At 66.3% G+C, this 56372-nt stretch carries 56 protein-coding genes and 1 tRNA gene (2 of these 57 cut by a window edge); 41 read left to right on the top strand and 16 right to left on the bottom strand.

The window, feature by feature from the left end; genetic code table 11:
• The 8 genes from PVW48_RS14415 to PVW48_RS14380 form a co-directional block, all read left to right on the top strand.
• A protein-coding gene (locus PVW48_RS14415; protein ID WP_274581841.1) for a NosR/NirI family protein crosses the window boundary here: on the top strand, positions 1–801 show its end. 1263 nt of this gene lie to the left of the window's left edge; 801 of the gene's 2064 nt are visible here — the last part of the coding sequence; its start codon lies off the left edge, out of view; the stop codon is at positions 799–801.
• On the top strand, positions 798–1988 hold the full coding sequence (locus tag PVW48_RS14410) for an NnrS family protein (protein WP_012179842.1): 1191 nt from the start codon (positions 798–800) through the stop codon (positions 1986–1988). Before PVW48_RS14415 ends, PVW48_RS14410 begins: the two co-directional genes overlap by 4 nt.
• A 109-nt stretch (positions 1989–2097) precedes the next feature.
• Positions 2098–2550, top strand: coding sequence for a c-type cytochrome (locus PVW48_RS14405; protein ID WP_012179843.1), 453 nt, complete (start codon positions 2098–2100; stop codon positions 2548–2550).
• A gap of 13 nt (positions 2551–2563) precedes the next feature.
• Positions 2564–3943 (top strand): cbb3-type cytochrome c oxidase subunit I, encoded by a 1380-nt coding sequence (locus PVW48_RS14400; RefSeq protein ID WP_012179844.1) that lies wholly within the window; start codon positions 2564–2566, stop codon positions 3941–3943.
• A 5-nt stretch (positions 3944–3948) separates the two neighbouring features.
• Complete coding sequence (locus PVW48_RS14395) at positions 3949–4755, top strand: CbbQ/NirQ/NorQ/GpvN family protein (RefSeq protein ID WP_274581840.1); 807 nt, start codon at positions 3949–3951, stop codon at positions 4753–4755.
• Positions 4756–4763: 8 nt separating this feature from the next.
• Complete coding sequence (locus PVW48_RS14390) at positions 4764–6698, top strand: nitric oxide reductase activation protein NorD (RefSeq protein WP_274581839.1); 1935 nt, start codon at positions 4764–4766, stop codon at positions 6696–6698.
• Complete coding sequence (locus PVW48_RS14385) at positions 6695–7249, top strand: cytochrome c oxidase subunit 3 (protein WP_274581838.1); 555 nt, start codon at positions 6695–6697, stop codon at positions 7247–7249. The genes PVW48_RS14390 and PVW48_RS14385 overlap by 4 nt, the downstream gene beginning before the upstream one ends.
• Positions 7246–7515 carry a cytochrome C oxidase subunit IV family protein gene (locus PVW48_RS14380; protein WP_274581837.1) on the top strand — a complete coding sequence of 90 codons (270 nt, stop codon included), beginning with the start codon at positions 7246–7248 and terminating at the stop codon, positions 7513–7515. The genes PVW48_RS14385 and PVW48_RS14380 overlap by 4 nt, the downstream gene beginning before the upstream one ends.
• A 12-nt stretch (positions 7516–7527) precedes the next feature.
• Here the strand turns inward: PVW48_RS14380 and dnrD are convergent, their stop codons facing one another.
• Together dnrD and hemA are read right to left on the bottom strand one after the other, a co-directional pair.
• The gene (gene dnrD / locus PVW48_RS14375) at positions 7528–8238 is read right to left on the bottom strand and encodes an Fnr/Crp family transcriptional regulator DnrD (protein ID WP_012179849.1); all 711 of its coding nucleotides are present in this window, start codon (positions 8236–8238) and stop codon (positions 7528–7530) included.
• Positions 8239–8317: 79 nt separating this feature from the next.
• The gene (gene hemA, locus PVW48_RS14370) at positions 8318–9541 is read right to left on the bottom strand and encodes a 5-aminolevulinate synthase (protein ID WP_274581836.1); all 1224 of its coding nucleotides are present in this window, start codon (positions 9539–9541) and stop codon (positions 8318–8320) included.
• A 137-nt stretch (positions 9542–9678) separates the two neighbouring features.
• Between hemA and dnrE the strand changes: the two genes are divergently transcribed.
• The 11 genes from dnrE (at position 9679) to PVW48_RS14315 (ending at position 21510) form a co-directional block, all read left to right on the top strand.
• Positions 9679–10362 (top strand): Fnr/Crp family transcriptional regulator DnrE, encoded by a 684-nt coding sequence (dnrE, locus tag PVW48_RS14365; protein WP_274581835.1) that lies wholly within the window; start codon positions 9679–9681, stop codon positions 10360–10362.
• Positions 10363–10374: 12 nt separating this feature from the next.
• Entirely contained in the window at positions 10375–11034 is a 660-nt protein-coding gene (locus PVW48_RS14360; protein WP_274581834.1) for a hypothetical protein, read from the top strand.
• The gene (locus PVW48_RS14355) at positions 11031–13217 is read left to right on the top strand and encodes a NosR/NirI family protein (RefSeq protein WP_274581833.1); all 2187 of its coding nucleotides are present in this window, start codon (positions 11031–11033) and stop codon (positions 13215–13217) included. Before PVW48_RS14360 ends, PVW48_RS14355 begins: the two co-directional genes overlap by 4 nt.
• Before the next feature lie 11 nt (positions 13218–13228).
• On the top strand, positions 13229–15172 hold the full coding sequence (gene nosZ / locus PVW48_RS14350) for a TAT-dependent nitrous-oxide reductase (RefSeq protein WP_012179854.1): 1944 nt from the start codon (positions 13229–13231) through the stop codon (positions 15170–15172).
• Positions 15173–15174: 2 nt separating this feature from the next.
• Positions 15175–16512, top strand: a complete 1338-nt coding sequence (locus PVW48_RS14345; RefSeq protein ID WP_274581832.1) for a nitrous oxide reductase family maturation protein NosD — start codon at positions 15175–15177, stop codon at positions 16510–16512.
• Positions 16478–17374, top strand: a complete 897-nt coding sequence (locus PVW48_RS14340) for an ABC transporter ATP-binding protein (RefSeq protein ID WP_274581831.1) — start codon at positions 16478–16480, stop codon at positions 17372–17374. The genes PVW48_RS14345 and PVW48_RS14340 overlap by 35 nt, the downstream gene beginning before the upstream one ends.
• Complete coding sequence (locus PVW48_RS14335; RefSeq protein WP_274581830.1) at positions 17371–18195, top strand: ABC transporter permease; 825 nt, start codon at positions 17371–17373, stop codon at positions 18193–18195. Before PVW48_RS14340 ends, PVW48_RS14335 begins: the two co-directional genes overlap by 4 nt.
• Entirely contained in the window at positions 18192–18761 is a 570-nt protein-coding gene (locus PVW48_RS14330; RefSeq protein WP_274581829.1) for a nitrous oxide reductase accessory protein NosL, read from the top strand. Before PVW48_RS14335 ends, PVW48_RS14330 begins: the two co-directional genes overlap by 4 nt.
• Positions 18762–18765: 4 nt before the next feature.
• A complete protein-coding gene (locus tag PVW48_RS14325) occupies positions 18766–19674 on the top strand; it encodes an FAD:protein FMN transferase (protein ID WP_274581828.1) in 909 nt (302 codons plus the stop codon).
• A gap of 419 nt (positions 19675–20093) precedes the next feature.
• A complete protein-coding gene (locus PVW48_RS14320) occupies positions 20094–20963 on the top strand; it encodes a bifunctional allantoicase/(S)-ureidoglycine aminohydrolase (protein WP_274581827.1) in 870 nt (289 codons plus the stop codon).
• A gap of 205 nt (positions 20964–21168) precedes the next feature.
• On the top strand, positions 21169–21510 hold the full coding sequence (locus tag PVW48_RS14315; RefSeq protein WP_012179861.1) for a RidA family protein: 342 nt from the start codon (positions 21169–21171) through the stop codon (positions 21508–21510).
• A gap of 74 nt (positions 21511–21584) precedes the next feature.
• Here PVW48_RS14315 and PVW48_RS14310 read toward each other — a convergent pair whose 3' ends face one another.
• From PVW48_RS14310 to puuE, 3 genes are read right to left on the bottom strand one after another with little or no spacing between them, the layout of a single operon-like run.
• Positions 21585–23009: a uracil-xanthine permease family protein gene (locus tag PVW48_RS14310; RefSeq protein WP_012179862.1), complete on the bottom strand. Its 1425-nt coding sequence runs from the start codon at positions 23007–23009 to the stop codon at positions 21585–21587.
• A 50-nt stretch (positions 23010–23059) separates the two neighbouring features.
• On the bottom strand, positions 23060–23554 hold the full coding sequence (locus PVW48_RS14305; protein ID WP_012179863.1) for an ureidoglycolate lyase: 495 nt from the start codon (positions 23552–23554) through the stop codon (positions 23060–23062).
• A complete protein-coding gene (puuE, locus tag PVW48_RS14300; RefSeq protein WP_274581826.1) occupies positions 23551–24963 on the bottom strand; it encodes an allantoinase PuuE in 1413 nt (470 codons plus the stop codon). The genes PVW48_RS14305 and puuE overlap by 4 nt, the downstream gene beginning before the upstream one ends.
• A gap of 150 nt (positions 24964–25113) precedes the next feature.
• On the opposite strand from puuE, the gene uraH reads away from it, so the two are divergent.
• A complete protein-coding gene (gene uraH / locus PVW48_RS14295) occupies positions 25114–25467 on the top strand; it encodes a hydroxyisourate hydrolase (protein WP_012179865.1) in 354 nt (117 codons plus the stop codon).
• Here uraH and PVW48_RS14290 read toward each other — a convergent pair.
• Complete coding sequence (locus PVW48_RS14290) at positions 25464–26396, bottom strand: LysR family transcriptional regulator (RefSeq protein WP_044028075.1); 933 nt, start codon at positions 26394–26396, stop codon at positions 25464–25466. The two genes, uraH and PVW48_RS14290, sit on opposite strands and share 4 nt — an antisense overlap.
• Before the next feature lie 99 nt (positions 26397–26495).
• On the opposite strand from PVW48_RS14290, the gene PVW48_RS14285 reads away from it, so the two are divergent.
• Together PVW48_RS14285 and PVW48_RS14280 are read left to right on the top strand one after the other, a co-directional pair.
• Positions 26496–27728: a urate hydroxylase PuuD gene (locus PVW48_RS14285; protein WP_274581825.1), complete on the top strand. Its 1233-nt coding sequence runs from the start codon at positions 26496–26498 to the stop codon at positions 27726–27728.
• A 275-nt stretch (positions 27729–28003) separates the two neighbouring features.
• Positions 28004–29485 (top strand): hypothetical protein, encoded by a 1482-nt coding sequence (locus tag PVW48_RS14280; protein ID WP_274581824.1) that lies wholly within the window; start codon positions 28004–28006, stop codon positions 29483–29485.
• On the opposite strand, the gene PVW48_RS14275 is transcribed toward PVW48_RS14280, so the two are convergent.
• Complete coding sequence (locus PVW48_RS14275; RefSeq protein ID WP_274581823.1) at positions 29482–30474, bottom strand: hypothetical protein; 993 nt, start codon at positions 30472–30474, stop codon at positions 29482–29484. The genes PVW48_RS14280 and PVW48_RS14275 overlap by 4 nt on opposite strands.
• A gap of 216 nt (positions 30475–30690) precedes the next feature.
• Between PVW48_RS14275 and PVW48_RS14270 the strand changes: the two genes are divergently transcribed.
• Positions 30691–32220, top strand: a complete 1530-nt coding sequence (locus PVW48_RS14270; RefSeq protein WP_274581822.1) for a phospholipase D family protein — start codon at positions 30691–30693, stop codon at positions 32218–32220.
• A gap of 252 nt (positions 32221–32472) precedes the next feature.
• On the opposite strand, the gene PVW48_RS14265 is transcribed toward PVW48_RS14270, so the two are convergent.
• The 3 genes from PVW48_RS14265 to PVW48_RS14255 all read right to left on the bottom strand — a co-directional run bounded on the left by PVW48_RS14265 (position 32473) and on the right by PVW48_RS14255 (position 34837).
• Entirely contained in the window at positions 32473–33093 is a 621-nt protein-coding gene (locus tag PVW48_RS14265; RefSeq protein WP_274581821.1) for a c-type cytochrome, read from the bottom strand.
• On the bottom strand, positions 33080–34351 hold the full coding sequence (soxC, locus tag PVW48_RS14260) for a sulfite dehydrogenase (RefSeq protein ID WP_274581820.1): 1272 nt from the start codon (positions 34349–34351) through the stop codon (positions 33080–33082). The genes PVW48_RS14265 and soxC overlap by 14 nt, the downstream gene beginning before the upstream one ends.
• 410 nt (positions 34352–34761) lie before the next feature.
• A tRNA-Lys gene (locus PVW48_RS14255) sits at positions 34762–34837 on the bottom strand.
• A 96-nt stretch (positions 34838–34933) separates the two neighbouring features.
• Here PVW48_RS14255 and dapF point away from each other — a divergent pair.
• From dapF to PVW48_RS14235, 4 genes are all read left to right on the top strand, one after another.
• On the top strand, positions 34934–35782 hold the full coding sequence (gene dapF / locus PVW48_RS14250) for a diaminopimelate epimerase (protein ID WP_274581819.1): 849 nt from the start codon (positions 34934–34936) through the stop codon (positions 35780–35782).
• Complete coding sequence (gene mtaB, locus PVW48_RS14245; protein ID WP_274581818.1) at positions 35779–37029, top strand: tRNA (N(6)-L-threonylcarbamoyladenosine(37)-C(2))-methylthiotransferase MtaB; 1251 nt, start codon at positions 35779–35781, stop codon at positions 37027–37029. Before dapF ends, mtaB begins: the two co-directional genes overlap by 4 nt.
• A 473-nt stretch (positions 37030–37502) precedes the next feature.
• Positions 37503–39161 (top strand): Y-family DNA polymerase, encoded by a 1659-nt coding sequence (locus tag PVW48_RS14240; RefSeq protein WP_274581817.1) that lies wholly within the window; start codon positions 37503–37505, stop codon positions 39159–39161.
• A gap of 384 nt (positions 39162–39545) precedes the next feature.
• Positions 39546–39896: a DUF2794 domain-containing protein gene (locus PVW48_RS14235; protein ID WP_012179892.1), complete on the top strand. Its 351-nt coding sequence runs from the start codon at positions 39546–39548 to the stop codon at positions 39894–39896.
• Positions 39897–39899: 3 nt separating this feature from the next.
• Here the strand turns inward: PVW48_RS14235 and PVW48_RS14230 are convergent, their stop codons facing one another.
• The 3 genes from PVW48_RS14230 to PVW48_RS14220 all read right to left on the bottom strand — a co-directional run bounded on the left by PVW48_RS14230 (position 39900) and on the right by PVW48_RS14220 (position 43099).
• Entirely contained in the window at positions 39900–40739 is an 840-nt protein-coding gene (locus PVW48_RS14230) for a C40 family peptidase (protein ID WP_274581816.1), read from the bottom strand.
• Complete coding sequence (locus tag PVW48_RS14225; protein ID WP_274581815.1) at positions 40736–42127, bottom strand: leucyl aminopeptidase family protein; 1392 nt, start codon at positions 42125–42127, stop codon at positions 40736–40738. The genes PVW48_RS14230 and PVW48_RS14225 overlap by 4 nt, the downstream gene beginning before the upstream one ends.
• Positions 42128–42676: 549 nt before the next feature.
• Complete coding sequence (locus PVW48_RS14220; RefSeq protein ID WP_274581814.1) at positions 42677–43099, bottom strand: hypothetical protein; 423 nt, start codon at positions 43097–43099, stop codon at positions 42677–42679.
• A 146-nt stretch (positions 43100–43245) separates the two neighbouring features.
• Between PVW48_RS14220 and PVW48_RS14215 the strand changes: the two genes are divergently transcribed.
• From PVW48_RS14215 to PVW48_RS14200, 4 genes are all read left to right on the top strand, one after another.
• The gene (locus PVW48_RS14215) at positions 43246–43896 is read left to right on the top strand and encodes a carbonic anhydrase (protein WP_012179896.1); all 651 of its coding nucleotides are present in this window, start codon (positions 43246–43248) and stop codon (positions 43894–43896) included.
• 85 nt (positions 43897–43981) lie between these two features.
• The gene (locus tag PVW48_RS14210; protein WP_274581813.1) at positions 43982–44962 is read left to right on the top strand and encodes a sodium-dependent bicarbonate transport family permease; all 981 of its coding nucleotides are present in this window, start codon (positions 43982–43984) and stop codon (positions 44960–44962) included.
• A 4-nt stretch (positions 44963–44966) separates the two neighbouring features.
• Positions 44967–45278, top strand: a complete 312-nt coding sequence (locus PVW48_RS14205) for a P-II family nitrogen regulator (protein ID WP_012179898.1) — start codon at positions 44967–44969, stop codon at positions 45276–45278.
• 41 nt (positions 45279–45319) lie between these two features.
• On the top strand, positions 45320–45793 hold the full coding sequence (locus PVW48_RS14200; RefSeq protein ID WP_274581812.1) for a hypothetical protein: 474 nt from the start codon (positions 45320–45322) through the stop codon (positions 45791–45793).
• 6 nt (positions 45794–45799) lie between these two features.
• On the opposite strand, the gene PVW48_RS14195 is transcribed toward PVW48_RS14200, so the two are convergent.
• The gene (locus PVW48_RS14195; RefSeq protein ID WP_274581811.1) at positions 45800–46822 is read right to left on the bottom strand and encodes an aspartate-semialdehyde dehydrogenase; all 1023 of its coding nucleotides are present in this window, start codon (positions 46820–46822) and stop codon (positions 45800–45802) included.
• 216 nt (positions 46823–47038) lie between these two features.
• The gene (locus PVW48_RS14190) at positions 47039–48088 is read right to left on the bottom strand and encodes a glycosyltransferase family 4 protein (protein WP_274581810.1); all 1050 of its coding nucleotides are present in this window, start codon (positions 48086–48088) and stop codon (positions 47039–47041) included.
• Positions 48089–48273: 185 nt separating this feature from the next.
• Between PVW48_RS14190 and PVW48_RS14185 the strand changes: the two genes are divergently transcribed.
• From PVW48_RS14185 to PVW48_RS14170, 4 genes are all read left to right on the top strand, one after another.
• Positions 48274–49701, top strand: coding sequence for a circularly permuted type 2 ATP-grasp protein (locus PVW48_RS14185; RefSeq protein ID WP_274581809.1), 1428 nt, complete (start codon positions 48274–48276; stop codon positions 49699–49701).
• A gap of 4 nt (positions 49702–49705) precedes the next feature.
• Entirely contained in the window at positions 49706–50647 is a 942-nt protein-coding gene (locus PVW48_RS14180) for an alpha-E domain-containing protein (RefSeq protein WP_274581808.1), read from the top strand.
• Positions 50648–50651: 4 nt separating this feature from the next.
• The gene (locus PVW48_RS14175; protein WP_012179904.1) at positions 50652–51488 is read left to right on the top strand and encodes a transglutaminase family protein; all 837 of its coding nucleotides are present in this window, start codon (positions 50652–50654) and stop codon (positions 51486–51488) included.
• A 174-nt stretch (positions 51489–51662) separates the two neighbouring features.
• Positions 51663–52412, top strand: a complete 750-nt coding sequence (locus PVW48_RS14170; protein WP_044028077.1) for a proteasome-type protease — start codon at positions 51663–51665, stop codon at positions 52410–52412.
• A 102-nt stretch (positions 52413–52514) separates the two neighbouring features.
• Here the strand turns inward: PVW48_RS14170 and PVW48_RS14165 are convergent, their stop codons facing one another.
• Positions 52515–53867 carry a FliI/YscN family ATPase gene (locus PVW48_RS14165; protein ID WP_274581807.1) on the bottom strand — a complete coding sequence of 451 codons (1353 nt, stop codon included), beginning with the start codon at positions 53865–53867 and terminating at the stop codon, positions 52515–52517.
• Between the two features lie 94 nt (positions 53868–53961).
• Between PVW48_RS14165 and PVW48_RS14160 the strand changes: the two genes are divergently transcribed.
• The 6 genes in view from PVW48_RS14160 to flgG are tightly spaced (at most 21 nt apart) and all read left to right on the top strand, a layout consistent with a single transcriptional unit that may run on beyond the window.
• On the top strand, positions 53962–54342 hold the full coding sequence (locus PVW48_RS14160; protein WP_012179907.1) for a FlgB family protein: 381 nt from the start codon (positions 53962–53964) through the stop codon (positions 54340–54342).
• Between the two features lie 6 nt (positions 54343–54348).
• The gene (flgC, locus tag PVW48_RS14155; protein WP_274581806.1) at positions 54349–54741 is read left to right on the top strand and encodes a flagellar basal body rod protein FlgC; all 393 of its coding nucleotides are present in this window, start codon (positions 54349–54351) and stop codon (positions 54739–54741) included.
• Positions 54742–54755: 14 nt separating this feature from the next.
• Entirely contained in the window at positions 54756–55034 is a 279-nt protein-coding gene (gene fliE / locus PVW48_RS14150) for a flagellar hook-basal body complex protein FliE (protein ID WP_012179909.1), read from the top strand.
• Positions 55034–55300, top strand: coding sequence for a flagellar biosynthetic protein FliQ (locus tag PVW48_RS14145; protein WP_012179910.1), 267 nt, complete (start codon positions 55034–55036; stop codon positions 55298–55300). Before fliE ends, PVW48_RS14145 begins: the two co-directional genes overlap by 1 nt.
• Before the next feature lie 6 nt (positions 55301–55306).
• Entirely contained in the window at positions 55307–56023 is a 717-nt protein-coding gene (locus PVW48_RS14140; protein WP_012179911.1) for a flagellar hook-basal body complex protein, read from the top strand.
• A gap of 21 nt (positions 56024–56044) precedes the next feature.
• Positions 56045–56372, top strand: partial view of a flagellar basal-body rod protein FlgG gene (gene flgG / locus PVW48_RS14135; RefSeq protein ID WP_012179912.1) — the start only. 458 nt of this gene lie beyond the right edge of the window; only the first 328 of its 786 coding nucleotides appear in the window; it begins with the start codon at positions 56045–56047; its stop codon lies beyond the right edge, outside the window.

Below are 56372 nucleotides of genomic sequence, written 5' to 3'. Positions count from 1 at the left end.
TTCGTATCCCGGCCCCGGCTCTACCGCGCCGGTCGCATCGCATTTCTTGCGACCACGTTGGTCTGGCTCGGCTGGGGCATCAATGGACAGCTCTCGGTGGTGCAGATCGTGGCCTTCCTGCATTCCCTGCTCTCGGGCTTCCGCTGGGAGACCTTCCTGATCGACCCGGTGATCTTCATGCTCTGGAGCTTCGTGGCCCTGGGCCTGCTGTTCTGGGGCCGGGGGGTCTATTGCGGCTGGCTGTGCCCCTTCGGCGCGCTGCAGGAGCTGACCAATCGCGCGGCACAGGCTTTGCGCGTGCCGCAGATCGCGGTGCCGCAGCCGATCCATGAACGGCTCTGGGTGATCAAGTACGTTCTGTTTGTCGGGATCGTTGCGCTGTCCTTCTATTCCATGGAACGCGCCCTGGTCCTCGCCGAGGCCGAACCGTTCAAGACGGCGATCTCCATGCGGATGCTGCGCGCCTGGCCTTTCGTGCTGTTCGTGCTGGCGATCCTGACGGCCGGGTTATTCATCGAGCGGTTCTACTGCCGCTACCTGTGCCCGCTGGGCGCGGGGCTCGCCATTCCCGCAAAACTGAAGATCTTCGACTGGCTGCACCGGCGGCCGCAATGTGGCCGCGAATGCCGCCTGTGCGAGCAGAAATGCACCGTGGGCGCGATCGACCCACTGGGCCGGATCAACCCGAACGAATGCATCCTGTGCCTGAAATGCCAGTGGATCTTCCACGACAAAGACACCTGCACGATCCTGAAACGCCGCGCCCGAAGCACCGCTGCGGCCCCCGGAGGTTCCCCATGAAACAGAGCTTGCACCGCCTTTTCGGCGACGGATTTCGCATCTTCTTCCTCGCGGCGGGCGTGTTCGGCCTGCTGGCGGCGATCTACTGGCAGGCGTGGCTGGGGGTTCATGCCTTCGGCGGCATGGTGACCGAGCACAGCTTCGCGCCGCCGCCGCACCTGTGGCACGCCCATGAGATGATCTTCGGCTATGCCGGTGCGGCCCTGGGCGGGTTCTTCCTGACGGCAGTGCCCAACTGGACCGGGGCCAAGGCCGCGCGGCACGGCTTCATCGTGCTGGTCGCGGGGCTGTGGCTGGCTGGGCGGGTGGCGATCTGGATGTCCGGCAGCCTGCCGCCGGTTCTGGTCGCGGCGGTGGACCTCGCGTTCCTGCCGGTGCTGGCCACCAAGATCCTGACCCAGCTTCTGAACCGCCCGAAGCCACAGAACATGATGTTCCTTGGGCTTCTGACCCTGGTCTGGCTGGCCAATGCGACGGTCCATGCAGACTGGATCGGGCTTGGCGGGCCAGGCGCCGAAGTCGGCCTGCGCGCCGGGCTGCTCGGCATCTGCGCAATGATCGCGGTGCTGGGCGGGCGCGTGACCCCGGCCTTCACCCGCAACGCGATGACCCGCGCCGGACGGGAGACCGACCTGCCCGCGTCGCGCAAGCCGGTCGAGCTGATTGGGATCGCCCTGGCCATCGGGCTGCCTGTGCTCGTGCTCGCCGAAGCCCCCGAGCGGCTCATCGCGGTGCTGGCCGTGATCTGCGGTGCTGCACAACTCGCGCGGCTGGCGGGGTGGCGCACCGGCTGGACCCTGGGACAGCCGATCCTGTGGAGCCTGCACCTGGCCTTCGGAATGCTCGGGGCGGGGTACCTGCTTCTGGGGCTGTCGCTGACCGGCATGGGCAGCGAGGTCGCCGCCTTGCACGTTCTGGGGATCGGAACGGTGGGCGGGATGACCGTCGCGGTGATGTCCCGGGCGATCCTGGGGCATTCCGGACGCGCCCTGGTTGCGCCGCGCCCCGTCGCGCTGGCTTTCGGGCTGATCGGGCTGGCCGCTGTCATCCGATGGGTCGGTTCCTCGGCCCAGATCGACCTCTACTTCGCGGCGATGCTGGTCGCAGGCGCCCTGTGGATCGCGGCTATGGCCTTGTTCGTCCTCAGCCTTTTGCCGGCCATTCTCGGATCGAGCGCCGCGGAGTAACGCAAGCGGGCGCGGCAACACGCCCCGGTCTTGACGTTGGTTAAGACTCCCGCCGCGCCCGCAAGGCACCCTGAAGAGGTCCTAAACCCTCCGACAAGGAGCACTACCCATGAAAGACGTCATGACGAAAGGCATGGCCCGCAATATCTTCTACGGCGGGTCCCTGTTTTTCCTAGCGATCTTCCTTGGCCTTACTGCACATAGCCATTTCTATATCGTGAACACCTCGACCGCGTCGATGGAGCTCACCGACAGCGTGGTTCTCGGCAAGAAGGTCTGGGAAGACAAAACCTGTGTCAACTGTCACTCCATCCTCGGCGAAGGCGCCTACTTCGCGCCCGAGGTTGGCAACGTGATGACCCGCTGGGGCGTCGTTGACGATCCCGAAGCGGCCTTCGAAACCCTCAAGGGCTGGATCCAGGCAATGCCGACCGGCATCGAGGGCCGTCGCCAGATGCCTTACTTCGAACTCACCGATGAGGAGATCCGCGGTCTGTCGGACTTCCTGATCTGGACCGACAAGATCGACGCCCAGGGCTGGCCGCCGAACGACGCCGGTTAAGGAGAGCAAAGCCATGAAATACGAATCACAGAAAATCGCCTATGCCTATTTCGCAACGGCTCTCGGGCTGTTCGCGATCCAGGTTATCGGCGGATTGCTGGCGGGGTGGGTCTATGTCTCCCCCAACACGCTATCGGAACTGGTGCCTTTCAACACCATTCGCATGTTGCACACCAACAGCCTCATCGTCTGGCTCCTGCTGGGCTTCTTCGGGGCAGCCTATTTCCTCATCCCCGAGGAGGCGGAGCGCGAGATCCATTCGCCCATGCTCGCCTATGTCCAGCTGGCGATCCTGGTCGTCGGCACCCTGGGTGTGGTCGTCACATACCTGTTCAACCCGTTCGAGGGCCACTGGCTGCTCGGCAAGGAAGGACGTGAGTTCATCGAACAACCGAAATGGGTCAAGGCAGGCATCGTCGTGGCGGCGCTGATCTTCCTCTACAACGTCTCCATGACCTCGCTGAAAGGCCGCAAGACCGCGATCACCAACATCCTGTTGCTCGGTCTGTGGGGTCTGGCGCTGCTGTTCCTGTTCTCCTTCTACAACCCGCACAACCTGTCGCTCGACAAGATGTACTGGTGGTACGTCGTGCACCTGTGGGTCGAAGGCGTGTGGGAGCTGATCATGGCCTCCATCCTGGCCTACCTGATGCTCAAGCTCACCGGCGTGGACCGCGAAGTGGTCGAGAAATGGCTCTATGTCATCGTCGCCGCCGCGCTGTTCTCGGGCATCCTGGGGACCGGGCACCACTACTACTGGATCGGCACGCCGGGTTACTGGCAGTGGATCGGATCGATCTTCTCCAGCCTCGAAGTCATCCCCTTCTTCGCCATGATGGCCTTCGCCTTCGTGATGGTCTGGAAGGGCCGCCGGGATCACCCGAACAAGGCCGCGCTGCTGTGGTCGCTCGGGACTGCGACCCTCGCGTTCTTCGGTGCCGGTGTCTGGGGCTTCCTGCACACGCTGCACGGGGTGAACTACTATACCCACGGCACGCAGATCACTGCCGCGCACGGTCACCTGGCCTTCTTCGGAGCCTATGTCGCGCTCAACCTCGCGATCATAAGCTACGCGATGCCGATCCTGAAGGGCCGCGATCCGTACAACCAGGTGCTCAATATGGCATCCTTCTGGATGATGGCCGGCGGCATGACCTTCATGACCTTCGTGCTGACCTTCGCGGGCACCGTGCAGACCCACCTGCAGCGCGTCATGGGCATCGACTACATGAGCGTGCAGGACGATATCACCATCTTCTACTGGATGCGGTTCGGATCCGGTGTGGTCGTGGTGCTCGGGGCGTTGCTGTTCATCTACGCGATCTTCGTGCCCCGCAAGGAGATCATTGAACCCAACGACCGGTCCGTTGCAGCCGAAACACCTGCGGAGTGACTACCATGGATGGATCACACATGAACGGGAATGGGGCTTCGGCCCCGTTCTACCTCGCCCAGGGCGATGAGTGCAGCCTCTTCGAAGCTGCCTATGACAACAACCTGCCGCTGCTGCTCAAGGGCCCGACGGGCTGCGGCAAGACCCGCTTCGTGGCGCATATGGCGGCACGGCTCGGGCGGCCGCTCTACACGGTGGCCTGCCATGACGACCTGACCGCCGCCGACCTGGTGGGACGCTACCTGCTCAAGGGGGGCGAGACGGTCTGGGTCGACGGGCCGCTGACCCGCGCGGTGCGCGAAGGGGCGATCTGCTATCTCGACGAGGTGGTCGAAGCCCGCAAGGACGTCACCGTGGTCCTGCACCCGTTGACCGACGACCGGCGCATCCTGCCGATCGACCGCACCGGCGAAGAACTCGAAGCCGCCCCCGGCTTCATGCTCGTGGCCTCCTATAACCCGGGCTACCAGAATATCCTGAAAACCCTGAAACCCTCGACGCGGCAGCGCTTCCTGTCGCTGGAGTTCGGCTTCCCGGCGCCCGCGCATGAGGTCGAGATTGTCGCCAGCGAAAGCGGTCTGTCCGTCGAGCGCGTCAAGCCGTTGGTGCGACTTGCAGGCAAGCTGCGCGATCTCAAGGGCCAGGACATCGAAGAAGGCGTCTCCACCCGGCTGATTGTCTATGCGGCGACACTGATCGCCAAGGGCATGCCGGTGGAGCGCGCCATTCGCACCGCGATGATCGAACCTCTCACAGACGAAGAGGACGTGAAACGCGGACTGACCGATCTTGTAACAGCCGTCTTTGGGTGAGGTATGGTATGAGCAAGATCGAGATCGAGCCATGGGAACCCGAAGAAACCGTCGGGAAGCTGTGGCACGCTCTGGCCAGTCGTCTTGATGCGCCCGAGATTTTCTCGGACGCGGCCGTTGAACTGACGGAGATATCAGGGCGTCTGGCCGTTTTTTTCCGTGGACTTGGCGGCGATCCAGCCGTCGAGTTCCGCGCCGCAGCCGACGAGGCAGTGGGCCACAGGCTCAGTTGGCGGCGTCGGCTGGGCACCGAGACCGAGCGCCATGCGCGCGCCAGTTTCGATGGCGAAGCTTTGCGCCTGCCCGAGCGGCTGGCGGTGTTTCCGATGCGGGAGGCCAATGCGGCGCTCTATCTCTGGCTGACGGCGGCCGCGGCCCATGCGCCGGACCCGGTCGTCCCCGAGGACCCGTTTCACGACGACATCGCGGGGCTGCAGGCCGCCAAGACCATGCTGACCGCGGCTTGCGCGGAATGCCCGGGCCTGGTACCGCTCTTCGGCACCCTGGCCGAAGCCGCGCTGCAGATGCGCCGCGATCACAGCCTGCCCCCGCAGGAGGCCGCCACAGAAGCGGTCATCCGGCGCCTGCTCGGCCACCCGGCCCCGCTGCAAGGGCTGGCCGCCGAGATCGACGCGGTGCTCGAGGGCGCACCGCTCGACACCCTGCCGCCCGCCGCGCGACGGTATCGCCCGCACAGGCCGGTGCCGCTCTGGCCCGATCTGCGCCCGGTCGCCTTCAGTGCCCGCAGCGAGGTCGAGACCCGCGACACGGACGGCCCCGCCGAGGAAGGCAGCGAGAAAACCCACCGCGCCCGGCGGCGCAAATCCGAACAGGCAGAGCGTCAGGACAGCCTGATCCTGCACAAGTTCGAGGCGATCCTCAGCTTTGCCGAGTTCCTCAACCTCAACCGCCGCGTGGATGACGACGACAATGACGACGCCAAGAAGGCCGCGGACGATCTCGACGAGATCGGGCTGGGGCAGATTTCCAAGGCGCCGGCCACGAAGTTGAAACTGCACCTGGACCTTGCGCCCGAGGATGCCGACCGCGAGGCGCTGTCGGATGTCCTGACCTACCCGGAATGGGAGGCGCGCAGCGGCAGCTACCTGCCGCACCACGCGCGCGTGCTGGCCAGCTGGGCCGACCCGGTCCAGACCGACGCCCTGCGCGCCCCCGATGCCCACCGCCGGATCGAGGCCGTGCGCCGCCAGTTCGAGGCCTTGCGCCCCGGCCGCGTGGTCCTGCCCGGCCAACCCGAGGGCGAGGAGCTGGACATGGAGGCCTGCGTTCGCGCGCAGGTGGATCTCGTCACCCGCGGGGCCGGAAGCGAACGCATCTGGCGTCAGACCCGCCCGCAGGCGCGCGACCTTGCGGTTTCGATCCTGCTGGACGTGTCCCGCTCCACCGAAAGTGCCGTGGCGGGCCGCCAGGTGATCGATATCGAACGGGAGGCCCTGACAGCACTGGCCTGGGGCCTGCAGGCCTGCGGCGATGAGTTCGCCATCGATGCGTTCTCGTCCTTGCGACGGGACCGTGTCTACCTGACCCGTTGCAAGGGCTTCGGCACGCCGATGAACACCGGGGTCGAAGCGCGCATCGCCAGCCTGCGCCCCGGCTTCTACACGCGGATGGGGGCGGCGATCCGCCATGCCTCCGCCGGGCTTGCGCGACAGGCACGCAAACGGCGCCTGCTGCTGGTAATCACCGATGGCAAACCCAACGACCTCGACCATTACGAGGGGCGTCACGGGGTCGAGGACACCCGCATGGCCGTGCGCGAAGCACGCCGACAGGGCCACGCGGTCTTCGCCATCACCATCGACAGCCGCTCGAAGGCCAGTTTCACCCGGATGTTTGGCGCGGGCGGCTTCTCGGTCGTGCCCGATCCCAACCGCCTGATCCAGGCGCTGCCCGCGATCTATCGTCAACTGATCGGCGCATGAGCGACACATCGCGGGACCCTTTCGACGAGCTGCCGGGTGGCCTGATGATCTGGGTGCTCGTGGTCAGCGAGCTTCTGGTGTTCGGCGCGGGACTTGCGGCCTTTCTCGGGGTCCGGATCACGGATCCCGGCGGGTTCGCCACCGCACAGGAGGCCCTGCACCCCGTCCGGGCGGGCATCAATACGGTCGTTCTGGTCACCAGCGGGCTTTTCGCGGCGCTGGCAACGCAGGCCTGTACGGCTGGACGGACGGCGGCCACGCGCGGCTGGCTTGCGGCGGCCGGGACGCTCGGGCTGGTCTTTCTCGTGATAAAGGGCAGCGAGTTCGCGGATCTCGCGGCGCTGGGGCTGTCGACCGACACCCACGCCTTCTTCACTTTCTACTTCCTGCTCACCGGGTTTCACGCCGCCCATGTGGTCGCGGGTGTTCTCGTCCTGGCCCTGGTGGCCTGGCGCCCGCGTCCGGCCCCGGTCGAGGCGGCGACAGCGTTCTGGCACATGGTGGACCTGGTCTGGGTGCTGCTCTTTCCCGTGATCTACCTGATGGCATGAGAGCGGCGCCGCATATCGTGAGCCTCCGGGCCTGGGGCGCGCTACTGGCGTTGACGGTGCTGGGCACGGTCCTGTCGCAGGACGCGGTGTCCTGGCTGCGACCGCAGTATGCGGGGCTGGCGATCCTCGCGGTTGCGATCGCCAAGGCGCGCATCATCCTGCTGGATTATCTCGGCCTGCGTGGCGCGCCCAGCTGGCGGCGGGGCGGTGTCACCTGCCTGGTGTTTGCCGGGCTGCTTCTGGCCGGGCTCTACATGGTTGGCTGACGCTCGCCGGCGCTACATCATGCGCTGGCGTGGCACCTCGCCCGTGCCGTCTTCGTCGGCGAAGTCGCGCAGGGTGTCGATGCAGGCGATCTCCGCATGGTTCTGCTTGATCGTGACGCCCTGGGACTTGAGGCGCGCAAAGGCGCGGCTGAGGCTTTCGGGCTTCATCCCGATGCGCCCCGCGATCAGGATCTTGTCATAGGGCAGCATCACGCGGCAGCTCCCTTCATCGCAGGTCACGAGCGACAACAGGAACTGCGCGACGCGCTGCGCTCCGGAGCGGGCCTTGAGCTGCTCCACCTCCGCTACAAGCGCGTGCAGATGCGCAAAGGTCGAGGACAGGATGGCGATGCAGACCTCCGGATGGGAGCGCATGACATTGAGCACCTCGGCCGATGGCACCTGCACCACACGCACATCCGTGGCAGCCTCGGCCGCGACCGGATAGGTATCGTTGCGCAGCGCCACCGCCTCGCCGAAACTATGCCCCCGGGTGAAGACTCCGACCACCGCCTCGCTGCCATTGGGGGTGATTCGATACAGCTTCACCCAGCCGTCGATCACGATATAGACCGAGTGCGCGTCCTCGCCGTGGGAAAACAGCACCTGGCCGCGGTCATAGCGTTTGACCGAAGACCTTTTGAGGATCTTCGTGGCCACCTCGTCCGGGCAGTTCGACAGCAGCAAACTCGCTTTTGCCGTATTGAGATGCGATAAAGCCATGGCCCTACTTGCGCAGCACGCAGCGCTCAAAGCTACATGCTTAATCGTCGCATGAACGAGTCATCTTTGCGCTGCGGCCCTACTGGGCCGCGCGGGGCATCCGGGCGAGCTGGCACCGGGTCCACAGCGTTTCGAGCGCAGTGCACAAACGGTCGAGATCCGCCGGGTCGTGGACCGGCGACGGGGTAATGCGCAACCGCTCGGTCCCCTTGGGCACGGTCGGATAATTGATCGGCTGGATATAGATGCCGAACTCGTCCAGCAGCGTGTCCGAGATGAACTTGCACTTCACCGGGTCGCCCACCATCAGCGGAATGATGTGGCTGGGGTTCGGCACATGGGGCAGGCCGATCGCATCGAACCGGGCACGCAACTCGGCCACGCGCTCTTGCTGGATGCGTCGCTCGATACTGCTCTGCTTGAGATGCCGAACAGAGGCGCAGGCCCCGGCCGCCACATGGGGCGGCAGAGCGGTGGTGAAGATGAAACCCGACGCGAAGGAGCGCACGAAATCGCACAGGTCCGCGCTCGCCGCGATATAGCCGCCGACCACGCCAAAGGCCTTGCCCAGCGTACCCTCGATCACCGTGATGCGGTCCATCAGCCCTTCGCGCTCGGCCACCCCACCGCCCCGCGGACCATAGAGACCCACCGCGTGCACCTCGTCGAGATAGGTCATGGCATTGTAGCGGTCGGCCAGGTCGCAGATCTCGGCGATCGGGGCGATATCCCCATCCATGGAATAGACGCTCTCGAAGGCGATGATCTTGGGCCGCTCAAGAGGTTGGGCCGCCAGCTTGGCCTCCAGGTCGGCCATGTCGTTATGGGTCCAGATGACCCGGTCGGCGCGGGAATGGCGGATGCCCTCGATCATCGAGGCATGGTTCAGCGCATCGGAGAGAATCAGACAATCGGGCAACATCGCGCCCAGGGTGCCCAGCGCGGCCCAGTTCGAAACATAGCCCGAGGTGAACAGAAGCGCCGCCTCTTTGCCGTGGAGGTCCGCCAACTCGGCTTCGAGCGCGACATGGTCATGGGTCGTGCCCGAGATATTGCGCGTCCCGCCCGCGCCTGCGCCGGACCGATCAAGCGCGCCGTGCATCGCGGCCAGGACATCGGGGTGCTGGCCCATGCCGAGATAGTCGTTCGAGCACCAGATGGTGACAGGACCACTGCCCGAACCGCTGCGGCGCGTGGCGCGGGGAAACGCCCCCCTGTGACGCTCGAGATCGGCAAAGACCCGATAATTGCCTTCTTCGCGAAGTTGGGCGAGCCGGTCGGCGATATAGCGGTCGATCTGCATGGAGGCCTCCTGGAACTGTCTGCCCCAAGGCTAAAACCGGACTCCGCGCCGTTCCTTAACCAACGTCAAGACATCGCGCCGCGTTCGGTGCGACCAAGCGTTCCCGAGGACTCCTTGCGCGCACTGGAACCGGCGACATGACCTTGAACGATAGCGCCATCGCAAAACAGGCGAAGTTTTTCACCCGGATGGACAAGACCGTCGCGGACAAGATCCTCGCCGGCGCGCGGCCCCTCGCGCTGAACCGCGGTGAGCCCGTGTTCGTTCAGGGCGAGCCGCCGCGGGCGATCTACCTGGTGACCGAAGGGTGGCTGAAACTGTCGCGCCTGTCGTCCAACGGCACGGAGGCGGTGTTCGGCGTGTTCACCCGGGGCGACACCCTCGGGGACCCCTTGCCGTCGGGTGATATGGGCCATCCGGTGAGCTGCCACGCGGTCACCCCCGGGCGTGTGCTGGAAATCCGCGCCGACGCGCTCCTGGCCCGAATGCGGCAGGACCCCGATGTGGCCGAGGCTCTCCTGTCATCGGCCTTCGATCATGTCACGAACCTCTTTGCCCAGGTGGAGACCCTGGTGGCCCGCAACGGCGCGCAGCGCGTCGCGGAATTTCTTGTCAGCCTGGCACCGGTCCGCGAAGGCGCCTGCACCCTGAGCCTGCCTTATGAAAAGGAACTCGTGGCAGGCAGGCTCGGCCTGAAGCCCGAAAGCCTCAGCCGCATCCTGCGCCAGTTGCGCGCGCAAGGCGTCGTCAACACCCGCGCCTCGGTCCGAATCGAGGACGTCGCGCGTCTGGCCGAATTTGCCGACAACCGTGTCCGCTGAGGTCGCAGGCGCATGCTGAGCCTTTTCGTCGCAACCCTCGGGCGCCGCTCTGCACAGACGCTTGCTGCACACGGCCTGCGCAGGCCTTTTCCCCAAACCCGCACCTGCGGCATGTCTTTTGGTCGCAGCCCCCACTTAACAAAAGTCAAGGAGACGCGTTCGCCGTTCCCGCAGCCTCTTCGCATGATCAAGGGACTGAATCTCTGCCTGCTCTGGCTTTGCATCACGCTGGTGGCCGCCCATGGCGCGCTTGCCACCGGCGGGGGTGACAGAACCGGTGGGCTCATCCCCATGGTTCTGTGCGCAGGCGACGAGTCCGAGACCGTCTGGATTGATGCCAATGGCAATCCGGTCGATCCGGCGCGGCATTGTATCCAGTGCAAGCACTGCCTCGGCGGGATGGACCTCGCCCATGCGTCGAATGCGACCGCGCCTGGCCTTACGCCTTACCACCTGGTTCCCGTGAACTGGTCCGTCCCGGATCAGTCCGGTCAATCCAGTCAAATCAGAATCCCCATGCCGCGCGCCCCTCCGGGGCCGAGCGACGTGACATGCCGCCCCGAAGCCCCTGGCGACGCGGCAATGCTGCAGGCGCACCAGACGATGCTGCCGCGCGGCGCAAGGCTGTCCCTCGTCCTCATCGGCGGCGAACCCGGTCAGGAGCCCCGATGACCCCCCAACGATGGATCGCCCATTTCCTCCTTCTGCTGACCCTGGCGATGCCCGCATGGGCCGACCCCGTTCTGCCCAGATACCTCGCCAAGACCCCCGCAGCCGACCTCGTGCCCGGTGCCGAGGGCTACGGCCCCATCCGCGAGGACGTGCCCGTAGCGCCAATCCTCAAGGATGGCGAGGTCGCCGCCTGGGCTTTCATCACCTCTGATTTCGTCTCCACCACCGGGTATTCGGGCAAGCCCATCGACGTACTCGTCGCGGTCGCCCCGGATGCCACGGTCAGCGCGGTCAGGCTGGTCAAGCATTCCGAACCCATCGTGCTGATCGGTATCCCCGAATCCGAGATGCGTACCCTGATCGAGGCCTATGCCGGGCTCGACCTCGTGGCCGAGGCGGAATCCGGCGGCACGGCCCATGAGCTTGATATCATCTCGGGCGCGACGGTGACGGTGATGGTGATCGACGACTCGATCGTACGCTCCGGCCTGCGGGTGGCTCGCGCGCTTGGCCTCGGCGGGCTGGCCCCGCCCCCGCCCGACACCGGCCCCGCCTTCGAGCTGGATCTCGACGCCCCTGCCGCGCCGGACTGGATGACCCTGGAAGGCGACGGCACCCTACGACGGCTGTCGTTGGACGTGGGCCAGATCAACGCCGCCTTCGCCACCATGGGCGATCCGCGTGCCGCCGAACGCGCCCTGACCCTGCCGCCCGAAACCACTTTCATCGAAATGCAGACCGCGCTCGTCTCCCACCCGGCCATCGCCGCGTCGCTGCTGGGCGAGGCCACGGCGCGCAACGTCGCCGACTGGCTGGAACCGGGCGACCACGCCATCGCGGTCTTCGGCCGCGGGCTCTACAGCTTCAAGGGCTCGGGCTATGTGCGCGGCGGCATCTTCGACCGGATCGTACTGATTCAGGACGAGATCTCGGTCCGCTTCCGCGATCGGATGCACAAGCGCATCGTCTCGGTCGAGGCAGAGGGCGCCCCTGTCTTCGTGGAAGCCGACCTGTTCAAGATCCCGGCCGACAGCGGCTTCGATCCTGCCGAGCCGTTCCGCATCCAGCTGCTGGTGCAGCGCGAGGTTGGCCCGATCGAGAAGGTCTTCACCACGTTCGACCTCGGCTACCAGTTGCCGGCGGGCTACTTGCGCGCCGTGACACCTCCAGCCGCGCCTGCGCCGTCCAACGCAGTCAACGACCTGCTGGCACAGGACGAAGCCGCGGCGCAGCAGGCGCTTTGGAAACGGATCTGGGCGGACAAGACGGTCGAGATCGCAGTGACCGGCGGGCTGCTGGGTCTGCTGACGCTGGTGTTCTTCTTCCAGGGGATGGCGACGCGCAACGCGCGGGCGTTCTTCTGGTTCCGGATGACGTTCCTGAGCGTCGTGCTGGTCTATCTCGGCTGGTATGCCAATGCACAGCTGTCGGTGGTCAACCTGATGGCGCTCTTCGGCGCGCTGACCACGGATTTCAGCTGGCAGGCCTTCCTGCTCGATCCGCTGACCTTCATCCTGTGGTTCGCGGTCGCCGCGGCCCTGCTATTCTGGGGGCGCGGGGCCTATTGCGGCTGGCTCTGCCCGTTCGGCGCCTTGCAGGAGCTGACCAACAAGATCGCGCGCGCCTGCCGCATTCCCCAGTGGGAGTTGCCATGGGGCCTGCACGAGCGTCTCTGGCCAGTCAAATACATGATCTTCCTGGGCCTGTTCGGCGTCAGCCTCGCCAGCCTGGAGCAGGCCGAGCACCTGGCCGAGGTCGAGCCCTTCAAGACCGCCATCATCCTGAATTTCCAGCGGGCCTGGCCCTTCGTGGCTTATGCACTGGCCTTGCTGGCAGCCGGTCTCTTCGTCGAGCGGTTCTTCTGCCGCTACCTGTGCCCGCTGGGCGCGGCCCTGGCGATCCCGGCCCGGCTGCGCATGTTCGACTGGCTCAAGCGGTACCGCGAATGCGGCAATCCCTGCCAGAGCTGCGCCAACGAATGCCCCGTTCAGGCGATCCACCCGACTGGCGAGATCAACCCGAACGAATGCGTGAACTGCCTGCATTGTCAGGTGCTCTATCAATCCGAAACGACCTGCCCGGTCGTCATCAAGAAACTCAAGCGCCGGCAATCGGTGGGCTCCGTGACCCCGCGCGACCTGACCGGGCATCCAAACGTCAAGACACCTCAACCAGCTGAATGAAGGGACAGACCATGACTGACAAGACACCCAAAGGCGGGATCTCCCGCAGAGGCCTTCTGGGCGCAACCGCCGGAGGCGCGGCTCTGGCCGGAACCTATGGCGGGCGGGCCATGCTTGCCGGCGGCGCCCTCGGTGCGGCGACCGCAGCCTCGACCACCAAGGCCAGCGCGGCCGCCGAGTCCACCCACGTGGCCCCGGGCCAGCTGGACGAATATTACGGCTTCTGGTCCTCGGGCCAGACCGGCGAGGTGCGCATCATCGGCGTGCCCTCCATGCGCGAGCTGATGCGGATCCCGGTTTTCAACATCTGCTCGGCCACCGGCTGGGGCATCACCAACGAGTCCAAGAAGATCCTGACCGAGGGCCTGACGGAGAAGACCAAGAAGTACCTCGCTGCCAACGGGCTGGAATTCCCGCGCAACGGCGATCTGCACCACGTCCACATGTCCTTCACCGAAGGCAAGTATGACGGGCGCTTCCTGTTCATGAACGACAAGGCCAACACCCGCGTGGCCCGGATCCGTTGCGACGTGATGAAATGCGACAAGATCATCGAGATCCCGAACGCCAAGGGTATCCACGGCCTGCGTCCGCAGAAATGGCCGCGCACCAACTACGTGTTCGCCAATGGCGAGGACGAGGTGCCGATCGTCAATGACGGCCAGATCCTGGACAAGCCCGAGGAGTACACCAACTTCTACACCGCCCTGAACGCCGATGAGATGACCGTCGCCTGGCAGGTCATGGTGACCGGCAACCTCGACAACACCGATGCGGATTATGAGGGCAAGTACGCCTTCTCGACCTCCTACAACTCGGAAATGGGCATGACTCTCGCGGACATGACCGAATCCGACATGGACCACGTGGTGGTGTTCAACATCGCCGAGATCGAGAAGGGCATCGCCGAGGGCGACTATATCGAGTTGAACGGCGTCAAGGTCATCGACGGGCGCAAGGGATCGAACAAGAAGTACACCCGCTACATCCCGATCCCCAACAACCCCCATGGCTGCAACATGGCGCCGGACAAGGTGCACCTTTGCATCGGCGGCAAGCTGTCGCCCACGGTTTCGGTGATCGACGTGCGCAAGCTCGACGCGCTGTTCGAAGAGGATGCCGATCCGCGCTCGGCAGTCGTGGCAGAGCCGGAGCTGGGCCTCGGCCCGCTTCACACCTGCTTTGACGGGAAGGGCCGGGCCTATACCACGCTCTTCCTCGACAGCCAGGTGGTGCAATGGGACATCGCCAAGGCCGTGGAGGCCTATGGCGGCGCCGACGTGAACCCGATCCTGTCCAAGACGGATGTGCATTACCAGCCGGGCCACAACTCCACCGCCGAGGGCGAAACCCTCGACGCATCGGACAAGTTCTACATCACGATGAACAAGTTCTCGAAGGACCGTTTCCTGAATGTCGGCCCGCTCAAGCCCGAGAACGAGCAGGTCTTCGTGATCGACGACACCAAGCTGACACTGGTCCATGACGGCCCGACCTTCGCCGAGCCCCATGACAGCATCATCGTCCATCCCTCCAAGGTGAACCCGGTTTCGGTCTGGGATCGGAACGACCCGATGTGGGCCGAAACCCGCCGGCAAGCCGAGGCCGATGGAATCGATCTCGATGACTGGCAGGAGGAAGTGATCCGCGACGGCAACAAGGTCCGGGTCTACATGACCAGCCAGGCACCGAACTTCTCGCTGGAAACCTTCACGGTGACCGAGGGCGACGAGGTGACGGTGACGGTCACCAATCTCGACGATATCGACGACCTGACCCACGGCTTCACCATGGGCAACCACGGCGTCGCGATGGAACTCGGGCCCCAGGCGACCGCATCGGTGACCTTCACCGCCGCCCAGCCCGGCGTCTACTGGTACTACTGCCAGTGGTTCTGCCACGCGCTCCACATGGAGATGCGCGGCCGGATGTTCGTCGAACCGCGGGACGCCTGACCATGGTCCGTCTCCTGGTGCTCGCCGTGCTCCTGACCCTGTCGATGCCCCTGGCCGCGGCAGAGCGACGGCTTGCGCCAGGGGCACCGGGCGACCTGCAAACCGCCATCGCCGGGGCCAGTCCCGGCGATGTGCTCATCCTAGCCCCCGGACGCTATCCCGGGGCACTCCGGATCGACGTGCCCGTCACCCTGACCGCCGAAGGAGGCGAGGCGATCATCGACGGCCTCGGCCAGGGCACCGCCGTGGAGATCGCGGCAGAAGACGTTACGATCCGCGGGCTGACGGTCACCGGCTCCGGCATGAGCAGCAAGGACCTCGACGCCGGGATCAAGATCCTGCGCAAGGCCCACCGCGCCGTGATCACCCATAACCGCGTGCTGGGAAACCTGCACGGCATCGACATTCACGGCGGCCATGACGCCCTCGTCGCCCATAACGAGATCGTCGGCACCCTCCAGCCGCGCCTGAACGATCGCGGCAACGGCATCTATGTCTGGAACAGTCCCGGCGCCGTGGTCGAGGGCAACTCCGTGCGCTACGGGCGCGACGGGATCTTCGCCAATACCTCGAAGAAGAACGTGTTCCGGAACAACATCTTCCGCGACCTGCGCTTTGCGGTACACTACATGCACACCCATAACAGCGAAGTGATCGGCAATGTCAGCATCGGCAATCGGCTGGGCTATGCGATCATGTATTCCAACCGCGTGGTGGTGCGCGACAATCTCAGCCTCGGTGACCGCAACCACGGCGTGATGCTGAACTTCTCCAACAACACCGACGTGGCGAACAACCTGGTGCGCGGCGGGTCCGAAAAATGCCTGTTCATCTATAACGCCCACAAGAACCTGATCTACGACAACCGGTTCGAAGGCTGCGACATCGGCATCCACTTCACCGCCGGCTCCGAGCGCAACGTGCTGACCGGCAATGCGTTCATCGGCAACCGCGAGCAGGTCCGCTATGTCGGCACCAAGACCGTGGAATGGAGCCATGAGGGTGCCGGGAACTACTGGTCCGATCACCCTGCCTATGACCTGAACGGCGATGGCGCAGCCGACAACGTCTTCCGGCCAAACGACCTGATGGATCACATCCTGTGGTCGCAACCGGCCGCGGCCCTCCTGCTGGGCGCGCCCGCGGTGCAGCTCGTGCGCTGGTCGCAATCGTCCTTTCCCGCAACCTTGCCGGGCGGTGTCGTCGACAGCCACCCGGCCATGACGCCCGTAACCATTCCCGTGCCGGACGCGCTGCTGGCGCTCGAAGCCGCCGCCGCCGGACGCTGGGACGAAGGAGACCAGGATGACTTCGATCCTGAAAATTTCAACGCTCACTAAGCGGTACGGCGACGTAACCGCCCTGCGCGATGTATCGCTGGAGGTCGCCGCCGGGGAGCGTGTCGCCCTGCTGGGCCATAATGGCGCGGGCAAGTCCACGCTGATCAAGATCGTCCTCGGGCTGATCGATGCAAGCGCCGGGCAGGCCTCGGTGCTCGGGGCCGCACCCGGCTCGGCGGCGGCGCGTCGGCAGGTGGCCTACCTGCCGGAAAACGTCGCCTTTCACCCGGCGCTGACCGGGCTGGAGCAGTTGCGCCACTACCTGTCCCTGCGCGGCGCCGATCCGCGGCAGGCGGGCGAACTGCTGGCGCGGGTCGGTCTGGGGGATGCGGGCAAGCGCCGGATCGGCACCTATTCCAAAGGCATGCGGCAGCGCGTCGGCCTCGCCCAGGCCCTAATCGGTTCGCCCAAACTGCTGGTGCTGGACGAGCCGACCTCCGGGCTGGACCCGGTGTCACGACGCAATTTCTACGACCTGATGGACGGGCTGGCCGCCGAGGGTGCCGCGATCCTGCTGTCTTCCCATGCGCTGACCGAGGTCGAGGCGCGCACCGACCGAATCGCGATCCTGTCCGAGGGTCAGTTGATGACCGATGGCAGCCTGCCGCAACTCAGGCGCCGCGCGAACCTGCCGGTCACCATGATCATCACCCCCCATAACGGCTACGGCAGCGACATCGTCGCCGCCCTGCCCAATGCGATCCGGCTCGACACCGGCGTGAAGCTCACCTGCAGCCAGGACGAGAAACTCGCCACGCTCGCCCAGATCGCCGCCCTGGGGTCCAAGGTCGCCGAGCTGGAGGTGATGCCGCCCAGCCTCGAAGACCTCTACAGCCATTTCAGCCGGAGGACCGGAGAATGACACGCATCCTCGCGACGGCAAAAACCGAACTGCGCATCGCCATCCGCAACCGCTGGGTGCTGATCGCGCTGATCCTGATGGCGGTGTTCTCGCTGGTCCTCGCCGCGGTGGGGTCCGCCCCCACCAGCGGCGGGCTCGGGGTCGACCGGCTGTCGGTGACGGTGGCGTCGCTGACTTCGCTTTCAGTCTACCTCGTGCCGCTTCTCGCGCTGCTGATGAGCTTCGATGCCATCGCCGGCGAGGTGGAACGGGGCACGCTGCCGCTTCTGCTGACCTACCCGATCACCCGGCAGGAGGTTCTGCTGGGCAAGCTACTGGCCCATCTCGCGGTGCTGACCCTCGCGGTGGTCGTGGGCTACGGTCTGGCCGCCGCGATAGCCTTTGCCAGCGATCCCGACGCCGGGGCGGGGCTGGCCGCGTTGTGGCGGCTGACCTGGACCTCGGTACTCCTGGGGGCGACCTTCCTCGGGGCGGGCTACGGCCTTTCGGCCCTGGCGCGGCGGCCCTCCGGTGCGGCGGGGCTGGCGATCGGGCTCTGGCTCGGGCTGGTGGTGCTTTATGATCTCGCCCTGCTGGCCGCGATCGTGGCCGATGGTGGCGGCTGGTTCACCACCGACGTTTTCCCCTACGCCCTGCTGGCCAACCCGGCGGATGCCTTTCGCCTGTTCAACCTGACCGCCTCCGGCGCCATGGCCGCGGCCAGCGGGATCGGCGGTGCGGCCGGCACGATCCCCGTCTGGCAATCGCTGCTACCGGTGCTGATCTGGCCGATCTGCGCGACCGCCTTGGCCGGGCTGGCCTTCCGCAAGGTGACGCCATGAGAGCCCTGCCCCTTATGTTCCTGCTCGCGCTGGCGGCCTGCAAGGACGACGTGCAGCAGCAGATCGTCGATCCCGTGGCGCTGACCCCCGAGGCGACAGGCCATTTCTGCCAGATGAACCTTCTGGAGCATGAAGGTCCCAAGGCCCAGGTCCATCTCGAAGGCCTGCCCGGCGCGCCGCTGTTCTTCAGCCAGGTTCGCGACGCGGTCGCCTACATGCGCCTGCCCGAACAGACCCACCGGATCCTCGCGGTCTGGGTCAATGACATGGGCGCGCCGGGCGCGGACTGGGCCGATCCGGGGGCCGAGAACTGGATCGCGCTGGACTCTGCGCAGTTCGTGATCGGCTCGCGGCGCGACGGCGGCATGGGCGCACCCGAGATCGTGCCCTTCGCCGATACCGCCGCCGCGCAGGCCTTCATGGCCGCGAGCGGCGGCACCCTGGTCGCGCTCGACGACATCCCCGACAGCGCCGTGATCGCCCCCGTGCAGATCGGCGACGACACCGAGGACGACGCGGATTTCGACCGTCGCCTGCAATCCCTGTCCAACCGCAATGAAGGATGACCCCATGCTCACCCGTCGCAGAGTTCTGAGCATCGCCGCCGCGGCCTGCGCCTGGCCCGCCGCCGCCCGAACGCCCCTGCACGTGGAAACCGGTTGGGCCTTGGGTACGCAGGTTTCACTGCGGCTGGCCCATCCCGAGGCCCCCGTGATCGCCGCCGCGGCCCTGGCGGAAATATCCCGCCTGGAAGATATCTTCAGCCTCTATCGGCCCGACTCGGCGCTTTCCCGGCTCAACGCCGTGGGTCGGCTGGAGGCCCCGCCGGCGGAGCTTTTGGAATGCCTGTCGCTGGCGGGCGCGGTCTACCACGCCAGCGCGGGGCGTTTCGACCCGACGATTCAGCCACTCTGGCGGGCGCTGGCCACCGCCGCGCAAACGGGCCGCCCACTGTCGAACACCGCTCGGCGCGCAGCGCTGGAGGTGACCGGCTGGCCCAAGGTGACCCTCGAGGCCCGCGCGATTTCCTTGCCTTCCGGCGCGGCGCTGACCCTGAACGGGATCGCGCAGGGCTATGTGGCGGACCGGGTCGCGACGTTCCTTGCGGACCGGGGCCTGACCAACACCCTGATCGACACCGGCGAGTTGCGCGCGCTCGGCCACGACCCGCGGACCGGCGGCCCCTGGCCCGTGCGCTTCGCGGCGGGCGGCGACATTGGCCTCGCCCAGCGCGCCCTTGCGACCTCGGCCCCTCTGGGCATGACCTTCGGCGGCGATGGGGTGCAGGGCCATATCCTCGATCCCCGGACCGGCAGCAGCACCGCATCGCCCTGGGCGGCCCTGTCGGTCTCGTCGTCATCGGCGGCCCTGGCTGACGCGGTCTCCACCGCCGCGTGCCTTTGTGACACCCGCGCCGATGTGATCGGGCTCTGCGACGCCTTCCCGGACACGCGCCTGGAAGCTGCGCATCGCGCGTAGGGGACGGGGTTATCATCCCAAAGCGCCACGGACGGCCAGCGCGCGTGCCATGAGAAACCCGGCCCGCATCGCCGTGACACCGGGGGCGGAAGCCGTTCCAAAGTGACCTGACCGGTCTCGGTGCAAGCACAGGTCCGGCAGGATCGTCTCGTTCCCTCCGAGCACACCACGCCTGATGCTTATCCCGCCTTTACCGATGCTCTCGGGCGGCGCAGAGCCTGCCTCTGCTTGCCCAAGCGCGGTATCCGCCCAAGGCAGAAGCCAGAAACCAGGTCGCCTCCGACAAGAACCTTCCGTTTTCCCGAGGCAATTCTCGCAATTATCAAATTATCCCGAAGGGAGTTGTCGGGCTTTCGAGGGTGTTTGACGGTCAGCGCGACCGCCATACTCGGGCTGAGTCCTCAACTTGCGGAGTGCATATGACACCGAAGTATTTCGCCCCTCGCGGCGGCCATCCCGGACAGGAACAACTGCTCACGGATCGCGCGATCTTCACCGAAGCGTATGCCGTCATTCCGAAGGGAACGATGCGAGATATCGTGACGAGTTTCCTGCCCTTCTGGGACAAGACACGGCTCTGGGTGATCGCGCGGCCCTTGTCTGGCTTTGCCGAAACCTTCTCGCAATACATCATGGAAGTCGCCCCGGGCGGAGGCTCGAACACGCCGGAGCTCGACCCGGGCGCCGAGGGCGTGCTGTTCGTGGTCGAGGGCACGGCGGCGCTGACCCTCGCGGGCACCGAGCACGAGATGGTGGAGGGCGGTTATGCCTATATCCCGCCCGGCGCCGATTGGGCATTGCACAACAAGAGCGATGACATGCTGCGCTTTCATTGGGTGCGCAAGGCGTATGAGGCGGTGCCGGGACTGCCCCTGCCCGACCCGATTGTCGCCAATGAACAGGACATCCCGCCCACCGAGATGCCCGGCACCGATGGCAAATGGGCGACGACCCGGTTCGTGGATCCTGCGGATCTGCGCCACGACATGCATGTGACCATCGTGACCTTCGAGCCCGGCGGCGTCATTCCGTTTCTGGAAACCCATGTGATGGAACACGGACTCTATGTTCTGGAAGGCAAGGCGGTCTACAACCTCAACAACGATTGGGTCGAAGTCGAGGCGGGGGATTACATGTGGCTCCGCGCCTTCTGCCCTCAGGCATGCTATGCGGGCGGTCCCGGCCGGTTCCGGTACCTGCTCTACAAGGACGTGAACCGCCACATGAACGTGTCGGCCTTGTCCGGCGGCGCGCGGATGCCAACACCGTTTCGGACGGCGGCGCAATAAACGCCCGCCCGTGGATGTGCGTTTGGCAGACCCCTGAAAACGCGGACCCATGCCACAGCGCATTGCCCCGGTCTCCATGGCCCGGGGCTTTTTTTTGTCTGGCATCCGGGTCGGTATGCCGGGCTTCTGACTGTCAGGCGGGGATCATTCTTGATACGCCGCGCCCGACCGACACACACCAAGATACCATCAAGGGAAAGATGACATGATCGAACGCATCGAAACCGGGGAACGGTCCTCGAAGATCGTCAAGCACAATGGCGTGGCCTACCTGACCGGGCAGGTCGCGGAGGGCGAGACCGTTCAGGAGCAGGTCCGCCTCTGCCTCGAGAAGATCGACGCCCTTCTGGAAAAGGCCGGATCGTCGCGCGAGAACATGCTGCGTGTCACGATCTGGCTGGCCGACATGAAGGATTTCGCCGGTCTGAACGAGGTGTGGAACGCCTGGGTTCCGACGGGCCATGCGCCGGCCCGCGCCTGTGGTGAGGCAAAGCTCGCGCGGCCCGAACTGAAAGTCGAATTCATCGTGGACGCGGCTTACGACTGACATCGCGCGACCCGCAACAGAAAAGGCCCGGTCGATGTGACCGGGCCTTTTGCGTTGCTGTGCGTGGGGTGGGATCAGACGTGATCGTCCTTCACAAGCTCCCCGTGACCATGCCCGGCCATGCCGCCGGAGACTTCCTCCGTGGCCTCGTCGCTCAGCTCGTCCGGCAGGATGAGGTTGAGGACGATGGCGATCAGCGCCGCTGGCAGCAGCCCGGAGGTCAGCAGGACCTTGATCGTGCCCTCCAGATGCTGAAGCGCGCCCGGCTCCTGCTGCAGGCCCAGACCGACCGACAGGGAAATCGCGAAGATTACCATGTTGCGGCGATTCCAGCGCACATCCGACAGCATCGAGATACCCGCCGCCACGACCATGCCGAACATGACGATCACGCCGCCGCCCAGCACTTCGATCGGGATCGAGGAGACAACCGCACCCACCTTGGGCACCACGCCCGCCGCGATCAGGAACAGCGCACCGATGGTGACGACATGGCGGCTCATGACGCCGGTCATGGCGATCAGCCCCACATTCTGGCTGAAGGACGTGTTAGGCAGCGCGCCGAAGACCCCCGAAATGGCTGAGCCGACACCGTCGGCATAGGTCGCCCCTTCGATCTCCTTGTCGGTCGCCTCGCGACCCGCGCCGCCCTTGGTGATGCCCGACACGTCGCCGACGGTTTCCACGGCTGACACGAAAGCCATCAGGCAGAAACCGATGATCGCGGCAGCGGTGAACTCCACCCCGAAATGGAACGGGTTCGGCAAGGCGAAGGTGGCGGCGCGGGCGACATTGTCGAGGCTGACCTCGCCCAGCGTGAAGGCATAGACATAACCCGCCAGAAGCCCGATCAGCACCGCCGAGACCGACAGCATGCCCCGGGCGAAGAACTTGAGCCCCAGCGTCACGAAGATCACCACCAGCGCCATCGTCCAGTTGAGAAGCGAGCCGTACTGCTCCGTCCCGATGGCAGGCACGCCGCCGGCTGCATACTGGATGCCGACCTTGACCAGGGCGAGACCGATCATTGTGACCACCAGGCCGGTGACCAGGGGCGGCAGGGCAAAGCGGATCTTGCCGATGAAAAGCCCCAGGCAGGCATGAAACAGGCCGCCCACGATAACGCCGCCCATGACAACGGCGATAGCGTCGACACCCTTGCCCGCAACGAGCGGGATCATGATCGGAATGAACGCAAAGGACGTGCCCTGAACGATCGGCAAGCGCGCGCCCACCGGGCCGAGTCCGATGGTCTGGAACAGGGTCGCAACCCCCGCAAAGAACATCGACATCTGAATCATGTAGATCATCTGCGGGAAATCGGGGCTGTTCGAGCCGAAGCCGAACCCGGCCGCGCCGCAGATGATGATCGCCGGCGTCACGTTCGACACGAACATGGCCAGCACGTGCTGGATCCCGAGGGGCACCGCCTTGTGAAGCGGCGGTGTGTAATTGGGATCGCGGAGCTGTTCCGGCGTCCCAATGGTTGCATCTGACATGAGTGTCCCTCCCTTTTGATGCTGCGCGACCCTCCAAAGCCGCGCATTTCTTATTTTTCGATGGTGTATGGTTCGTCGAACCAGTGCTCCTCCAGGTTCGGCCCGTCCGTGACGCGGTCCACAACCATGAACAGGGCCGCCTGGGGCGGTGTGTCCGACAAGGGGCACAAGACCCCGTGCCAGACATTGCGCCCGATGTTCACGCCCTGCCCCGGCCCGGCGATGAAGGCGCGCGGGTTGTGCGGTGCGCCGGCCTTGTCCTCGGCCAGCACCACGAGATAGGTACCCTCCTGCATCGGCAGGAACGCCTGGCTGCCGTGGGGGTGACGCTCCATCATCTCCATCCGGTATGGCAGCGAGAACGACGCCGACTTGAAGACGCTGATGCCCGCGTCCCCCGCGATGTCGAGGGAGGCACGATCATGGAAGCGCCCGCAAAGCCCCTGGTTGATCAGCTTGTCCGCCGCGCCCTCGGCTTCGATCAGCTCGGCCAGGCCCGCGATGGCCGCCTGTGAGATCGGTTCGGCTTTCAAGGTGGGTGTCATGCGCCCAGCTTCTCGATCAGGCGCAGTTCCGCGATACGCTCCACCTGGCGGCAGGCCTCGGCGAACTCGGTCTCCCGGTCGTTTTCGATACGGCGGTGGAACGCGTCGAGGATCGTGGCCTTGGTGTTGTCCTTGACCGCGATGATGAAGGGAAACCCGTGCCGCGCCACGTACTGCGCGTTGAGCTTCTGGAATGTCGCGCGCTCCGCATCGGTCAGCAGGTCGAGCCCCGCGCCCGCCTGTTCCGCCGTGCTTTCCGCGGTGAGCTTGCCCGCCGCCGCCAGTTTGCCCGCAAGATCCGGGTGCGCGGTCAGAACGCTCAGCCGTTGCGCTTCGGACGCGCCGCGGAAAATCCGGCACAGGGCGTTGTGCACCCCGGCGGCATTGTCATGGGTCGGACCAAGCTCCAGCGCGTGGGCGCCTTCGGCGATCCAGGGGCTGTGCTCGAAAATGCTGCCGAACGCGGCCACAAAGCTGTCGCGATCCATCTCGGAGGGCCGTCGCTGCGCGGCGGGGGGGTGTTGCTGCGTCCAATGGTCGGCGATCTGTTCGCGCGTGGCGAACCAGACGCCCTCGTGTTTGCGGAAATGCTCCAGCGCACGTTTCAGCGCCATGGCCCGCCCGGGCCGCCCGATCAGGCGGCAATGCAGACCGATGGACAGGATCGCCGGATGCCCGGCCTCTCCTTCGGCATAAAGCATGTCGAAACTGTCTTTGAGATAGCTCTCGAACTGGTCGCCATTGGTGTAGCCCGCCTGGATCGCAAAGCGCATGTCGTTGCAATCCATCGTATAGGGCACGATGAGCTGGTCCTTGCCGCCCGCGCGGATCCAGTAGGGCAGATCATCGGCGTAACTGTCCGCGATATAGGCCAGGTCGGCCTCTTCGGCCGCCAGGTCGACCGTGTTCATGGAACAGCGCCCGGTATACCACCCGCGCGGCGCGCTGCCGGTCACTTCCGTATGCAGCTGGATGGCCTCGCGGATCTGCGCCCGCTCTTGCTCGGGGTCCATATCCTTGTGCTCGACCCATTTCAGCCCGTGCGAGGCGATCTCCCACCCGCTGGCCTTCATCGCGGCAACCTGCGCCGGGGCCCGCGCCAGGGCGGTGGCCACGCCGTACACGGTGACCGGCAGGTCCTTCAGAAGCCGGTGCACACGCCAGAACCCGGCCCGCGCGCCGTATTCATAGATCGATTCCATGTTCCAGTGACGCTGCCCGGGCCAGGGGGCCGCCCCCGTGATCTCGGACAGGAAAGCCTCTGACGCCGCATCCCCGTGGAGGATGTTGTTTTCGCCCCCCTCTTCGTAGTTCAGCACGATCTGAACGGCGATCTTCGCCCCACCGGGCCATGTTACGGTCGGCGGGGTCGCGCCATATCCTGTCAAATCTCGGGGATAGCGGTTCACGTTTACATTCCTCAAAAGTTGCCGCTACGCAATATAGCAATACAATCGTTTTGTTTTTCAAAAAAAAATTGATACAGCCTCTTGTCGATCCGGATTTGAAGCGCGCAGACCAGTCTGTCAGACACTGGGCCCAACGAAAGGGAGGGTTTCATGGGCGGATACTTGACGACACATGTTCTCGACACGGCGCGCGGGTGCCCTGCACAGGGGCTCAAGATCGAGCTCTTTCGCATCGAAGGGGAACGCAGGACGCATCTCAAAACGCTGGTGACCAACGACGACGGCCGGACCGACGAACAGATCCTGCCGACGGATGCCTTCCGGACAGGTGTGTATGAACTGGTCTTCCACGCGGGTGCCTATCTCGATGCGATCGGAACGCCGCCCGAGGCCCCACGCTTTCTCGACGTCATTCCGCTGCGGTTCGGAATGTCGGAGGCCTCTCACTACCACGTGCCGCTTCTGCTGTCGCCGTTCGGGTATTCGACCTATCGCGGAAGCTAGGCTGACGCGCCCGGTCCGAAGCGGTCTGCGCTGACCACGTCCGAGATCTTTTCGATGATGTACTCCATGAAGAGGCGGGTCTTGGGATCCTGCCTCTTTCTGTGGGTGAACAGGCAGGCCATCTGGATCGGTTCCGGCGGCGTGTCCTCGCAGACGGGCACGAGACGACCGTCCTGCAAATGGTCCGTCACCTCGAAAACCGGCTTCATGGCAATCCCGTGGCCTGCCAACGCCCAATCGGTCAACACATCCCCATCATCGGATTCGTAGCGCCCCGCCACACGGAACCGTTTCGGCCCCTGGTCCGTCACCAGGCGCCACTGGAATTCCGTTGCCCCGGGAAACCGCAGGTTGAGGCATTCGTGCCCCTCCGAGACCAGGGCATCTCCGTTCTGGGGATGCCCACGGCGCGCGATATAATCCGGCGATGCGCACAGCACCCGACGCACATCGGCGATCTTGCGGATCCGCAAGTTGCTGTCCTCGGGGTGTCCCAGGAAGAACGCGAGGTCGAGCCCCTCCGTGGTCAGGTCCACCTTGCGATCCGTCATCCTGAGCCGCATCCGGACCTCGGGGTAGAGCTCCAGAAACCCCGGCACCTGCGGCGCGATCAGACGGCGGCCGACACCGAGAGGCGCCGCCACGTAGAGCGACCCCTTCGGATTGTCGGTCATGTTGATCACCTGCGCCTCGGCATTCTCGACGGCTTCCAGCACTTCACAGGCGGCCCCGAAGAACGTCTTGCCCTGATCCGTAGGCGCCAGGCTGCGCGTGGTGCGCTGAAACAGGCGCACCCCAAGATGCTCCTCCAGCTGCGAGATGCGCGACGAGGTGACCGCCGGGGAAATCCGCAGGTCCCGACCGGCCGCCGACATGCTGCCCAGCTCGTAGACACGGACAAAGGTGCGGATGTTGTCGAGATAGGACATTATTCTGTTTTTTTTGATGCTGCTTGGCCTTGGGTAGATATAGCGGAACAATCACGCCCCGCATAGAGTGCCTGCAAAGACAGGCTTGGAGAGAGACACATGTATGATTTGGCAATCCTCTGGGATTGGATCGCGTTCTCGGTCCGCTGGTTGCACGTGATCACCGCGATGGCGTGGATCGGTGCCAGCTTCTATTTCATCGCGCTGGATCTGATGCTGAAACCCAACCAGGCCCTGCCCGACGGCGCCTATGGCGAGGAATGGGAAGTGCATGGCGGCGGGTTCTATCACACCGTGAAATATCTGGTGGCCCCTGCGCGGATGCCCGAGCACCTGACCTGGCACAAATGGCAAAGCTACGCGACATGGCTGTCGGGCGCCGCCCTCCTGGCGATCATCTATTGGGTCGGCGGGGAGCTTTACCTGCTCGATCCCACCAAGGCGGACCTGGCCCTTTGGCAGGGCATCGCGATCTCGGCCGGATCGCTGACGATCGGCTGGTTGCTCTACGATGCCATGTGCAAGTCGCGGCTCGCCGATAGCCCGACGCTGTTGATGCTGCTGCTGTTCGTCATCCTCGTCATCATGTCGTGGGGCTACAACCAGATCTTCACCGGGCGCGCGGCGCTGCTGCATCTGGGCGCGTTCACCGCGACGATCATGACCGCGAACGTGTTCTTCCAGATCATGCCGAACCAGCGGATCGTGGTCGAAGACCTCAAGGCCGATCGCCAGCCGGACCCAAAATACGGCAAGATCGCCAAGGTCCGGTCGACCCATAACAACTATCTCACGCTGCCGGTCGTGTTCCTGATGTTGTCGAACCACTATCCGCTGGCCTTCGCCACGGAGTTTGCCTGGATCATCGCCAGCCTGATCTTCCTGACGGGGGTCACGATCCGCCACTATTTCAACACCATGCACAAGACCGGCAAGGGCCCGATCTGGACCTGGGGCGTGACGGTCGGGCTGATGATCGCGATTGCGTGGCTCTCCACCTTCAGCAGCGGCAACACCTTTGAGGACGCCGAGGCGCGCGCGCTGACCCCCTATGAACAACAATACGCCTCCGCCGCGGGGTTCGACGCCGCCTACGAGGCGGTCCTGGGCAACTGCTCCATGTGCCATGCGCGCGAGCCGCTGTGGGGCAACATGCAATGGGCGCCCAAGGATGTGCACCTGGAGACCCCCGGCGACGTGGCCCGGCAGGCCAGCGCAATCTACCTGCAGGCCGGTGTGAGCCACGCCATGCCCCCGCCCAGCGCCGTCCAGATGGGTGATGAGGCGCGGCAGGCCATCGTCGCATGGGTGCGCGAGGTGCGGAGCCAGTAGCCCGCCACGCCGCGCACCTCTCCGCACGATCCCACCCGACGGTTTCGCAGCCAAGACGTCGCACAGTTGGCGCAGCGCAGCCAAATCAGGACCGTGCAATGGCCGCGCGCGCGACAGCTCGCCTTGCAGGTCCAAGCATGTTTTTTATGCACTGCGAAAGCCCCCCCGGGAGGCGGGCCCGAACGGGTATCTTTCGGGGCGCTGTCTGGGCATTCTGAGGGCGCCCAACCGCCAATCAGCGGCCAGGGACCTTCGCCCCGGAGACGGATCAAGCCATGCTCACGGATGAAAACTTCAACGGCTTTCTCGCCTTTGTCTTTTTCATGGCTGTGCCGCTCGCGGCGCTGCTCGGGGCGATTATCCGGCGGCGTTACCGCAAGGCCATCGCGCGCGCCATGCGCGCGGGCACACCCAGCCCCGGGGCCGCCTTCGCCGTGCCCGGCCCCAGCCATCCCAACGGCGCCGCCCTGCAGGTCGATGTCGCGCCCCTGTCCCGCGCGCCCCCCCTGCGGCCCGCGCTCGCGCTGCGGTATCTCGCGGCGGGCCTGGCCTTCGCGCTTGTACTGGTGACGGTGATGTTCCTGCTCGACGGGATCGGCTTCGCGCCCCTGCGCTTTGCCGTGGTGGTGGCGGCCTTCCTGCTGCCCGCGCTGATCATGGCGCTCTACGTGGCCGGGCTGCGCTGGTACTGGATGGTGGCGGCGGGAGTGTTCTGGACATGGCTGCTCTATGTCATCGCCCCGGAGAGCAACGACGTCCTCGGCATTCTCGTCGGCCCAGCGCTGATGCTGGCGCTTCTGGTGGGCAACCCGGCCCTGCGCACCACTGCCGTGCCGCTCTTCATGGTGGCGGTCGCGCTGGTCGTCCCGCTCGTCTTCGCGCTCGAAGCGATCTACCTGATGATGTTGGCGGGGGTGCTTGATTTCCTGCTCTTCCTGCTCCCTCCGGGCCTGGTGGCCGCGATCTACGTGATCCTCGGCCTTGCGCTGATGCTCGCGGTCGGGACGGGGCTCGCGCTGCTGGTCGTGCGCGCGGTGGCGCGGCTCACGGCCCGCTCCAGCGAGTTGATGATGCAGCATGACCTGCTGTGGCTCTTCCAATGCGTCTGGGTCATCGGTCTCGGCTGGGGCAGCCACGGCCCGCTGACCCTCGCCTACCTGCTGGCCTTCGCCGCCTACCGGGGCACCCTCGCCCTGCTCCGCCCCCGCGCCCCGGCGCAGGAGACGCATCTGCTGCTGCGGGTCTTCGGCCAGCAGGGCACCCAGACCCGCCTCGCCCGTTCGCTCCTACTGGACTGGCGGCAGCGTGGCCCGGTCCTGATGATCGGCGCCGAGGATCTCGCCACCGAAACCCTCGACGCGCCCGAACTCGCCGCCTACCTGCGCCGACGCCTGTCGGATCTCTTCATCGACAGCCCTGTGGACCTGGCGGCGGCCAGCGCCGCCGGCACCGCGCGGCAGGGCGACGGGCTCTTCCCGATGCAGGACTACTATTGCCGCGACAGCACCTGGCAGCCCACGGTCCTGACACTGATGGCTCAGGCCAGGCGCATTCTCGTGGACATGCGCGGCTTCGACCCGGCCAACCAGGGTATCCTGTTCGAGATCGACGCCCTCGCCGCCCGCGTGCCCACCGACCGGCTGCTGGTGGTTTGCGCGCCCGATGCGGTCGAGCAGGTCACCGCGCTCTTTGCCGGAGCCTGGGCACGCGCGGGCCGGGAAGGACAAACCGACCGCCTGACCCTGCGGACCGCCTAAACCCCCTGCCCATCAGGACGCAGCGCGGTCTCGATCCGCTCCAGCGCCTCGCGCGCGGCCTCCTGCCCCTCCAGCCACTGGCGATGCTCGTTCGAGATCTGCTCGTTCACCGCCGCGCCAAAGGCGCTCGCTGCCCCGGTCCGGCCCGCCGCCACCGCCGCGCGCACCTCGTCGAGCTTGGCCGTGATCGCCACCAGCGCCGAATAGGTCCGGTCGTAGCGCTCCGCGTTGCGCCGGTCCTGGGTCATCTGCTCGCGCCCGATGGCATAGGCCCCGATCGCCGCCCCGAACACGCCGAGCGCCGAGATCGCCTGCAGCGACCCGTCCGCGCCGACACTGACAAAGCTCGACAGGGTGGCCAGGAATGCGCCTGCCGCCCCGATGGCGAGCGTCCGGTTGGCGCTGGCCTCATGCTGCCGTGCGCGGTGGTCATAATACGTCCGCTGCACATCGAAATGGTAACGGCGCACGTATTCCAGCGCCAACATCGCGCTCTCCTGCGGCCCCTCCGCCGCGCGCGCAAGCAGGCCACTGAAATAGCCGATGCGGTGGGTCTCCGCCTCCGCTCGCTTGCCCATCCAGGTCTCCAGAAGCCGCCCGTGCCGCAACCAGTAAAGCCCCGCCGCCCCTGCCGCAGCACTGATCGCCGCGCCGACGCTGAGCACCGTTGCCCCCGCGCCGTAGCCCGCCAGCGGCCCGCCCGCGCCGGCCAGGATCGTCCAGGCCATGGCCCCGGCCCCGAAGACCGAGGTGAACAGCGCACCGAGATTGGCGCAACTCATAGCCCGCCGGTAGCCCCGCTGTGCCGCGATGGCTGCCGCATCGAACCGGGCATAGGATTGCACCGCACTGCGCGAGGCCGCCGAAACCATCAGATCGGCCAGCACGGGCGCCTTCTCGCGATATCGCGCCTCATGGGCCGGCAGGTCGAGCAGGTAGTCGCCCTCGCCCTTGCATCCGATGATCTCCTCCGCCTCGCGCCAGTCCATCGCCCCCTCCTCCGCCAAAGGTGCCCAAACGTCTCATGCCAGCCTGCAACCTGTCCAGTCGCCCCGCGCCTTGGGCAGGGTCGAGGCACGAACCGCCGGGCCACGCGCGCAGCAGAGGCGTTTGACCAACACGGCAAATTTGTGGGATCACGTCGCATGGGCGGTCTGGGTGCTCTCGGTCCGACCGCAAACGCAGCAGCCCGAACGAGGGACATCGTGAAAGCCTTCTTCCTGATGGCCAGTCTGAGCGTGATGCTTCTGTCCACTTGCGGACCAGCGGTGCGCACATTCGAGCAGACGCCGTCTTATGCACCGGACCAGCCGACACGCACGCAGCTTGCAAGGGCCGTCAGCCAGCTGGGCGACCCGCGCGATGGCCGGTCCGGTGTCAGATTGATCGGCAACGGAGAAGAGGCGATCGCCGCCCGCCTTGCTCTGGCCGCCGCCGCCGAGCAGACGATCGACGCCCAATACTACCTCTTGCACGATGACCTCACCGGACATGTCTTCGCCTGGAGCCTTCTTCAAGCCGCGGATCGGGGCGTGCGGGTCCGTCTCTTGCTCGATGACATGGACACAGGGGGCTATGACGCTGCCACGGCGGCCCTCGATGCCCATGAAAACGTCGAGATTCGGCTCTTCAATCCGTTCTGGCGGGATCAGAACCTGCTTGCCGCCGGTCTGACCGACTTCAAGCGGATCAACCGGCGGATGCACAACAAGTCGATGACCGCCGACAATGCCATGTCGATTGTCGGGGGGCGGAATATCGGCGACGAGTATTTCCTCGCCAAGCGGGACATGAACTATTCGGATATCGACGTTCTGGTGGCAGGCCCCGTTGTGGACGCGGTGTCCACCAACTTCGATGCATACTGGAACAGCAGGTTCGCGGTGCCCGCCCGCGCCGTGATCGGCGCACCGAAAGACATGAGCCTCGATGCAGCGCGCGACCGTCTCGACGCACTCATCGGGGATGCTCGCGAACTGGAATATGCCAGCGTCATCCGCCGGGCGAGGGCGCAGAACTTCACCGCCTCGACCCTCGCGCTCGAATGGGTGCCTGCAAGGATGTATTCCGACCCGCCGTCGAAGGCGGCAGGTGCAAACGATGACGGGGAAATCCTGGCGTCGCAGCTCGCAAAATACTTCGCCGCGGCGAAATCGGACGTTCAGATCATTTCCGCCTATTTCGTGCCGCGCGACCGCGGCAGCGCCTGGCTGGCCGAGCTCGAGGACAAGGGCGTCGAGGTTTCCGTAGTCACCAACTCACTGGCTTCCAACGATGTGAAACCGGTTTATGCGCATTATGCCAAGGACAGACGAAGGCTTCTGGAAAGCGGGGTCAGCCTTCATGAGCTGCGACCCGATGCGGACCGCGCGCAGCGGCGGGGCGTGAACTGGGGTCAATCGCAATCCGGTTTGCACGCCAAGGCCTTCACCATCGATGATCGGTACCTTTTCGTGGGGTCGTTCAACTGGGACCCGCGTTCGGTGAACATCAACACCGAGATGGGCATCCTGATCGACTCGCCCACGTTCACCGCCAACGCCTCGGAAGCTCTGTCAGAGGCCCTGGAGGCCGAGGCATTTGCCGTTCGGCTCGAAGAGGACAATCGGATCTCGTGGACCGAGACCGACCCGGATGGCACCCAAAGGATCTATTATCATGAGCCGACCGGGTCCCCCTGGGACCACTTCGTCGCGGGGCTCTATGCTCTGCTGCCCATCGGCTCGCAACTCTGAGGCTGCCTGTTCCCAGCGGTTTCTGCGGGCACCGCGTCAGGCAAAGAGCACGGTACAAGAAGATGACTGGTGCTGCGAAAACGGTGTCGTGGTGATCCGGTCGCGCCGGAGCCGTGTACTCGCACCGACCCACCCTCCGTTACGGGATCGTGTCCACGACGCCCCGCGCGGCCTCCGGGCCTGTTTCGGCGGCGGCCGAGCACAAAGGCCCCGCCACTGCCTGGCACAGACACAGACCGACTTGCGCAGGCGTCAGCCCTCGTCCGCCATGGCGACCGTCCCGATCGGGTCGCACCCCTCCATGCAGCGCTCGTTCATCGTGTCGGGCCGTGTGTCGGTGATGAACGCGTCCCGGTTCGGCATCTGGATCTCCGGCATGGTCTCGGCATTCATGACGAAATCCTCCGGGATCAGGCCATTGAGATGATAGAGATAGGCAGATACCGCGTAGACCTCGTCATTGGTCATGGAGTGCGGATTGTCCAAGGGCATCGCCCGGCGGACATAGTCGAACAGGATCGGCGCATAGGGATACATGCTGCCCGGGGTCAGGACGCGGCGGCTTTCGGTCATGGTGCCGATGCCCCCCACCATGGAGCCGTACATCAGATCCGCACCGCCCTCCGCATTCTCGCCGTGGCAAGCGACGCAGAGCTCGTCGTAGACCGCCGCGCCTTCGGCCACGGTGCCCTGTCCTTCGGGAAGGTTACCCCCCGACGGGGTCGCAATCGCGATATCCCACAAAACAAGGTCCGCCTCCGAGATCGGCGTGCCAAAAGCGGCGTCCGGCCGGTCCCAGTCGGAGGCGAACGCCGGAAACGCGGTTGCCGCGAGAAACACCCCCGCCGCACGGATCAAGTTACGCGATTGCATTGCCGACCTCCCCGTTGGAATCGATCGTCCATGGGAAGATCGCATTGTTGTGCTGCACGAAGCCCGAGATCTCCCGGACTCGCGCCAGTTGCTCGGCGGTGGGCTGCACGTATCCCGTGCTGTCGACGGCGCGACTGGCAATCTTCGCCGGCGTTCCGTCCCAGTTCCACCGGAACCGGAAGCGCGTCAGGCACTTCTCCATCACCGGGCCTTCGAGTTGCGCTTCGACCCAGCTGCGCCCACCATCGACGGTCACGTCCACATGGCTGATCGTGCCGTTTCCGGACCACGCAAAGCCGGACAGCTCCACCGGGCCCGGTCCGGGCAGGCGCATGCCCCCGGACGGGTTGGTGATGACCGATTTCGCCTCCATCTCCATGGAGAACTGCCGCCATTTGCCATCCGGCATGGGGTCGGTATAGCGCGCGGTCTCGCCCCGAACGTGCAGCGGTTCGTCCGTCACATAGATCCGGCGCAGCCATTTGACGTTGGTGTTTCCTTCCCAGCCGGGAAGGATCGCACGCACCGGATAGCCCTGCTCCGCCCGCAGCATCTCACCATTCTGACCATAGGCCAGTAGCGCATCATCCATGATCTTGTCGATCGGGATCGATCGCAGATGCCCGGACCCATCGGCGCCCTCCAGAACGACCCAGCTCGCGCCGTCCTGCAGGCCCGCTTCATCCAGAAGCCATGACAGGGGGATGCCGGTCCATTGCGCGCAGGACAGAAGGCCATGGCTTTGTTGCACGGTGGTCGAACGTGCCTCGCGCCAATCCGTCAGCCCGTTGCCGGAGCACTCCAGAAAATGAAACCGCGAGACCGAAGGATACCGCATCAGGTCGTCCATCGAGAACAGGAGCGGCTGCCGCACCATTCCGTGGATCGCGACCCGGTGCACATCCGGGTCAATCCGGGCAACGCCGTTATGGTGGCGCTCGAAGAACAGCCCGTTGGGCGTCGCGATGCCCAACTGTTGATGCAGAGGGGTCATGCTCCAGTCAGAATAGTTCTGCCGATTGACGAAAACATCCGTGCGCCTGCGCCGGACGTGGTCCTCGTACTCGATCGGCATACCGTAATCCGTCTCCGGGATCGGATCGCCCATGGTCCGGTTGCTTTCGGGTACGGCAAGCGGCGCGGCCCGGGCCGCAAGCCCGGCGACGGCAGCAGCCCCAAGCCCGGCGCTGGCCCCCAGAAAAGCGCGGCGACCAGAAGACGCCAGCAGGCGCGATGAAGACTTCTCAGGTTGGTCCATGAAAGCTCTCCCAATGCAAGTAAGGTTCGATCATTGCCCAGTAAAACGATTCGAGGCAATTTTATTATCTTACATTCAATAATTTGATTTTATTATTTCGATCAACCGGAATTGGCCGTTCGTCCAGCTTGGGCAGGGACAGGATGCGCCAGCACTCCGCCTCCATGGCCCCCAAGGCGCATGCCGAAATCAGGTTCCGCGTTTCGCCCCTTGAAACCGCGCGATACCGACCTTGGCTGAGGCCCCCCTGATTTCGGGCGCATGGCACATGTGACCGGCCGAAAACCATGCCTGGCCTTTCGTCTCGAAAAGACCGTTACAGCCACCGCGCAGGCTCAACGCACAAGACCCACCGATACCAACCCACCCAAAAAGCAGATCACGCACGGATCGGTCATTTGATGAAACAGTGGTGAGCCGTGCAGGATTCGAACCTGCGACCCACTGATTAAAAGTCAGTTGCTCTACCAACTGAGCTAACGGCCCACTCTGGCGGCCCGTTTAGCCAGTGGGTTCAAGACGGTCAAGGGTGGAATCTCCACAAATCCGCAGCTTCTGGATTATGCCGCGGATCACGCGTATATGCCCGCCATGACCGATACCGCACCAGACGGCCTGCCCTTCTTCAAGATGCACGGGCTTGGCAACGACTTCGTCGTGATCGACGCGCGCGCCGCACCCCGGCCCGTGTCGGACCGTCTGGTCGCGGCCCTGGCCGACCGGCACCGGGGCGTCGGGTTCGACCAGTTGGCCGTGATCGCGCCCGCCCCCGAGGCGGACGCCCACCTGACCTTCTACAACGCCGACGGCTCGACATCCGCGGCTTGCGGCAACGCCACCCGCTGCATCGCGCGGATGATCCTGGACGAGACCGGCGCGACAGCCCTGCGCCTGTCCACCGACCGGGGCCTGCTGCTGGCCGAGGACGCGGGCGACGGCCTCACCCGCGTCAACATGGGCCAGCCCCAGACGCTCTGGTCCGAGGTGCCCCTGGCCGAGGCGATGGACACGCTCGAACTGCCGATCGAAGGCACCCCCACCGCCACGGGCATGGGCAACCCGCATTGCACCTTCTTCGTCGCCGATGCCGAGGCGATCCCGCTGGACACCTTCGGCCCGCGCTACGAACACCACCCGCTCTATCCCCAGCGCACCAATGTGCAGGTGGCCCAGATCGTCGGCCCCGACCATATCCGCATGCGCGTCTGGGAACGGGGCGTGGGCGTGACGCTGGCCTCGGGCTCGTCCTCCTGCGCCACCGGTGTCGCGGCTGCCCGGCGCGGGCTGACCGGGCGCAAGACGCGGATCGACCTCGATGGCGGCACGCTCTGGATCGACTGGCGCGAGGACGGGGTCTGGATGACCGGCCCGACCATGACCGTGTTCGAGGGCCGCCTGACCCCGCAATTCCTGGCCGAGACCGCCCGATGACCGCGCCGCGTTTCACCACCCTGGGCTGTCGCCTCAATGCCTACGAATCCGAAGCCATGCGCGAGATGGCCGAGGCCGCGGGCCTGTCGGACGCGCTGGTGGTCAACACCTGTGCGGTGACCGCCGAAGCCGTGCGCAAATCCCGGCAGGAGATCCGCCGCCTGCGCCGGGACAATCCCGACGCCCCGATCATTGTCACCGGCTGCGCCGCCCAGACCGAGCCCGAAACCTTCGCCGCCATGCCCGAGGTCACCCGCGTCCTCGGCAATACCGAAAAGATGCAGCCCGAGACCTGGGCGGCGCTGGTCCCCGACCTGATCGGCCGGACGGAACGCGTGCAGGTCGACGACATCATGTCGGTGCGCGAGACCGCCGGACATCTGATCGACGGGTTCGGCCGCCACCGCGCCTATGTGCAGGTCCAGAACGGCTGCGATCACCGCTGCACCTTCTGCATCATCCCCTACGGGCGCGGCAATTCCCGCTCCGTGCCAGCCGGCGTGGTGGTGGACCAGATCAAGCGGCTGGTGGACCGGGGCTTCAACGAGGTGGTGCTGACCGGCGTGGACCTGACAAGCTGGGGCGCGGACCTGCCCGGCACCCCGCGGCTGGGCGATCTGGTGATGCGCATCCTGCGCCTGGTGCCGGACCTGCCGCGCCTGCGCATCAGCTCCATCGACAGTATCGAGGCGGACGAGAACCTGATGCGCGCCATCGCGACCGAACCGCGCCTGATGCCCCATCTGCACCTGAGCCTGCAGGCCGGGGACGACCTGATCCTCAAGCGGATGAAACGCCGCCACCTGCGCGACGACGCCATCGCCTTCTGCGAAGAGGCCCGCCGCCTGCGCCCCGAGATGACCTTCGGCGCCGACATCATCGCGGGCTTCCCGACCGAGACCGAGGCGATGTTCGAAAACTCGCTTCGGCTGGTCACCGACTGCGACCTGACCTGGCTGCACGTCTTTCCCTATTCTCCGCGCAAGGGCACCCCCGCCGCCCGGATGCCCGCCGTCCCGGGTGCTGCGATCAAGGACCGCGCCGCCCGCCTGCGGGCCCTGGGCGCCACCCAGGTCGCGCGCCACCTGGCCGCACAACAGGGCCGAACCCACAAGATCCTGATCGAATCCCCCCGCCTGGGCCGGACAGAGCAGTTCACCGAGGTCGCCTTCGCCGAGGACCGCCCCGAGGGCCAGATCGTCGAAGCCCGGATCACCGGCATCGCAGGACAGCGGCTGGCGGCCTGATCGGCCACCCTCTCGGAGCGTCCTTGAAACAGCATCAAGGTTACCCGCCGCGCCGCTCCGCGATCCTGCCTCCCTCGTTAACCGGCACAACGCGCCCGAGCCCTTCTTTTGTGCAAAAATACTCCGGGGGAGTCACCGCAGGTGACGGGGGCAGCGCCCCCGCAGGTCATGAGCCTCTCCTCCCCGCCCGGCGGCCTTAACCTTTGTAAACGCCGCCGCGCCGACCCCGCGAAATCCGCCGACAAATTTTTCCGACGAATCCGGTTAGATCAAGGACTTCCAGAGATTTGTTTCGCGTGCGAAACATTCGCTTTTCTGCATGTGTTTACCCGCAGGCCCCAAATCCGCGCCCGCATCTTCATCTTTGCCCAAATACTCACGACCCCACACCCGCCGAAAATGCCCCGTCAGACAAGATCGACTCCGCCCGCGACTCGCCCTATAACGTGAACAAAAAAAGAACATATGGATTCATGTCACCGGCACGCCGTATCCTCGCCCTGTGGTTTCCCCGTCTCGGGGCCGAACGCGCCCTGCGCATCGCCCGCCCGATCGAACCGGGCCCGTTCGCCACGGTCGCCGAACAGGGGGCAGCCCAGGTGCTCGACAGCCTCTCGATCGCGGCCAGCGAGAGGGGGTTGCAGCCGGGCCAACCCCTGCGCGACGCCCAGGCGATCTGCCCCGCCCTGCTGACCCGGCCCGCCGACCCGCCGGGGGAGGCCGCGTTTCTCGCCGCCCTGCGCCGCTGGGCGGGCAAGGTCTCCCCCTGGGTGGCGGCGCAACCGGACAACACCCTGGTGATCGACCTGACCGGCTGCGCCCATCTCTTCGGCGGCGAGGCCGAGGTGATCGCGCTGATGGAACGGGACTGCGCCGACATGGGGCTGAGCGTGCGCGCCGGGCTCGCCGACAGCCTCGGCGGGGCCTGGGCGCTGGCCCATTACGCGGGCCGCCGCCTCGACCCGGTGCGCAGCGGCGACGCCATCGACCAGGAGGCGCGCGCGACCCGCTCCCGCGCGACCAAGCGGCGGCACTGGACCCGGGGCGGCACCGCCCCGCGCGCCGACCTCGCCCCGGCAGAAGTCGCCCGCATCGCGCCGCCCGGGCGCATCCGGCAGGCCCTGAACCCCCTGCCCGTGGCCGCTCTGCGGCTCGCACCGGAGACCGAGACCGGGCTGGCGCGGGTCGGATTGCGCCGGATCGAGGACCTGACCGGCCTGCCGCGCGCGGCCCTGGCCCGCCGCTTCGGACTGCAGGTCGCCCGACGGCTCGACCAGGCCCTCGGACTGGAGCCCGAGCCCGTCTCCCCCGCCGCGCCGGATGCGGTCTTTGCGGTGCGCCTGACCCTGCCCGATCCCATCGGGCTGATCGAGGACCTGACCGCGGGAATCGACCGGCTTCTGCCGCCCCTGGGGGACAAGCTGGCCGCGGCGGGGCGCGGGGCGCGGCGGCTGCGGCTGGAGCTGTTGCGCTGCGATCAGACCCGGCAGAGCTTCGATCTGGGCCTGGCGCACCCCTCGGCGGACCCGGCGCGGCTGCGCCCCCTGATCCTGCAGAAACTGGACGAGGCCGAGGCCGGGTTCGGCATCGACGTGATCCGGCTGGAGGCGGTGCAGACCGAGCCGGTCCAGGCCGCCCAGCATGCGGGGCACCTGGAAGCCACCCGCGCCGCCAAGGCCGGCCGGACGCGCACGGCGCTGGACGACCTGCTCGGCACGCTGGGCGCCCGGATCGGGCTGGAGGCGATCACCCGCTGGCACCCCGCCGACAGCCATATCCCCGAAAAAGGCGCCACGGTGCTCTCGGCGGCCTGGTCCGCGCCCCATGACGGCGACTGGCCGGGCAGCGACCGGCCCCGGCCCCTGACCCTGTTTGCCCCCGAGCCCGTCCATGCCCCCCAGGACCCGACCCCGCCCGCCCGGTTCCGCTGGCGCGGCCAGACACTGGAGCTGGGCCGGGCCGAGGGGCCCGAACGGCTGGCCCCGGAATGGTGGCTGGACGATCCCAACTGGCGCAGCGGCGTGCGCGATTACTGGCGGGTGGAGACCGGCGACGGACGGCGGCTGTGGCTGTTCTACGCCCATGGCGGCGCCCTGTCCGCGGGCTGGTTCTGCCAGGGGCAGTTCGCCTGACGGGCCCACACAGGGGCGCAAGCCAGCCTGCCGCCGCCGCGCGGGCAGGCCGACCGGCGGGATGGCGGTGCGGCGCAATGGCCGCAGGCACAGACGCACGCGGACCGCGGAACTCGCACAGAAAACGCCCCGCACGAAACGAGCGGGGCGTTTTCAATTGGAAAAGGGATCTCCCGGGACGGTGTGCTGGGTGGGGGCAATGAAGAACACCGGCCCGGGAGATCGGAGCGTTGCCGCTCTCGACCAGATCACTTTGCGCTGATCCCGTGGCGCTTGTGCGGGCACGGGCGGGCCGGGCCGGGGTGATTTCATGGCAATTCCGGGGCGGATGCGAAATCCGCGTCAGGCCTTGATCTGCGGCGGAATCAGGATCACCATCCCCCCATGGTGGTGCAAGATCCGATCCCGTTCCGCAAACCCCAGACCCCGGTGCCCGAACAGGTTGCGTTCGATCGCCGCGAGCTTGGGGTGATCCTGTCGCTTTACGGGCGCATGGTCGCCGCGGGGGAGTGGCGCGACTACGGCATTTCCTGCCTGCGGGACGTGGCGATCTTCGCGGTGTTCCGGCGCACGGCGGAGCATCCGCTCTACCGGATCGAGAAACGCCCCAAACTGGCGAACCGGCAGGGCATGTATGCCGTGATCGGTGCCGAGGGGCAGATCCTCAAGCGCGGGCACGACCTGCGCACGGTGCTGCGGGTGCTGGAGAAAAAGCTGATCCGCGCGGTGGACTGAGGCTCAGGCCCACTCCGGCAGGCGGCGGCGGTCGGTGATCGCGCCGAACTCGTTCGCGGCGATCCGGGCGACGGCCTCAGACAGCGGCTCTTCTGCCACGGCCATGTGATGGGCGTTGGCATGAACCAGGTCGGCCGCGCTGACCATCATCCCCACATGGCCTTTCCAGAACACCAGGTCCCCGGCTTGCAGGGCGGCATCGGGGGGCAACGATGTGCCCAGCTCCGCCGCCTGCTGATCGCTGTCGCGCGGCGCAACAATGCCCGCAAGGCGGCAAGCCAGTTGCACCAGGCCCGAGCAGTCGATGCCCGTCCCGCTGTTCCCGCCCCAGAGATAGGGCGTGCCGCGCAGCCGACGGGCGGTTTCGGGCGGCGGCAGGCGCGTGGGCAGCGCGGCCGCGTGCTGGACCGGCAGGAAGCCGTGGGGCGTCTCGAGGAACCCGTCGGTCTGCCCGGTGACGGAATGCGCCGTGCCGAGGGAGACCGCGAACCGCGGCGGCGATTTGAAATCCGGCTCTGTGTAAAGATGGCTGCCGCGCGCGGTCGCCACATGGGTCGCGGCACGGGCAGGGCCAAGCGCGGCAGGATCCGCATAGCCCACATAATCGTCCCAGCCCGACTGGACGAAGGCCGCGCCCGCGCCCTCGGAAATCACGGTGACCGGCTCCCCCATCAGCAGGGTCTTGTCGATCGCGCCCCCGGGGCGGCGCAGCAGCGGGGTCTCGGGCCACACCACCTGCGCCGCCCTGCCGGGCGTGAACCGGGCCGCGGGCACCGCGCCGCGCAAGACCTCCAGCGCGGTGGTGCCGTCAAAGGGCGTCCGGCGCGGGTCGAGACCGCTCACAGGCCCAGAAGCTCCGGTAGCGCCTCCAGCACCGCGCGGGCGCCCTGCCCCGCCCCGCCCTTGGGCCGGGCTGGCGCCGCACTGGGTTGCCAGCCGTAGATGTCGAAATGCAGGTAACGCGGTGCCTCCACGAACCGGCGCAGGAAGAGCGCCGCGGTGATCGAGCCTGCGAACCCGCCCGAGGGCGCGTTGTCGAGATCGGCGATGCCCGGTTCGATCATCTTCTCGTAAGGCGCGTGGAAGGGCATCTCCCAAACCGGGTCGGCGGCGCGCAGGGCCCCGGCGCGCAGGGCCGCGGCATCCTCAGGCCGCGTGGCATAGAAGGGCGCGAGGTCCGGGCCGACCGCCACCCGCGCGGCCCCGGTCAGGGTGGCCATGGACAGGATCAGGTCCGGCGACTCCTCGTCCGCGAGCGCCAGGGCATCGGCGAGCACCAGCCGCCCCTCGGCATCGGTATTGTTGATCTCCACCGTCAGCCCCTTGCGCGACGGCAGGATGTCACCGGGGCGAAACGCGCCGCCTGCAACGCTGTTCTCCACCGCCGGGATCAGGACGCGCAGGCGCAGGCGCAGGCCCAGCGCCATGATCATCTGCGCCAGGCCCAGCACCGTGGCCGCGCCGCCCATGTCCTTCTTCATCAGGGCCATGGACACCCCCGGTTTCAGGTTCAGCCCGCCCGTGTCGAAACACACCCCCTTGCCCACCAGCGTCAGGGCCGGCCCCGCATCGCCCCAGCGCAGGTCGATCAGCCGTGGGCGCCGGTCGGAGGCATGGCCCACCGTGTGGATCAGCGGGAAGTTCTGCGCCAGCAGGTCCTGATCGCGGATCACGGTGATGTCCGCGGCGAAACGGCTGGCAAGGCTGCGCGCGGCGGCCTCCAACTCCTCCGGCCCCATGTCGTTGGCGGGCGTGTTGATCAGGTCGCGGGTCAGCGCCTCGCCCGCGGCACAGGCGATCAGGCGCGCGGCGTCGAGTCCCGGCGCCAGCTGCAATCGCGCGGGCGTGGCGGGCGTGCCCTTGTAGCGGGTAAACCCGTAGCCTGCGAGCAGCCAGCCGAGGCTCTGCTCGGCCAGCGCCGCGGGATCGTCGAGCCCGTGGAACGCATAGTCCCCCGCGGGCAGTGCGGTGGCGAGCGGGGCGAGCGCGAAGCGCTGTCGCGCGCGGCTCTCGGCGGTGCCGTAGCCTGCGAGCACGGCGACCGGCGCGCCCTCCGGGTCCGGCAGGATCACGTGACTGCCAAGCTTGCCGGTAAAGCCCTGCGCCTCGGCCCAGCGGCGCTGGGGGCCGGACAGGGATGCGAGGGCCGTGTCGGTCTCCCCTTCCGGCACGACGTGGATCGGGCGGGCGGGGACACCGGGGGGGGCGAAGGAGAAGAGCGGGTCTGACATGGACGGCCTGCGGGCTGGACCGGGATTACCGGCGGGGTGCGCGCAGGTTAGAGGCACCGCCTGCAGGTGCAAGGGGGCGCGCGCAGGCAGGGCAAGCCAGCCTGCCTCCGGCACGCGGGCGGGAGGGCGGCGGGATGGCACGCGCGGTTTGCCGGAAACCAGGATGCGCGGCGCCGGGGGTGCCGGCGGCGACGTGATGCCCGGCATGCGCAAATTGCGATCGTCTGCGTTGTAGATGCGGCCAGGCGTATGCCCCGCAAGGGGCACAAGCCAGCCTGCGACCGGCGCGCAGCGCAGGCAACCCGGCGGGATGGCAAGGCTGCGCGCAAGCAACAGGCGCCGATCCCGAGGTCAGGTTTCGCCGCGCAACGGAACATCGCGCCGCCATGCCGCGCGCGCCGATCCTGTCGCGGCGGGCACCGGGCCTTCCGTCGATCTCTCCGCGACGCCGCAGCCCCGGACCTGCATCCGGAGCGCGCCCGTGCCATCCCGCCGGTGGCCAACACGCCTCAACGGGGGCAGGCTGGCTTGCCCTGCCCCGCGCCCGGGTCAGTTCAGCACTTCGGCCGACCCCCAGGCCTTGGGGCCGGGCATCGCACAGACCCGATCGAGCCGGGCGATCACCGGCGGCATGTCGTTGGCCTTGTGCCCACGGGCGCAGGCCGCCACCTGTCGCGCGGCATGTTCGCAGGATACGAACCCGATCGACCTCGCCAGCGCGATGATTTCCTGCGCCAGACCTTCGAGCCCGTCCCAGGTCCCGCGAGCGAACTCGATAGGCAGCAGGCCCACCCGGTCGCGGATATCGGTCAGGGTTTCGGAGACGGTGCTTTGCGCGCCGATCTCGCCCAAGTCCACGAACAGCTCCACCACCCGGTCCTGATCCAGCACCACCGGTTCGTGGGGCCGGAGCACGACCACGTTCGGCTCGCCACTCAGCTTGTGTTGTATGGATGCGGTTTGTCGGAGCATCTTACCCTCGTGTCTTGTCGTCCACCTCGGGCAGGACCATGGCCCCGACACTATGAACACTCCGTTGCCCCGCGCCAATTTACTCCATCGTTTTTTAGTGAAACCCGCGCTATAGGGGAGGCCCCGGATGACGAAACGAGGCGCCCATGACCCCGGCGAAGCCTTTGCCGTCGTACCTCGCCCAGCGCTACCATGGCTGGCGAGCGACGACCTATGATGAAAACAAGTTCTGGTACCGGCGCCTGGCCGAGGAAGGCCAGCGGCCCCGCGCCATGCTGATCGCCTGCTGCGACAGCCGGGTGCATGTCACCAACATCTTCGGCGCCGACAGCGGCGAGATGTTCATTCACCGCAACATCGCCAACCTCGTGCCGCCCTACGCGCCCTCGGGCGCGCATCACGGCACCTCGGCGGCCATCGAATACGCGGTCACCCAGCTGAAGGTGGCCCATGTGATCGTGATGGGCCATTCCGATTGCGGCGGGGTGCGCGGATGCCTGGACATGTGCGGCGGACATGCGGCGGAGCTGGAGGAAGAGACCAGTTTCATCGGCCGCTGGCTCGACATCCTGCGCCCTGGCTATGCCCGGATCGACACCGGACCGGAGAACAACAATCCGGCCCAGAGCCTCGAGAAAGAGGGGGTTCTGATCTCGCTGGAGAACCTGATGAGTTTTCCCTGCGTCCGTGCGGCGGTCGAGCGGGACGAGCTGTCCCTGCACGGGCTGTGGAACGATATCGGCGATGGTCGGCTCTATGCCTTCCATGGCGATACCGAAGCCTTCGAGGCCGTTTAGGGTGGAATTGACACAAGGTCGCGTCTAGTGTGCCGCGGCGCAGCGACAGCGCGCATCGAGCAAGACGGGCAGGCTTCGGAGACCCATGGAAAACATTCTAGCGCTGGCAGCCGACAATCTCGGCTCGCCCATCATCCTGTCCTTTGCCCTCGGCCTGGCGGCGGCGTTTGCCCGGTCGGACCTGACCGTGCCCGAAGCGGTGGCCAAGGGGCTGTCGATCTACCTGCTTTTTGCCATCGGCTTCAAGGGCGGTGCGGCGGTGGCGGCCCACGGGCTCGACACCACGCTGGTGCTGGCCCTGCTGTCGGGCGGTGTGCTGTCCTTCGCGATCCCGTTCATCGCCTTCGGGCTCTTGCGGGTGATGACCAATCTCAGCACCCTCGATGCCGCCGCGGTGGCCGGGCATTACGGCTCGATCTCGATCGTGACCTTCGTGGCCGCGACCTCGGTGCTCAACAGCCAGGGGATCGCCTCGGAGGGGTACATGGTCGCCGTGGCCGCAGTGATGGAGGCGCCGGCGATCCTCGCCGCGCTGTTCCTGGTCAGCCGCACCGCCGGAGGCGGCGACCGGATGGACAGCGAGTTGTGGCGCGAGATCCTGCTGAACGGGTCGATCGTGCTGCTGGTGGGGGCGTTCGCGATCGGCTGGATCACCGGCGAAGAGGGCCTCGCCTCGATCTCCAGCTTCATCGTGGCGCCGTTCCAGGGGGTTTTGTGCCTGTTCTTGCTGGATATGGGGCTGGTGGCCGGGCGGGGTCTGCGCCAGGCGCGCGGGGTGATGACCGCGCCGGTCTTTGCCTTCGGGGTGGTGATGCCGCTGGTCGGCGGCACGCTGGGTCTCGCGGCGGGGCTTCTGCTGGGCCTGTCGACTGGGGGCGTGGTGCTGTTCACGACCCTGGCTGCCTCGGCCTCCTATATCGCGGTGCCCGCGGCGATGCGGGTGGCGCTGCCGGAGGCGAACCCGTCGATCTACCTGACCCTGTCACTGGGGGTGACCTTCCCCTTCAACCTGACACTTGGAATCCCGATCTACGTCGCCGTGGCATCGGTCCTGACACAAGGATAGACGCATGGAAACGCACAAGGCCAAACGGGTCGCCATCATCATCGAAGCACCCATGGAGCGGCGCCTGACCGACGCGCTGACCGGGGCGGGGGTGACCGGGTTCTCGATCCTGCCGGTGCTGGGCGGGTCGGGCCGGTCGGGGCTCTGGAGCCGGGAGGGGCAGGTGGGGCGCGCGGGCGGCATGATCCAGGTCGTCTGCATCATCCGGCCGGATCGTCTGGACACGCTGCTGGATGCGGCCTTCAAGGTGGTGGAGCGTCATATCGGCGTCGTCACCGTGAGCGACTGCGAAGTGCTGCGGGCGGAGCGGTTCTGAACCGGTGAGAAACCCTTAACCAATACGTGACAGGGTGCGGTATGGCCGACACCCGCATCGAAATCCGACTGCCCGACCCGCTGCGCACAGCCGCCGAAACGGTCGCGTCCGCGGAAGACATCTCGCTGGGGCAATTGATCCGTGACGCGTTGCGCGCGGAAATTGCTCGGCGAAACCGAAGACACGCGAAGACGCCCACAAGGGCGGATGAGCGGCTCCTCGCACCCTTGCGGGTGCTCCTCGCCAAGGACCTTGCCGAAGCGCGGGGATGGGAGGAGCTGCAAAACCGGCTTCGGGCGAAGGGATACAGCTTGCAGGAAGCCGGGGGCGGACTGGCCCTGCACAGCTGGCCCGACGGCGCGCGCCAGTGCAAAGGCTCCGATCTGGGCTACAGTTATGCAACCCTGATGCGCCGTTTCGGCCAGCCCTTCCCGAGCCACAGCCACCGGTGGCTGTCCGAGCGCGTGTTGAGGCTTGCCCAGCAGGACATGCCATCCGCGCGCCCGGGGCGCTGATCCGGATCAGCCCTTCTTCAGGACCCGGTTTCCGAGGGTTTCGGCGATCTGCACCGCGTTCAGGGCCGCGCCCTTGCGCAGGTTGTCGGACACGCACCACAGGTTGATGCCGTTGTCGATCGTGCTGTCCTGGCGGATGCGGCTGATGAAGGTTGCGAAGTCGCCGACGCATTCCACCGGGGTGACGTAGCCGCCGTCCTCGCGCTTGTCGACGACCATGATGCCCGGCGCTTCGCGGAGGATGTCGCGGACCTCGTCCTCGTCGATGAACTCTTCGAACTCGATATTGATCGCCTCGGAATGGCCCACGAAAACAGGTACGCGGACGCAGGTTGCCGTGACCTTGATCGCCGGGTCGACGATCTTCTTGGTCTCGGCGACCATCTTCCATTCTTCCTTGGTGGAGCCGTCCTCCAGGAACACGTCGATATGGGGGATGACGTTGAAGGCGATCTGCTTGGGGTAGACCGAGGGGGCCTTTTCCTGGCCCGGGACATACATGCCCTTGGTCTGGTCCCAAAGCTCGTCGATGGCGTCCTTGCCGGTGCCGGACACGGACTGATAAGTACTTACAACCACACGTTTAATCCGTGCGCGGTCGTGCAGCGGCTTGAGGGCGACGACCATCTGCGCGGTGGAGCAGTTGGGGTTCGCGATGATATACTTGTTCTTGTAATCCTCGACCGCCTCGGGGTTCACCTCGGGCACCACCAGCGGGATCTGCGGGTCGTAGCGATAGAGCGAGGAGTTGTCGATCACCACGCATTTCGCGGCGGCCGCCCTGGGGGCGTATTCCTTGGTCGCGGTGGAGCCCACGGCGAAGAAGGCAATGTCCCAGCCGGTGAAATCGAACGTGTCGAGATCCTTTGTTTTCAAGGTCTTGTCGCCAAAGCTCACCTCGGTGCCCAGGGATTTGCGAGACGCCAGAACGGCGATCTCGTCCACCGGGAACTGGCGCTCGGCCAGGATGTTCAGCATTTCGCGGCCCACGTTTCCCGTGGCCCCGGCGACGACGACTTTGTAGCCCATTTTCGGGTCTCCTTTGGGGTTCGAAGCGCTCTCTATCGCAAGCCTCTGCGCGGCGAAAGGGGGGCGTGGTCGCAGGGCGCGCGCAGCCCCGCCGGGCCCGTCCGGCACCGGTCGGATCGCCGTCGGACATCTGTCGGGCAAGTGTCGGGCAAGTGTCGGGCACATTGTCTGACAATCCTGCCGCAGCGCAGCAGGCCGCTTGGCGCGCGGGCGGGGTCAGGGCCGGGAGAGCAGGTCGCGGTAGACGGCGATCAGGGCCTCGGCCTCGCGGGTGAGGGAGAACTCCGCCTCCATCTTCGCGCGGGCCTTCGCACCCTCGGCGGCGAGATCGCGGTCCAGCATCTCGTCGGTGGCGGCGGTGAGCGCGGCAAGGTCGTCGCGGGGCACGAGCAAGCCGATCTCGGGCGGGTCGAGTTGTTCGGAGAACGCGCCCACATCCGTGGCGACCACGGGCACGCCGCAGGCCATCGCCTCCAGCGGGGTGAGGCCGAAGCCTTCCCAGCGTTGCGGCGCGACATAGAGGTCGAGCGCCTGGTACCAGGCGGCGACCTGGTCCGGGGGCACCTCGTCGGGGAAATGGATGCGGTCGGACAATCCGGCGGCGGCGATGCGCGATTGCAGGCCCGCGAGGAAGTCCTTGTGCGCCTCGGTGGCACGGCCGAGCACGATGGCCTGGGCGCCGGGACGGTCGGGCAGAAGGCGCAGCATGGCATCGACGAAGAGATCGGTGCCCTTCTGCGCCCGGATCCGCCCGATACAGCCGATCAGCGTGGCCTGCGGGTCCAGGCCGAGACGGGCGCGCAGGGCGGGCTTGTCGGCGGGCGGGGTGAAGTCGTCGAGGTCGATCCCGTGCAGGATCACCGTGGCGGGCCGGTCGAGATAGGCCGCGGATTTCCGCGACACCGCGACGACCCCGTCCATCTGCCGGATCAGCCACTTGGTATAGGCCGAATGCTGCCGCTGGGAGGCGGTGGTGAAGAGCAGCCGCAGCTTGCGGCGGAACACGTGACGCAGCACCAGCCCCAGCAGCATCTCGGTATTGCGGCGCGCGTGCCAGACCCGCCAGCGGTCCCGCGGCAGGGTGACGAGCGCCGAGAGCGGGATATGGGGGACATGGTCGGGCAGGCCCGGCCCGGTCGCGGCGATGGCGATCTGGCGCGCCTGCACCGGCACCAGCCGGATGATCGTGGAGGTCACGCCCGAGAGCCGCTGCTTGAGGTTGGGCGCGATGACATCGAGGTCGCGGGGGGACGGGCGCGTGGACATGAGGTCGTCTAGGACAGGGCGGGCGCCATTGCAATCGGCCAGGCGCACACCCGGGCTGCACAGCAATGCGGCAAGGCGCACAGAAGGACAGCGCCCGATTTCGAGGCATGTGCGGGAACTTTCCCCGCCCGAGGCGCGTTCACCTAGCCATTGCAGTGGGGGCTGAAATCGCTAGCGTGGAATTCATGAAGATAAAGCAGCCCTTTGACGAGATGACGGGCATGGGGGACGGCGCGGTCCGGTCCCCGTATGCAGATTTTGACACCTGGTTCAGCGGCGAGGACCCCGCCCGCCTGCGCAAGAAGGCCCGCGAAGCCGAAGACGTTTTCCGGCTGACGGGGATCACCTTCAACGTCTATGGGCGCGAAGAGGCGGCCGAACGGCTCATTCCCTTCGACATCGTGCCGCGCATCATCTCGGCCCGGGAATGGACCCGGCTGGCCAAGGGGATCGAGCAGCGGGTGCGCGCGATCAACGCCTTTCTGCACGACATCTATCACCGGCAGGAGATCATCCGCGCGGGCCGCATACCCGCCGAGATGATCGCCAATAACGAGGCGTTCCTGCCCCAGATGATCGGCATGACGCCGCCGGGCAATGTCTATACCCATATCGTCGGCATCGACCTGGTGCGCACCGGCGAGGACGAGTTCTACGTGCTGGAGGACAATGCGCGTACGCCTTCGGGGGTCTCCTACATGCTGGAGAACCGGGAGACGATGCTGCAGATGTTCCCGGAGCTGTTCGCGCGCAACCGGGTGCGGTCGGTCAGCGAGTACCCGCAAAACCTGCGCCGGTCGTTGAGCGACTGTTTCCCGCCGGCCTGTACCGGCAAGCCGGTGGTGGGGGTTCTGACCCCGGGGATCCACAACTCGGCCTATTACGAGCATGCGTTTCTCGCCGACAAGATGGGCGCGGCATTGGTGGAGGGGCATGACCTGAAGGTGGTGGACGGGCGCGTGGCGATGCGGACCACCCGCGGCTTCACCCCGATCGACGTGCTCTACCGGCGGGTGGATGACGATTTCCTCGACCCGATGAATTTCAGGCCCGAGAGCCTGCTGGGCGTGCCGGGGATCATGGATGTCTACCGCGCGGGCGGGATCACCATCGCCAACGCCCCGGGCACCGGGATCGCGGACGACAAGGCGATCTATTCCTACATGCCGGAGATCGTCGAGTTCTATACCGGCGAGCAGGCGATCCTGAAAAACGTGCCGACCCATCGCTGCAACGACCCCGACACGCTGGCCTATGTTCTGGACAATCTGGCCGACTTGGTGGTCAAGGAGGTGCATGGCTCGGGCGGCTACGGGATGCTGGTGGGGCCTGCGGCCTCGAAAAAGGAGATCGCCGCCTTCCGCGAGAAGCTGATCGCCAAGCCCGACAGCTATATCGCCCAGCCGACGCTGAGCCTGAGCACGGTGCCGATCTTCGCGCGTTCGGGGCTGGCGCCGCGGCATGTGGATTTGCGGCCCTTCGTGCTGGTCTCGCCCAAGAAGATCCATATCACGCCCGGCGGGCTGACGCGGGTGGCGTTGCAGAAAGGGTCGCTGGTGGTCAATTCGAGCCAGGGAGGCGGCACCAAGGACACCTGGGTGCTGGAGGAGTAGGGTCATGCTGGGCAAGACAGCCGGGGGCCTGTTCTGGATGTTTCGGTATCTGGAGCGGTCGGAAAACATCGCGCGGCTCGTGGATGCCGGGCAGCGGATCGCGCTGACCCGCTCGGACGCGGCGGCGAGCGAGTGGGGCTCGATCCTGGCGACGGCGGGGGCGCGCGATGCCTATTTGCAGAAATACGATGCGTTCGAGGGCGCGAACGCGGTGGATTTCCTGCTTCGCGACAAGGACAACCCGTCCAGCGTGATGTCGGTGATCTCGTCGGCGCGGGACAATGCACGGCTGGTGCGGACCGCGCTGACCCGGGAGGTCTGGGAGGCGGTGAACGAATGCTACCTGACCTTGAGGAAGCTGCTTGCGCGGAAGATATCGGAGCGCGATCTGCCGGACGTTCTGGGCATCATCCGGCAGCGCAGCGTCTATGTGCGCGGCGCGCTGCACGGCACGATGATGCGCAACGACATCTACGATTTCGCCCGGATCGGGACCTTCCTGGAGCGGGCGGACAACACGGCGCGGATCCTCGACGTGAAGTATTACGTGCTGCTGCCTTCGGCCAATTTCGTGGGCAGTTCGCTCGACAACGTTCAGTGGGAGACGATCCTGCGCTCGGTCTCGGGCGAAGGGGCGTTTCGGCACAATTACGGCTCCGACAGCACGCCGGCGGATATTGCCGAGTTCCTGATCCTGGATCGCCGGATGCCGCGATCTCTGGCGTTCTGCTATTCCAAGATCTCGGCCAATCTGGGCTACCTAGAGGCGGATTACGGGGACCGGCACCCCTGCCACGATACGGCCGACGCGGTGAATGCGCGGATCCGGGCGAGTACGGTGGACCTGATCTTCGAGGGGGGCCTGCACGAGTTCATCCAGGATTTCCTGCGGTTCAACGCCATGCTCGGTCAGCAGATCGAGCAGGATTACAGGTTTTACGGATAGGCGCATGATACTGAAGATCACCCACAGGACGACCTACAGCTACGACACGCCCATCCCTTACGGGCTGCAGCAGGTACGGCTGACGCCGAAGTCGCGCGATACCCAGAAGGTGCTGAACTGGACCATGAGCTTCGAGGGCGCCCAGCCCCAGGTGAGCTACGAGGACGAGCACAAGAACGAGACCAACCTGATCAGCTTCGATCCCGGGGTCACCGGGGTGACGATCCATTGCGAGGGCGAGGTCGATGTGACCGACACCAGTGGCGTGACCGGCAAGCATTCGGGGTTCATGCCGTTGTGGATGTTTTTGCGGACCACGCCGCTGACCAAGGCCGGGCCGGGGCTGCGCAAGCTGATGCGGGAGTTCGACGCGGGGGGCACGCCGCTGGATCAGTTGCACGGGTTGATGGCCCATATCGCGGGCGCGGTGGCGTATGCCCCGGGCGAGACCCATGTGGGCACCACGGTCGAGGAGGCGGTCGCCGCGGGCAAGGGGGTGTGCCAGGACCACACCCATATCTTCATCACCGCGGCGCGCGCGCTCGGGGTGCCGGCGCGGTATGTCTCGGGCTATCTGATGATGGAGGACCGGGTGGAGCAGGACGCCACCCATGCCTGGGCCGAGGCCCATGTGGACGGGATCGGCTGGATCGGGTTCGACGTGTCGAACGCGATCTGCCCGGATGCACGCTATGTTCGGGTGGCGACGGGGCTGGATTACACCGATGCCGCCCCGGTCTCGGGGATGCGGTTCGGGGACGGGGCCGAACGGCTGGACGTGACCTTGCAGGTGCAGTCCCAGGGCGCGCAGACGCAATCCCAGAGCCAGGGCCAGGCATAACCACCCCGGCAGTGCCAAACCCCGATGCGGCAGGTGCCCCAAGGGGCATCATGGCGGATGACAGCGCCTGCAATCCTCTGTATGCAGAAGCGTTGGCCGTTGGCCGGGGCGCGAGTCCCTGCGCCCGGCGGGGCTTTGATGGCGCTGCCGGAGCATGGCAGCCGGGAACGTGAAATGACTTATTGTGTGGGGCTGAAAATGGCCCGCGGCATGGTGTTCATGTCGGATACGCGCACCAATGCGGGCGTCGACAACATCTCGACCTTCCGCAAGATGGCAAGCTGGGAGCAGCCGGGCGAGCGGGTCATCACCCTGATGACCGCGGGCAACCTGGCCACGACCCAGTCGGTGGTCAGCCTGCTGGAGGAGCGGATGAAGGCCCCGGGGGAACGCAGCCCGTCGGTCTTCGAGGCGCCGTCGATGTTCCAAGTGGCGCGGATGGTCGGTGCGACCCTGCGCGAGGTGATCCAGTCGAACGCCAATACCGGCGCGCGGGCCGACAGCACGTTCAACGCGACGCTGCTTCTGGGTGGGCAGGTCAAGGGCAGCGCGCCGCGGCTGTTCATGATCTATCCGGAGGGGAATTTCATCGAGGCCTCGGACGACACGCCGTTCTTCCAGATCGGGGAGACGAAATACGGCCGGCCCATCCTGGTGCGCGCCTTCGATCCGGAGATGAGTTTCGAGGACGCGATCAAGCTCTTGCTGGTGAGTTTCGATTCGACCATCAAGGCAAACCTGTCGGTGGATTTGCCGCTGGACGTGCAGGTGATCGAGACCGATGCGCTGCGTCTGGGCTATGCCGCCCGGATCACCGCCGATGACAGCTATTTCCAGACAATCTCCAGCGGCTGGGGCGAGGCGTTGAAGATGGCTTTCGACAGCCTGCCGAAATTCCGCATGGACGACAGCCGGGAGACCTGAGCCGCGCCGGGGCGGCCCCGACCGCCGCGTGTGCGGTGGCGGGTCGGCCCGGGGCGCGGGCCGGGGAGGATCCCCGGCCTACCGGTCGCGGCGGGCGCGGGGCTAGATCGCACCCGGGTCTTGCGGTTGCGGCGCCACGCCTGCGCGCCGGAGTGCCTGGGCGAGATGCTCGAAACTGTCGGCGGCGGTGCCGGTCTCGACCCGCGCGAGGAAGCCCTCGAGCTCCCGATGCGCGGTAATGGCCGCGTCGATCTCCGCGTCGCTGCCCTGGGTGTAGAGGCCGGACTGGATCATCAGACGGGAGCGTTCGTAGATGCCCATGGTCCGGCGGGCGAGTTGCAGAAGCTCGTTTTCCGCGGTGCTGGCGGCATCGGGCAGGCTGCGGGAGACCGATTGCAGCACGTCGACCGCCGGGAAGCGGCCCCGCTCGGCGATCTCGCGCGACAGGACCACGTGGCCGTCGAGCACCCCGCGCAGGATGTCGGCCACCGGTTCGTCCATGTCCGAGCCGGCCACCAGGACGCTGAAGATGCCGGTGATGTCGCCCTTGCCCTCGGGCCCCGGGCCGGCGCGCTCGGCCAGATCCATGATCATTTGGCCCGTGGACGGGGGAAAGCCGCGCATCGAGGGCGCCTCGCCCGCGGTCAGGGCGACCTCGCGATGGGCCTCGGCAAAGCGCGTGACGCTGTCGGTCAGGAACAGGACATGGCCGCCGAGGTCGCGGAAATACTCGGCGATGGACATGGCCAGCCAGGCCGCGCGGCGTTTCAGGAGCGGCGCCTGGTCGGAGGTGGCGGCCACGACGATGGCGCGCTTCATCCCGTCCGCCCCAAGGGTGCGGTCGACGAATTCGCGCACCTCGCGCCCGCGTTCGCCGATCAGGGCGACCACGGCGATGTCGGCGGACACGGAACGGGTGAGCTTGCCCAGCAGGGTGGATTTGCCCACCCCGGAGCCCGCGAAAAGGCCCAGACGCTGGCCACGCACCAGCGGCAGGAAGGTGTTGAACACCGCAGTGCCGGTTTCCAGTCGGTCGCCCAGGGGTTTGCGGGTGATGGCCGAGGGCGGCGTGCCGCGCAGGGGATAGGCGGTCGGGCCGGGGGCGGGAATGGTGCCGTCATGGCAGCGGCCGAACGGGTCGATCACCTTGCCGATCCAGTCCTCGGACGGCCGCACCTCGGACCGGCCCTGGAAATAGGCGCGGTCGCGGAGCGCGAATCCTTCGAGCCGGGCCTCCGGCAGAACCTCGATATGGGAGCCGGAGAGGGTGACGACCTCCCCGCCCACTTCGGCCCCGGTGGCACCGGTAAGCACCACGCGGTCCCCCAGCCGGGCATGGCGGTTGAGGCCGGTCACCTCGACCACCGCTTCGCGCAGGGCCGAGACATGCCCGGAGATGCGATGGAACGAGGCGCCTTCGATCTGCGCGGCGAGGCTTGAGAAGTCAGGGGTCATCGTCGGCCTTTCTGGTCCGTTGGATGTTCACTTACTGTTTCTAAAGGAATCGGGGTTAAGCGTTGGTTGAAACCATCGTGGGAGAAGCCCCGATATGAAAAATTTGACGATTCTCAATACCGCGAGTGCCATGGTCGCCCATGCCAACGAGCGGCACGGCGTGATCGCCCGGAATATCGCCCACGCGGATACGCCCGGGTACCGCACGCAGGATCTGAAGGATTTCACCGACAGCTACCGTGAGATGACCTCCTCCGGGCTGCGGGCCACGCGCGACGACCATGCCTTCGGTGCCCATCGCGGGCTCGACCTGTCGGTGCAGACGGTGCTGGATACCCCCGTGGCACCCAATGGCAACTCGGTCTCCCTTGAACATGAGATGATCCGCATGGCGGAGAACCGGCACCAGCACGAGCTGGCCCTGTCGGTCTACAAGACCTCCATGAGCATCCTGCGCACGAGCCTGGGGAGGTGACGGGCGATGGGTGATCTACTCAAATCCATGACCGTGTCGGCCAGCGGGCTGATGGCCCAGGCCCAGCGGCTCAACGTGGTCTCGCAGAACATCGCGAACGCGGACACGCCCGGCTACCAGCGCAAGCAGTCCGAGTTCCAGCAGATGTTCGATACGTTCGACGGCAGCGACGGGGTGGCGGTTCTGAAGATCTCGCTCGACGACTCGCCGTTCAAGAAGATCTACGACCCGACCCATCCGCTCGCGGATACGACCGGGAATTACGATGGCTCGAACGTCAACACCATGATCGAGGTGGCCGACGCCCGGGAAGCCCAGCGCAGCTACGAAGCGAACCTGCGCAGCTTCGACAACGCCCGGCAGATGTCGCGCTCCCTGCTCGAACTACTCAAACGCTAAGATCGGAGTTTAGAATGGATATCCGTTCCAGCACGGCGGCACAGCTCTACACACGTTCCAAGGAGCTGACCGCGCCGAAACACGAAGGGCCCGACATTGCCGGTGCGGCGCGGAGCTTTGCCGAAACGCTCCAGAACGGCGAGGCCGTCACGCAAGCGGCGATGACCGGCGGGGCGGATCCCCATGCCCTGGTCGAGGCACTGGCCCAGACCGAGCTGGCCGTGGAGACCGCGGTGACCGTGCGCAACAAGGTGGTCGAGGCCTACCAGGAAATCCTGAGGATGCCGGTCTGATGACGGAGATCATCTTCTTCGACACCCTGCGGCAGGGGCTTTGGGTATCGGTCCTGATGTCGGCGCCGATCCTGACCGTGGCGCTGGTGGCGGGGGTGATCGTGGGTCTGTTCCAGGCCCTGACCTCGGTGCAGGAGATGACATTGACCTTCGTGCCCAAGGCGGCGCTGATGCTGGCGGTGTTCTGGGTGAGCATGAGCTTCATGACCGAAACCCTCACGGACTTCTTCCAGGCGGAAATCCTGCCGACGATCGAGAGGTTCTGACCCGCCATGGACGCCACACAATACACCGCCCTGTCCCGCCAGAACGCGTTGAAACGCGAGATGACGGTGATCGCCAACAATATCGCCAACATCTCGACCACAGGCTACCGGGCCGAGGGGCTGGTGTTCTCGGAATACGTGCAGGCCACGGGCCATGGGCAGGCGTCGATCTCGATGACCGACAGTGGCGCGAAGATCACCAATTACAGCCAGGGCATGCTGCGCCAGACCGGCGGATCCTTCGACATGGCGATCGAGGGGGACGGGTTTTTCCAGGTCGCGGCCCCCGAGGGGGTACGGCTGACCCGGGCCGGGGCGTTCGAGCCCGATGCCAACGGGTTGCTGGTCACGCCGGATGGCTACCAGCTGCTCGATGCCGGGGGGGCGCCAGTGTTCATTCCGCCCGATGCCCGCAGCATCGCGGTGGCCGCCGACGGCACCCTGAGCGCCGATGGCCGGCCGTTGACCAATATCGGGCTGGTCGTGCCCGAGGACCCGCTGTTGATGGAGCGCGCACCCGGTGCGTCCTTCATCCCCAATGGCGGGGTTTTGCCGGCAGAGAATGCCAGCGTGCACCAGGGCTTCATCGAAGGCTCCAACGTCAACCCCATCGTGGAGGTGGCGCGCATGATCGAGGTTCAGCGCCGCTACGAATCCGCGAAGTCCTTCATCGACAAGGAAGATGACCGGATCAAGACCGTCATCCAGACCCTTGGCCGCTAACCGGCCGGAAAGAGAGGCAGAATGCGTGCTCTGACAATCGCCGCCACGGGCATGAGCGCCCAGCAGATGCGGGTCGAGGTGATCTCGAACAACCTCGCGAACATGAACACCACCGGCTACAACGCGCGCCGGGCCGAATTCGCCGACCTGCATTACCAGCAGGTCAAGGCGCCGGGGACGATCAATGCCTCCGACGGGACCGCCCTGCCCACGGGGGTCCAGCTGGGTCTCGGGGTGCGGGCGGCCGCGGTCACCGTGGAGCTGAGCCAGGGCTCGCTGTCGCAGACCGGGGGCGACCTGGACCTGGCGATCGAGGGCAAGGGGTATCTGGAGGTCACGTTGCCCTCCG

It is taken from the genome of Dinoroseobacter sp. PD6 (assembly GCF_028807315.1).
Taxonomy (GTDB): Bacteria; Pseudomonadota; Alphaproteobacteria; order Rhodobacterales; family Rhodobacteraceae; genus Dinoroseobacter; species Dinoroseobacter shibae.
This window is presented reverse-complemented; position numbering and strand designations above follow the sequence as displayed.

Coding starts and splice junctions, on each gene's coding strand:
- PVW48_RS14410 (WP_012179842.1), top strand. CDS start 798: ATGAAACAGAGCTTGCACCGCCTTTTCGGCGACGGATTTCGCATCTTC.
- PVW48_RS14405 (WP_012179843.1), top strand. CDS start 2,098: ATGAAAGACGTCATGACGAAAGGCATGGCCCGCAATATCTTCTACGGC.
- PVW48_RS14400 (WP_012179844.1), top strand. CDS start 2,564: ATGAAATACGAATCACAGAAAATCGCCTATGCCTATTTCGCAACGGCT.
- PVW48_RS14395 (WP_274581840.1), top strand. CDS start 3,949: ATGGATGGATCACACATGAACGGGAATGGGGCTTCGGCCCCGTTCTAC.
- PVW48_RS14390 (WP_274581839.1), top strand. CDS start 4,764: ATGAGCAAGATCGAGATCGAGCCATGGGAACCCGAAGAAACCGTCGGG.
- PVW48_RS14385 (WP_274581838.1), top strand. CDS start 6,695: ATGAGCGACACATCGCGGGACCCTTTCGACGAGCTGCCGGGTGGCCTG.
- PVW48_RS14380 (WP_274581837.1), top strand. CDS start 7,246: ATGAGAGCGGCGCCGCATATCGTGAGCCTCCGGGCCTGGGGCGCGCTA.
- dnrD (WP_012179849.1), bottom strand. CDS start 8,238: ATGGCTTTATCGCATCTCAATACGGCAAAAGCGAGTTTGCTGCTGTCG.
- hemA (WP_274581836.1), bottom strand. CDS start 9,541: ATGCAGATCGACCGCTATATCGCCGACCGGCTCGCCCAACTTCGCGAA.
- dnrE (WP_274581835.1), top strand. CDS start 9,679: ATGACCTTGAACGATAGCGCCATCGCAAAACAGGCGAAGTTTTTCACC.
- PVW48_RS14360 (WP_274581834.1), top strand. CDS start 10,375: ATGCTGAGCCTTTTCGTCGCAACCCTCGGGCGCCGCTCTGCACAGACG.
- PVW48_RS14355 (WP_274581833.1), top strand. CDS start 11,031: ATGACCCCCCAACGATGGATCGCCCATTTCCTCCTTCTGCTGACCCTG.
- nosZ (WP_012179854.1), top strand. CDS start 13,229: ATGACTGACAAGACACCCAAAGGCGGGATCTCCCGCAGAGGCCTTCTG.
- PVW48_RS14345 (WP_274581832.1), top strand. CDS start 15,175: ATGGTCCGTCTCCTGGTGCTCGCCGTGCTCCTGACCCTGTCGATGCCC.
- PVW48_RS14340 (WP_274581831.1), top strand. CDS start 16,478: ATGACTTCGATCCTGAAAATTTCAACGCTCACTAAGCGGTACGGCGAC.
- PVW48_RS14335 (WP_274581830.1), top strand. CDS start 17,371: ATGACACGCATCCTCGCGACGGCAAAAACCGAACTGCGCATCGCCATC.
- PVW48_RS14330 (WP_274581829.1), top strand. CDS start 18,192: ATGAGAGCCCTGCCCCTTATGTTCCTGCTCGCGCTGGCGGCCTGCAAG.
- PVW48_RS14325 (WP_274581828.1), top strand. CDS start 18,766: ATGCTCACCCGTCGCAGAGTTCTGAGCATCGCCGCCGCGGCCTGCGCC.
- PVW48_RS14320 (WP_274581827.1), top strand. CDS start 20,094: ATGACACCGAAGTATTTCGCCCCTCGCGGCGGCCATCCCGGACAGGAA.
- PVW48_RS14315 (WP_012179861.1), top strand. CDS start 21,169: ATGATCGAACGCATCGAAACCGGGGAACGGTCCTCGAAGATCGTCAAG.
- PVW48_RS14310 (WP_012179862.1), bottom strand. CDS start 23,009: ATGTCAGATGCAACCATTGGGACGCCGGAACAGCTCCGCGATCCCAAT.
- PVW48_RS14305 (WP_012179863.1), bottom strand. CDS start 23,554: ATGACACCCACCTTGAAAGCCGAACCGATCTCACAGGCGGCCATCGCG.
- uraH (WP_012179865.1), top strand. CDS start 25,114: ATGGGCGGATACTTGACGACACATGTTCTCGACACGGCGCGCGGGTGC.
- PVW48_RS14290 (WP_044028075.1), bottom strand. CDS start 26,396: ATGTCCTATCTCGACAACATCCGCACCTTTGTCCGTGTCTACGAGCTG.
- PVW48_RS14285 (WP_274581825.1), top strand. CDS start 26,496: ATGTATGATTTGGCAATCCTCTGGGATTGGATCGCGTTCTCGGTCCGC.
- PVW48_RS14280 (WP_274581824.1), top strand. CDS start 28,004: ATGCTCACGGATGAAAACTTCAACGGCTTTCTCGCCTTTGTCTTTTTC.
- PVW48_RS14275 (WP_274581823.1), bottom strand. CDS start 30,474: ATGGACTGGCGCGAGGCGGAGGAGATCATCGGATGCAAGGGCGAGGGC.
- PVW48_RS14265 (WP_274581821.1), bottom strand. CDS start 33,093: ATGCAATCGCGTAACTTGATCCGTGCGGCGGGGGTGTTTCTCGCGGCA.
- soxC (WP_274581820.1), bottom strand. CDS start 34,351: ATGGACCAACCTGAGAAGTCTTCATCGCGCCTGCTGGCGTCTTCTGGT.
- dapF (WP_274581819.1), top strand. CDS start 34,934: ATGCCCGCCATGACCGATACCGCACCAGACGGCCTGCCCTTCTTCAAG.
- mtaB (WP_274581818.1), top strand. CDS start 35,779: ATGACCGCGCCGCGTTTCACCACCCTGGGCTGTCGCCTCAATGCCTAC.
- PVW48_RS14240 (WP_274581817.1), top strand. CDS start 37,503: ATGTCACCGGCACGCCGTATCCTCGCCCTGTGGTTTCCCCGTCTCGGG.
- PVW48_RS14235 (WP_012179892.1), top strand. CDS start 39,546: ATGGTGGTGCAAGATCCGATCCCGTTCCGCAAACCCCAGACCCCGGTG.
- PVW48_RS14225 (WP_274581815.1), bottom strand. CDS start 42,127: ATGTCAGACCCGCTCTTCTCCTTCGCCCCCCCCGGTGTCCCCGCCCGC.
- PVW48_RS14220 (WP_274581814.1), bottom strand. CDS start 43,099: ATGCTCCGACAAACCGCATCCATACAACACAAGCTGAGTGGCGAGCCG.
- PVW48_RS14215 (WP_012179896.1), top strand. CDS start 43,246: ATGACCCCGGCGAAGCCTTTGCCGTCGTACCTCGCCCAGCGCTACCAT.
- PVW48_RS14210 (WP_274581813.1), top strand. CDS start 43,982: ATGGAAAACATTCTAGCGCTGGCAGCCGACAATCTCGGCTCGCCCATC.
- PVW48_RS14205 (WP_012179898.1), top strand. CDS start 44,967: ATGGAAACGCACAAGGCCAAACGGGTCGCCATCATCATCGAAGCACCC.
- PVW48_RS14200 (WP_274581812.1), top strand. CDS start 45,320: ATGGCCGACACCCGCATCGAAATCCGACTGCCCGACCCGCTGCGCACA.
- PVW48_RS14195 (WP_274581811.1), bottom strand. CDS start 46,822: ATGGGCTACAAAGTCGTCGTCGCCGGGGCCACGGGAAACGTGGGCCGC.
- PVW48_RS14190 (WP_274581810.1), bottom strand. CDS start 48,088: ATGTCCACGCGCCCGTCCCCCCGCGACCTCGATGTCATCGCGCCCAAC.
- PVW48_RS14185 (WP_274581809.1), top strand. CDS start 48,274: ATGAAGATAAAGCAGCCCTTTGACGAGATGACGGGCATGGGGGACGGC.
- PVW48_RS14180 (WP_274581808.1), top strand. CDS start 49,706: ATGCTGGGCAAGACAGCCGGGGGCCTGTTCTGGATGTTTCGGTATCTG.
- PVW48_RS14175 (WP_012179904.1), top strand. CDS start 50,652: ATGATACTGAAGATCACCCACAGGACGACCTACAGCTACGACACGCCC.
- PVW48_RS14170 (WP_044028077.1), top strand. CDS start 51,663: ATGACTTATTGTGTGGGGCTGAAAATGGCCCGCGGCATGGTGTTCATG.
- PVW48_RS14165 (WP_274581807.1), bottom strand. CDS start 53,867: ATGACCCCTGACTTCTCAAGCCTCGCCGCGCAGATCGAAGGCGCCTCG.
- PVW48_RS14160 (WP_012179907.1), top strand. CDS start 53,962: ATGAAAAATTTGACGATTCTCAATACCGCGAGTGCCATGGTCGCCCAT.
- flgC (WP_274581806.1), top strand. CDS start 54,349: ATGGGTGATCTACTCAAATCCATGACCGTGTCGGCCAGCGGGCTGATG.
- fliE (WP_012179909.1), top strand. CDS start 54,756: ATGGATATCCGTTCCAGCACGGCGGCACAGCTCTACACACGTTCCAAG.
- PVW48_RS14145 (WP_012179910.1), top strand. CDS start 55,034: ATGACGGAGATCATCTTCTTCGACACCCTGCGGCAGGGGCTTTGGGTA.
- PVW48_RS14140 (WP_012179911.1), top strand. CDS start 55,307: ATGGACGCCACACAATACACCGCCCTGTCCCGCCAGAACGCGTTGAAA.